Source organism: Dyadobacter luteus (genome assembly GCF_003383615.1).
Classification (GTDB): domain Bacteria; phylum Bacteroidota; class Bacteroidia; order Cytophagales; family Spirosomataceae; genus Dyadobacter; species Dyadobacter luteus.
This window is the reverse complement of the sequence record NZ_QNUL01000006.1, coordinates 230,686-287,358: the sequence shown is the minus strand read 5'-3', so window position 1 is coordinate 287,358 and position 56,673 is coordinate 230,686. Positions and strand designations below refer to the sequence as shown.

The following is a 56,673-nucleotide window of genomic DNA, read 5'->3' as shown; positions in this document are numbered from 1 at the left end:
AGTATAGCAGCAGTACAAAATGTACAACGCGATAAACAATACCGCCAGGAGCTGGAACAGGATAAAATCAACTCTGAACTTTCTTTTCTGAAAGCGCAGATCAATCCCCATTTCTTTTTCAATACACTCAATAACATTTATGCGCTCACGGTGATAGATGTGGAGGCCGCCCAGCAGGCGCTTCATAAGTTATCCCGATTGATGCGGTATGTGTTGTATGATACCCAAAATGAAACCGTACTGCTAAGTCAGGAAATTGCCTTTGCACAGGATTACATACAGCTGATGGAATTGCGGCTTACCGATAAAGTAACAGTGAAGCTTTCTCCACCGGTGCCGTTACATGATGTCAGTATCGCTCCCATGCTCTTTTTACCATTTATTGAAAATGCATTCAAACATGGTGTAAGCTCGGTTGAAAAAAGTAACATCGACATTCGTATCAGACAAAATGAGAATAAAATTTTCGTTGAAGTAAAAAACACGCTTTTTGCAGAAAAAGGGACGGCACTGGATGAAAGTAATGGCATAGGTATCTCCAACACGCAACGTCGTCTTGACCTGCTTTATCCCGGCAAGTATTCTCTCCAGATGAAGGAAAACAAAGAGGAAAAAGAATTTGAAGTACATCTTGAACTGGAAACCGCATGAGCACTCTGAAATGTATTGCCGTTGATGATGAACCTCTCGCACTCGGCCTTGTCGCTTCTTTTGTTGAAAAAACACCCTTTCTGGAGCTTACAGGTAAGTTTTCAAGTGCAGTGGAAGCATTGGATTTCATACACAAACAAGCTGTAGATCTGATTTTTCTGGATATTCAAATGCCGGATTTAACAGGTATTGAACTGGCCAGGGTGATTGAAAAAGCAGGAAGTAGTGCCCCGAGAATAATCTTTACAACAGCATTTAACCAATATGCATTGGATGGTTTTAAGGTGGACGCATTGGACTATCTTTTGAAACCCTTCAACTATGAAGAATTTCTGAAGGCGTCGACCAAGGCAAAAGCCTACGTTGAACTCGTGCGTAAAGCTTCTCAAAATCCGGCAACTGCTGAAACCAAGGATGAGTATCTTTTTCTTAAGGTAGAGTATCAGCTAGTCCGCATAGCTTATGATGATATCCTGTATATGGAAGGTTTGAAGGATTACGTGAAGGTACACTTAAAATCAGACCAGAAACCGATTCTCTCCTTAACCAGTCTGAAACACCTGGAAGAAAAGCTCCCCCCGGCAAGGTTCATGCGTATTCACCGGTCATTTATTGTGAATCTGGATCAGATCGGAGCGGTAACCCGCAATTCAATTCAGATCGGACAAACCACAATTCCGGTAAGTGATCAGTATAAAGAGAGTTTCAACCAGTTCTTAAGCAAGTGGATGTAACGGCTATTTGCAGTGGTGAAACAAAAAACATATCTGACCGTTTCGGTCATTCTTAACTGTATCTTCTTCTTCGGCTTTTTAACCTTATCTTATATATACAGAGATAAGCTATTTCAGGCATTCGTATCAGCAAAGGGAAATCCGAAAATCATCATGTTCGGCAACTCCATCACCGCCCAGGGAAAATGGGTGGAATTACTTGGCCGAACTGATGTACTCACCCAGGCTCTTCCAGGCCAGTGTACCTACCACTTTCTGAATGCAATGGAATCCATGGTGATCCGTCATAAACCAGAAGTGTGCTTTGTAATGGGTGGAATTAACGACATTACGATCGGTGTGAGTCAGGAAACGATACAAAAGCACTACAAAGCTATACTTGATAATCTGACCAGGAATGGAATCACCCCTATCGTCACACTCACTCTGTACGAACAAAATGATCCTGTAAGCAAAGATCAGGTTTCGGAACTGAACAGATTCCTGATGAGCTATTGCAGGCAAAATCAAATTGACTATCTGGACATCAATCCGCTCATTGCGGACAGCACCGGATTAAAACCAGAATATGCAGTTGATAAAACCCATCTCAATGAAGATGCATATAAACTCTGGGCAGCCGAAATAAAAAAGATACTGGCACAAAAAGCACTTTGAGCTAACAAAAACAAAACAGGGCCGACTCTTCCGAATCAGCCCTGTTTATTGATATTACCTTTTATAAAAATCAGGCACTTACCTGGTTCATCACTTCCGTTTGTTTCCGGATAGACTCCATGTGTACCAACTTAAATAATTCGTCAACAAGGTTTGGATACAGGTTAAGGCTCTTACCCCATCCTGCGCGTGTTTCCAATACTTCACGGAAACGATCAACCTGATACGCTGCAACGTTATTGTCACGCTTGTATTCAGCCAATTTCTCAACCAATGACATACGTGCCGCAAGTGTTTCCAGCAATTCACGGTCAAGATTATCAATTTTACCACGAACAACTTCCAGTTGAGACTGGTAGTCGCTGCCGTAAGATTCTTTACGTACGTGAAGATCATGCAACATCTGACCCAAAGCAGCAGGAGTAAGCTGCTGTGCAGCATCTGACCATGCTTTATCTGGCTCACGGTGTGATTCGATGATCAAACCATCATAGTTCAAATCAAGAGCACGTTGCGCTACTTCGTACAAATAAGCACGCTTTCCTGCCATGTGGCTAGGATCACCGATTACAGGCAGGTTAGGCAACAATGTTTTCAATTCGATAGCGATGTTCCACATTGGGGAGTTACGGAACTTCGTTTCCTGTGCGTTTGAGAAACCACGGTGAATAGCACCCAATTTCGTAACACCAGCCTGGTTAAGGCGCTCCAACGCACCAATCCAAAGCTGCAAATCAGGATTCACAGGGTTTTTCACCAATACAGGTACATCCACACCTTTCAGTGCATCAGCAAGTTCCTGTACATTAAAAGGATTCACGGTAGTTCTTGCACCGATCCAAAGAATATCCACACCGTATTTAAGAGCAAGCTCTATGTGCTGTGGATTAGCAACCTCAATCGCTACCGGCAAACCAGTTTCTTTTTTTGCAGCCATCAGCCATGGTAAAGCAGCCTCACCCATGCCTTCAAAACTACCTGGACGTGTTCTTGGCTTCCAAATTCCCGCACGTAGTACGTGCGCAAATCCTTCCTCTTTGATCTGGGTTGCGGTTTCTAACATTTGTTCCTCGGTCTCTGCGCTGCAAGGCCCGGCGATTACCAAAGGCTTACCTTCGGTATTGATCCAACTGCTAAGCGGCTGGATATCTAAAGAAGCATTCATATTCAAAAACTGTCCTTAATAAAAAATAGATAATGGTAATATTTCCGATTTGTGTTATGCGTATTTCAGGGATTGACGTACATTTGACACCAAAATTCAAATTTACTTCTTACACGTTTTACTTTTATTTCAACGATTTAGCTATAAATTATTGAAAGCCTTACTCAGGAAAAACCTTCGCAAAAATGGCATATCCTTTACCAAAAGACAAAATACCTGTATTTTTTGAAGACACCTCTATCGCTTTTGGCTCCAAATCTGATGCTCGTTTACGTAAAACGTATTGGTTATTCCACCTCATGAATCAAGCACGGGTGGTAAATTTAGGCACTTTTTTTATAAAGCTTGCACTAAAACTAAACTTACCTATAAAAAATCTTATTCGCGCCACAATTTTTGAACAATTCTGTGGAGGTGAGACGATTAGAGACTGCGATACCACCATTACTTCACTGGCAGAATCAGGCATCGGAACAATTTTGGATTATTCTGTTGAAGGCGAGGATAACGAGGAAAGTTTTGATGCGACAGCGCAGGAAATTTTAAGAACGATTGACAAAGCAGCCACTTCCGGCAGCATCCCCTTCTCTGTATTCAAGGTTACCGGCATTGCATCCTCCGAAATTCTGGAAAAGGTTCAGCGGGAAGATAGCCTGACTGATACAGAAAAAGCACAGTTCGCCCGGACAAAAGAGCGTATGGCTTTGCTATGTTCACATGCGTATGAAAAGAAAGTTCGGATTTTTGTAGATGCCGAGGAGAGCTGGGTGCAGGGAATTATTGATGACCTGGCTTACGAAATGATGGCTCAGTTCAATAAAGAAACCGCCATTGTCTACAACACCTACCAATTCTATCGCCACGACACGCTTGAAGCTTTGAAAGGAGCTTATTTAAAAGCACGGCAAAAGGGATATGTACTAGGTGGAAAGCTTGTGCGTGGCGCATATATGGAAAAGGAGCGATTGAGAGCGCGCGAAAATGAGTATACGAATCCGATACATGCGAGTAAAGAAGCCACGGATGCCGATTACAACTCTGCCATTGATTTCTCTATTGAAAACCTGAAGCATATATCCGTTTGCCTTGGAACGCATAACGAGTACAGCTGTCAGTACTGCGCCGCAAAAATGGAGAAGTTAGGTATTGAAAGAAAAGATGAGCGAATCTGGTTTGCTCAGTTATTGGGAATGAGTGACAATATCTCTTTCAACCTCGCCAAGGCTGGCTACAATGTAGCTAAATATGTACCATACGGTCCGATAAGCGCTGTATTGCCTTATCTCATACGGCGCGCAGAAGAAAATACGTCCATCGCCGGACAAAGCAGTCGTGAATTTCTGATGGTAAAAAGTGAATTGAAGCGACGGGGAATCAGTTCTTTATAACTATCTTCCTATTTTAGCGTTCTGAATTAAAGATTTTAATTGTTTTACATACCGAATGAATCAGTCGAGAAATCCTGTCCCCTATTTACTTTTCAGTTTACTACTGATCGCTATTGATCAGGCTTCCAAACTTTTGGTCCATGAATACATGGAACCGGGCTTCTCAGGCCAAATTGCTCTGATCGGAAACTGGTTCAAACTACATTATGTACTCAATCCCGGCATGGCCTTTGGTATGCAGCTCGGGCATGAATATGGCAAGCTCTTCCTGACACTTTTCCGCCTTGTCGCCATGTGTGCCATTGGCTGGTATCTGGTGCATCTGGCAAGATCCGGAGCAGCAAAGGGACTACTTCTGGCATTGTCCATGATCCTTGCCGGTGCAGTTGGTAATGTTATTGACAGCACATTTTACGGTGTATTTTTGGATAATGCTCCGTACGGCTCTCCAACACCCTGGTTTCACGGACAGGTGATCGACATGATCTTTGTGGACTTCTGGGAAGGTTTTATTCCTGAATGGGTACCACTATGGGGAGGACAATATTATTCGACCCCGATATTCAACATTGCCGATTCCTGCATTTTTGTAGGTGTTTGCAGCATTCTGATATTCCAGGGAAGCTTCCATCCCACTTATGAAGAACCAGAAAATGACGATCACGATAAGGAAGATCAGAATATCGAAACCAATGAAATTGATACAAACGCTGAAGTCGTAACCAACCCGGTTCCGGAAGAGCCAATATCTCAGACTGACGCAACGTCGAATGAAGAAATAATATTGACGGATGAATCTGTAAAACCTGACCAATCAGGTGAAACGAAAAGTGACGAAAACAAAAAAGAGAACATATAGTTCTCTTTTTTGTTCAACCTAAAATCATGATCCCATTTTAGTTTTCATCCTTAGAATAAGGCATGAAATCTTTAAAGCTCTTCTTAATTGCAGCATCTGTAGCCTCTCTTTTATTCTCCCAATTGGCATCCAGTTCCAGTGCAACCAATCCGCTCAGGTTCATAAGCGCTTTGAATTCATCCAGCTTTTTAATGAAGTCAGGTGCTCTTCTTGATGACTTTTGTGCATATTCTCTGGCAAATACATCTCCTTTGTTTTGTAGTTCATTTTTCTTTTGAACTACATAATTAAAGCGATCCAATAAGCCGTTGGTTGACTTCCCAATTACTTCTGTCGCCTCCAGCGTCCCCACTGTTGCGACTGTTGTTCCACCAATTGTAGTAATGTACGCGCGGCTATCGGATCCAGCCTTGGTAAAGGTTGGTGCCAATCCTGTAGTGGCTCCAAGAGATGCATTAAGCAAGGATCTGCTACGTTTTCCTTTCTTCGCACGGGTATATGCCTTTTTCAACTCACTTTCTCTTTCTCTCATTTGTTCTAATAATCCCCATGCGTTCACTAAGGCTCCTTTGTAAAGTCCATATACATAAGCATCCCTTTGAGACTCGTCAACAGTATTCTTAATAACAAACTTCACGGTCTTTTCCTTTTTGTTCTGAGACTTATCCATCACATAAAACGTGATGTTAAAGGCCAGTGTGTCAAACGGATCTTTTACAAAATCAAAACCAGGTTCCCAGATGAATTCATAACTGGTGGGCGTATTTTTAACCAATGCCTCCTTGGGAACATTTTTATTCTCCGAGATGAAATTGAAAGCTGCAATATCATCTTCTCCATTAGGATCCGAAAGTGAGAATCGGAGATTGATACGGTTATTCTCTGCGCTACGTACTACAGGGTTCTGAGGAACCATCGTAAAATCCGGAGCCAGATCCATCTGCGTAATTTCGAGTCTGAGTTTTCCTTTTGTCCGTGCCTTTGAGGGTTGATCCTCCACGTAAAATTCCATGTAGCGCGGACCTTCCTTCAACAGATTAAACTGTTTAGTTGAAAGCTCCCATATCACTTCCCCTCCAGCCGTCAGCTTCATTCCTTCGGGCATTCCACCATCAAGAATAGGGATAAATACCACCGGATCACCATCAGGGTCACGCACAGAATTCATATCAATCTGGTATAGATTCTGTGTTTTATACTGTACATAAAAGGGTTTCAGCTCGTCAACCTGCGGCGGGCGATTTACGTGGTTCACCTTAAATATGATTTCACGGGACGCAGTTTCTCCGCTCAATCCCTGGGCTTCAAAAACAACGGGAAAAAACTTCGTTGTATTGATCCTGTCCGCCACATCGTAACCTGGAGTCCACACGAAGTGACCCAACGAATCGAACTTCATATCCTTTGCCAGACCGCTCACGATGCTATATCTGACAGAATCTCCTTTGCCTCCTTTCGTTTGCAAATGGAAGTTAATTTCCTTCCCTTCATCCAACACATTCCAGTCGGCTTCTTTGGGAAAAATGATCTGTAGAGGGGCTACTGGCGTTCTGGAATTGTCCTGAGCTGTGGCTGGTAAAACGCCGGAAACGATCGCCAGAACAAACAATATTTTGTAAATATTTTTTACAACCATAACGTCGCAAATATGATTTATCCTATGGATTAATTGACACATTGATCTTAACGCAAAATTAGCAATTACTGTATACTTAACGCTGAGAATACTAACCTAATTCCAAATGATACCATATTTGCTGTGCAGCAAATTTACATTTTGGATTTTTTTCATACTCACAGCTTAACAGCTACCTCATAAGTTTTACCCAAAATTACTTTTTCAAACCCTGTTTATGCAGAAAACCGGAGAGTAGTCCTTATCAGACCACTCTCCGGCATCAGTTACCTTTTACAGGTAAGAATTATTTTTTCTTAGGCGTAGCTGCTGGTGTAGTAGCTGGCTTAGTTGCAGGTGCAGCAGCTGGCGTTGTTGCAGCAGGAGCAGCCTCAATTTTGTCAGGATCAACACCCAGTTTTTTCAGGATCAGGTTAGATACAGCATATTCTTCTGAACCCACGTAAAGGATCACCGGAGTAGAACCTTGTCCTGCATCCATGTTCAAGATGTAAAGGTATCCGTTCTCTTTTCCTACAGCCTGAATCGCATCGTTTACCTTAGTAAGGATTGGCTCGATCAGTTGTTGTTGTTTCTTCTGAAGAGAAGTTTGTGCACTTGTCTGGAACTCCTGAATACGAGTCTGAAGTCCTTGCAACTCCTTTTCTTTGTCTGCACGGATTACGTCGGTCATGTTAGCACCATTTTTCTGGTACGCCTCGTATTTATCCTGTGCATCTTTAATCATGTCACCCATCTGCTTATCCAACTGAGCTTTTGTAACTTCAAGCTCATTCTGCATTTTTTTAGCTTCAGGCAATTTGTCGATTATATAGTCAACATTGGTATATCCGATTTTTGTAAGTCCGCTTGCAGGGGTTGTTTGAGCTAACAGAGGGGCACTAACGAAGGTCATTACGACCAAAAACGCCATCAATTTTTGTTTCATTGCTTTTACTTATTTGAGTTTATTGGTTGTACTTTTTTGTTTCGGGGTATTTCCGGCAGGTGCAGTTCCTGTAGTTACTGCTGTTTTTTCCTTACTGCCTGTTTTAGGTTTCAGTTCAATCCCAAGTTCTTCAATCAGATAATCCGAATAATCATGCTTTGGATTAGTATACAAAAGACCGGAATCACCTGATTTATCGAGCAGAAAATCCAAACGACGCTGACTGCATACTTTTGAAACTGCTCTTTGCACACGTTCCATTACCGGTTTCATCAACTCCTTCTTCTTCTGAAACAGCAAACCTTCCATTCCGAAAATCCTGCTGTTGTATTCTCTCGCCTCCAGCTCTTTCTCCTTTATTTCATTCTGCCTCTTCCTTTTCAGTTCGTCCGTCAATAAAACCTCTTCGGCCATATAGGCTCTCTGCATCCTATCGATCTCAGCATACTTGTCCTGAATCTCCTTTGCCCACTTCTCTGAGAACTTTTTCATCTCAGCCTGAGCCTGCTGATATTCGGGCATTTTACTGGTAATGTATTCCATATCAGTATATCCAAACTTCTGTGACCAGACGGGCGCTACTGCAACGAGGGACAAAACTAGTAAAATTAAAAACTTCTTCATGTTGTGTGGGTAATAATTTGCACCACTTTAACGAAAACTGTCTTACAATATTATCTGATCTGCTGACCAATTGTGAAGTGGAACTGTGCTCCACTGGTTTTCCCCTGAATTTTGTCAAACCCGTATCCCCAGTCTATACCAAGCAAACCAAATGCCGGCATGAAGATACGCGCACCTACCCCTGCAGATCTTTTCAGGTCAAAAGGATTAAACTCTTTATAAGTTCCCCAGTTGTTACCACCTTCGGCGAAACCAAGCACAAAGATAGTGGCTTGTGGATTGAGTGATACAGGATAACGAAGCTCCATCACATACTTGTTATACACGATACCACCACCAGAAGCAGGATAACCGTTTTGTGCGAGAGGACCTACTTTCTGATCTTCATAACCTCTCAAACCGATAATATCCTGATCTGCCAGAGAGAAAGAACCTTGTCCCGCAAGACCTGATCCCCCCACGATAAACCGACCAAACGGACTATATCCGATTTTTTGATTATACGCTCCCAGATAACCCATGTGTGTACGGGCACTCAATACAAGCTTACCGGTGATGGTTGCATAATAACTCATATCGAACATCCATTTGTGGTATTCAACCCACTTGTAAGTATCCGTGATATTTGTAATTTCTTTCTTCCTTAAAGCTGAGTAAGGGGGCGTAAATGTTGCACTCAATGACATATTACTACCTCTTCTCGGGAACTGAAGGTTATCCAGCGTATTTCTTGAAATAGTTGTATTGAAAGAAATATTGTTAGAGATACCACTGCTGTAGCCGATGCGGAAGATATCAAGACTATCCAAACGGTAACGCTGGTAAGACAAAGCGTGCGTCATCACAAGGTTTCTGTCCGGTTCCTTCAAACGACGACCAAGAGAAACTGTGATACCGTTATTGAAGTAACCACCTCTGTAATTAAGTCCGCCACCAGAGATATTTCCATAAATTGACCGGAAGTCAGTCATACGGTAAACTGTACGTTGCAACGACACCCCGAAGTTGATTGGCTTTTTACCTCCTAACCAAGGCTCACTGAATGACAGTGAATAAGTCTGATACTGCTTACCATTCGCCTGGAATCTCACAGATAGTTTCTGTCCGTCACCGGAAGGAAGCGGTCTCCATGTTTCGCGGTTCGGGATGTTTTTCAACGAGAAGTTATTGAATACCAAACCAAGCGTACCTACAAAACCAATGTATCCACCCCAACCCCCTGAGAGTTCGATCTGATCGGAAGGTTTCTCTTCAACAGTATACTCAATATCCACCGTACCATCAGATTGGTTAGGAATCGGGTTGATCTGGATTTTTTCCGGATCGAAGTAACCCATTTGAGAAAGCTGACGCTGCGTGTTAATAATCTCAGTCTTGCTGAATTTTTGTCCGGGAAGTGTAGACAACTCGCGCAATACTACGCGGTCACTTGTTTTAGTATTTCCATTCAGCAAAATACGGTTAATTGTAGCCTGCTTTCCTTCGTACAAGCGAAGTTCAATATCGATAGAATCACCGTCAACAGATTTTTCAGTCGGGTCGATACGGAAATAGAGATATCCGTCATCCATATATACCGAACTTACGTCAGCACCGGGAATTCCGTTAATTTTCTTATCGAGCTCTTCAGGATTGTAGACATCTCCTTTTTTGATACCTAGAATAGTACCTAGCTCTGCCGAAGTATGCAGGTAGTTACCAGACCATGTAATATCACGATAGAAATACTTGATACCTTCATCAATCCTCATTTCCAAACTGATCGTTTCGCCATTGTTACGAATTGTATCGAATTCAATGACTGCATCACGGTAACCGTTTTTACGATAATACGCGATCAACTTTTCCTTATCCTCATCGTATTTTTTAGGAATGTATTTGGAAGGGTTGAAAAGACGACCCAGCATTTTCTGTTTCGTTCCTTTCATTTTCCTTTTCAAAGTACGGTCGCTAATGGCCGTATTTCCCTGAATATCAATTTTTTCGATCTTCACTTTTTTACCTTTTGTAATGGTAAAATTAAGTGTCGCCTGCCCTCTCGTAGAATCCGGAATCTGTAACACTTTCACTTTTGTGTTATAGAAACCTTTATCCATATAATACTTCTTGATGATCAGCTGTGTATTCTTGATAACTGTAGGTGTAATTACACGACCTTTGATCAGTTTCACCTTGTCGTTCAGCGTTTCACGTTCGCCTTTTCTGATACCTGAAAAAGAAACTCGGTTCAAACGTGGGCGTTCTTTGATGTGAATATTCAGCCAGATCTTTTCACCTTCTACCTTGGTAGCCATGATCTCTACATCATCCAATGTCCCGAAATCCATCATTTTCCTTACAGAGGAAGGAATCGCAGGACCAGGAATCCTTACTTTATCACCCGGCTTCAAACCAGAAATAGAAATCATGGAATTCGGATCCAGAAACTGAGTACCCGATACAGTAACTTCTGAAATAGTATATTCTTTGGGATCTGCAGCGTCAAACGATATAGCAGAAGAAGATGTCGATTTTGGAGTATTTGCTCCCAGCCCTACACGCTGAGCATTTGCCTGAAAAAGCCAGCAAAACATGATTACTGACAAAATACCACTACGATGTGCTAATGATTTACTCAAATTTTTCACAAGGTTCATATTATTCTACTTAGCACTATTCGCTTTGATTTGTTCTCCTGTCTTACCGAAACGTCTTTCTTTACCCTGGAAAGATAAAATAGCTTCGTATAGATTTTCACGTCTGAAATCCGGCCAAAAAAGATTCTCATAAAAATACAACTCGGCATAAGCCAGCTGCCACAACAGGAAGTTACTGATGCGATGATCACCACCGGTTCTCAGCATAAGGTCCACATCGGGTCTTGTTTCTGTGGAAAGACGCGCAGACAACGCTTTCTCGTCAATTTCCTCAGGTTTCAAAGTTCCGTTTTGTACTTCTATGGCCAGTTGTTTCGCAGCCTGAGTTAAATCCCACTTTCCGCTGTATCCCAGCGCAAGTATCAGATTCAGCCCCGTATTGTTTTTCGTTGCTTGCGAAGCCTCTGTCAGTTGTCGCTGGCAACTCCCTGGCAAGCTTTTTATATCTCCTATGGTGTCAAGCTTGACATTGTTTTTCATCATTGTCGGAAGCTCGTTTGCAATGGACTGCACCAGCAGTTCCATCAATGCACGTACTTCAAACTCGGGACGACCCCAGTTTTCCGTAGAAAAAGCATATAAAGTCAGATAGCCAATACCCAGTTCGGCGCATCCTTCTGTAACTTCCCTTACCGCTTTGATGGCATTACGATGCCCGAAAATACGTGCTGCTCCCTGATTTTGAGCCCATCTCCCATTACCGTCCATGATAACGGCGATATGCTTTGGCAGATTGCCTGCATCAATGAGTTCCTTCATTGTTTCTGAACTCTTTAACCTTTTTTAACAAAACACATTGAACTCTAAAGTCTGTCAAAAGAAATTTACAGTTTGTTTACAGTGTTTTTCAACAATCAGTTAGTCACTGATACGCTGATATTGTCGAATCTGTGTCGAACTAGGAAAAAAACCTGTCGGGCACAATTCACAAACACTATTCAATCAACTGAAATTCAATCAATTAACAACAAAAATTAATTAATTATTTTAACAGGGGCGCAATTTAGGAATAAGTACGCCCTCTTCAAAATCTATTGAGGCAGCAAGAAGAAATATCCGAATTCAATTAATTATCAGTAAGATGGCGTATAACATCCCCGTAAGTACTCCCACTCGACAACTGTGAAGCCTTCCGATCTCTCATCATGATGGTAAACTTACCGTTGAAGTGCTTCCTGATTTCTTTGATATGATGTGAATTGACAATGCCCGCGCGGCTTATGCGGAGAAAATGATCCGGAAGTTTTTCTTCCAGTGAGGTAAGTGTATAATTGAGCAGATATTTTTGTCCATCCAGTGTATTCAGAAAGACATACTTCTCTTCTGCTTCAAAGTGTGTTATCTCTGTAAGTTGTATCAGCAAAATCCTGTCACCCGATTTCACGGAAAGTGAGAATATCTCTTTCTTGGGTTTCATTTCTTCCAGTAGACGTAGCAGATTCTCTGTGTATGGATTAGATCCGTTGCTCTTCGCAGTGTCGGTCATATTACGAAGCTTCTCAATGGTCTTCTGCAGCCTTTCATCCTCTACGGGTTTGAGAAGATAATCAACAGACTTCTCTTCGAATGCTCTTACAGCATACTGATCAAATGCAGTAGAAAAGATAACCATTGGCATCCGGCTCAGCTTTGCAAGCATTTCAAAACCATTGAGCAACGGCATTTCTATATCAAGGAAAATCAGGTCGGGTTGCAACTGATTGATCTGCACAAGTCCTTCCACTCCATTCTGTGCTTCGCCGATAATGTGAAAAGTATCGGGATATTTCTGAAGCAACCTTCTCAATCTGCTGAGTGCAAGTGGTTCGTCGTCTATAAGAATCGTTTTGAGTGGGAAATGCATAACCGTTTATTGATGTTTAATCATTGCCGTTTTTTTAATCGATATCGTTACCGACTTATATGGTTCGTTGAGCAGCTCTATTTTACCATCCTGCCCATACAGTAGTTTCAGCTTCTCCTGAATACTACGGATTCCGTAGCCAGTACCCATTTCTTCTGAGAACATCGGGCCGTTGTCATGAACGCATAAAACCAGCCAGTCGGTTTTCTCATATATTTTCACATTGATAGTTCCCAAATCAGCCAGTTTTGATATACCATGTTTGATAGCATTCTCAACAATAGGTTGGAGAATAAATTTAGGTACATATAAGTCGTTCAGGAGCGGGTCAGACACCTCAACCGTAAATTTAAGTCTGTCTCCGAATCTGACTTTCTCTACCAGCAGATACGTCTGAACCATCTCTAACTCATTTCTGATGCTATCGTAATACTCATCGGTCTTTCTTCCCGTGGTATATCTGAAAAGCCTGGATAGCAGCAATGTCATTTCTTCTGCCTTATCGGGATCCTCATGCACAAGGCTTGCGATACTATTCAGTGCATTATACAAGAAATGAGGGTTGATCCTTGCCTGTAATGCATCCAGTTCCGCCCGTGTTTTCAGTTTTTCGAGGTTCAGTAGCTGATATTCCTGATCCGATATTTTTCTGGATATCTGCTTTCCCTGGCTACTGATGAAATAAAATACATTGGCAACTATAATGGGCCCTATCATATACCAATATCCCGGTGCATTTTTAGATGCTTCGTCAGGATACAGTTCGGCGAAACGTTTCACTACCATAACGCCAAATGAAAAATAAACTGCGCTACTTACGACACTGTTCACAAAGAACATCACTACAGAAAGCACCAGATAGCGAACAGAATGCCTTGGGATACGGTCGAGTCCGCTTGCCAGAAACTTGGCTACCAATACCGCTGTTGAGCCTGATATCACATTCTGTAATACCAGATATTGATAGAGTTTGGCTCTGATCGGTTCGGAGGTGAAGTAAATTTCAGCTGTAAAGAACATGATAGCATTGATCCCGTACAATATAATAGCACCAAGAATAACTGCCACCAAAGTCCCTATCCAACCCTGACTTTGGATCAGTCCGATCAGACTGAAACTTTTCCAGTTATAAGAAGTTTCCTGAGACGTGAAGCTGAAATTGGCACCTTCCACTTTTGCTCCTGTCAAATCCACATCCGAGAGTGTACTGAAACTCAGATCTGCATTGCGCAGGTCAGCATTTCGGAATGTGGTTTTATGTAATGTAGAAAACCGGATTCTGGCACCTTTCAGATTTGCCCCGTCAAAATTGGTTTCTCTCATACTCGAAAAGCTGAAATCAGCATTTTCAAGATCCATGTTGCTAAAATCCCGGCCGTCAAAAGATGCGGATACGATCTTTGTTTTTCCTTCCTTTGTCGCTGATGTATTCCTATACCTCATGTTTAGTCTGAAAGTTTCCGCTTTAATCAAAAAAGCCTTATGCCTAATCGCATTTGTAATCCTGTTACAAACCTATTAAGCATAAAGCTTCTTTGAACGCGATTCGCGACGAACCCGTATTTTTTATTGCATCAACGAGGATATATCACGACTGAATACTTATCCGTGGTTTACAATTCCTGAACTACGATGTCCTTCCAACGCACTTTTATGCCGCCACCATCGTGAATCTGTAGAGCAATAGATCCATTAGCCGCTCCGATTTTAGCATCAGAAAAATCAACCATAGCGTTCCCGTTAAGCCAGGTCTGAACTTTATCACCAACTACCTTTATTCTCAAAATATTCCATTCGCCCATTTTAAGAAACCCTTCTTTTTCATCCGGAATCTGCACGAGCCAGCCTCTTCCATAAGATTCATAAACTCCACCCGTATCATGGTTAGGAGGTGCAACCTCTACCTGCCAGCCCGACACCTTCGTTCCGTCTACAGTTGAGCGGAAAAATACTCCGCTATTCCCATTCGCTTCCTGCTTGAATTTCAATGAGAGATCGAAATTTTTATAGAACTTATCGGTGGTCAGATATCCGTACTGTTTGTCGGGGCCACTTTCACAGATCAGCTCTCCGTTTTCTACATACCATTTTTCAGTTCCATTGATTTTCCATCCGGTAAGGTCCTTACCATTAAACAATTTTACGGGCTTTACTTTCGAAGAAGGATCAGGAGCATGTAGCACCAAAAAGGCCGAATTCACAAATAGTATTGCAATACAGAATACCAGCAGACGTTTTACGTTTGACATTTTAAATAAAGGATTAGGATTAAAAAAGTAAGAATTAAATCCGTCGAACTACATTTTACGTTAGTTTTACGAAAACTTTAACCAAGCGTAAGCTATGAAAAAATACAATTTCACAGGCCGGGGTAAGGCACTTTTTTTGTTTTCTGTTTTATTCGCAGCAGGACTTGCTTCCTGTGAAGAGAACAGCAAGGATCTTGTGAAACCGAAAACTGTTACTGATATTCTGGCAGAGAATGAGCAGTTCAGTATACTCAACGATATCGTAAAAGGTACGGATGCTTCTGATGCTTTTCGCACGGAGAACTTCACATTTTTTGCTCCTAACAATGCAGCATTCCAGGCAGCTAATCTGACCGCCTCACAAGTACTGGCATGGAAGAAAGATTCAGTAATGTCTTTTCTCAGATATCATGTATTGGCACAAAGACATACCACCAGTGAACTGAAGACTCAGGATTATAAAATGCTAAACAACCAGATCATCAATTTAGCAAAAGGTTCTGATTCCACTATTGTCATCAATAAGAACGCTACAGTTATTGTAAAAAATGTAAACACAGACAACGGTATCATTCAGGTGATTAATAGAATTCTGACTAAGAAATAATATATAGTGACCATAAAAAATGGCTGCAGAGATGTCTCTGCAGCCATTTTTTATGGTCAGCTACCTGATTCAGAATTGCTCAACATTTCCGAAAAAGAAACTACCCTCGATTTGCGCATTCTCATCAGAATCTGATCCATGAATAGCATTAGCCTGCATCGACTTTGCAAACAATTTTCTGATAGTACCTTCATCTGCATTATCAGGATTGGTTGCACCTATCAATGTACGGAAATCAGCAACTGCATTTTCTTTTTCCAGAATTATGGGAATAATCGGTCCGGACGACATATATGTACATAGACTTTCGTAGAACGGCCGCTCGGCGTGAACCGCGTAAAATTGACCGGCACGCTCGGCAGTAAGTTGCGTTTTCTTCAAAGCTACGATACGGAAGCCCGCCTCTTCAATCATTTTAATTATCGCTCCTGAGTGTCCGTCGGCAACGGCATCAGGCTTAATCATTGTGAATGTTTTATTCGTTGGCATACTCTTATCAGAATTGATTTATCACAAACATAGCATTTTTCGGCTATTTCCATGCCTGTTCAGCAGCTTAACATCGAAGCATCCTTAAACTGAGCAAAGAGATTAAGCCTTTAGTAATCAAGATTGAACAAATCCCAACAGTTTTGTTAATTTTGTGCCTTAATCTAAAAGACAGAAGCTTCTTTCCCAACCAAAATATTGTGAGTCAAGTCATTGAAGAGTTAGTTTCCTTTTTTTCATCCCCTCAGAATATCGTAATAACGATGCACAGGGATCCGGATGCAGATGCGCTGGGATCTTCTCTGGGGTGGGCAAGCTATTTAAAAAAGAGAGGACACGAGGTAACTGTGATCAGTCCGACAGAATATGCCGCGAATTTAAGCTGGCTGCCTGGCATTGCTGATGTATTGATTTACGAAAAAGCGGGAGATCAGCGTATCTGTAAAACGAAGATGGATCAGGCATCTCTGATTTGCTGTCTTGACTTTTCCGTTCTTTCCAGATTAAAGGATCTGGGAAAGGTAGTACAGGAAGCAAAAGCCGATAAGCTGATGATTGATCATCACCTGGAACCGGAATACTTTGCCAGGTGGATGATCTGGGATACAAATGCTGCGGCAACTGCTCAGCTTGTTTACAGGGTGATCCGCCAATTGGAACCACAACACTCCGTAACCGACCTGATCGACGCACCGATGGCAGAATGCCTCTACGCCGGCATCATGACCGACACTGGTTCCTTTCGCCATGCCAATGTAACACCGGAAGTACATCTTACGGTTGCGGATCTGATGCTGACAGGATTTGATACGGCACGTGTTCACAGATTAATTTATGATAATGCTCCGCTATCCCGGCTACAGTTTCTGGGCTATGTGCTTTCTCAAAAACTAATCGTTATACCCGAATTCAGAACTGCCTACATGGTGTTGACAGATGCTGAACTGATCCGCTTCAATTCAAGTGCGGGTGAAACGGAAGGTATTGTCAACTATGGTCTTCAGGTGGAAAACGTAGTGATGTCCGCCCTGTTCATCGAAAGAAAAGGGGAAATTAAGATATCGTTCCGTTCTGTCGGAGACTTCTCCGTACGCGATCTGGCGAGCAGTCATTTCAGTGGCGGAGGACATAAAAATGCATCCGGTGGCAGATCCGACTCTTCTGTTAAGGAAACCGTTGACAAATTTTTATCCGTATTGCCTGCTTACAGGGAGTCATTGCTGAGCGTGGACTGACAAGAACATTAATACTATTCAACTACATATTTTTTTAATTTAGAACTATCCAATGAATCTTAGAACTATCGGTTATGCAGTAGGCATAGCTATCCTGGGAGTGGCTTGCAACCAACATCGCACACAGGTTACAGAAACCGGACTTAAATACCAGATGTTTGAGCATGACGATAAAGCAAGAAAAGCGAAGCTTGGCGATATCATGTCATTTCACCTTGTTTTGAAAAATGGTGCTGACTCTACGCTTCGTAATACTTACGAGCAGGGAACTCCTATCAAAATGGTACTTCAGGCTCCTCCTTTCAAAGGAAGTTTCGAAGAAGGTTTGGCTATGCTTGCTACCGGCGACAGTGCTAAATTCATGATCAGCGCGGATACTTTGTTTGCAAAAATGATGCAGCCATTGCCTCCAATGATTAAAAAAGGTTCTGAATTGAGCTTTACTGTTAAGGTAATAAGCGTACTTACAACAGAAGAATTCCAGAAAGAACAAGCCGAATCCGGTTCGAAACAGAAGGATGTTGATGCAAAGGTTATCGAAGAATACCTTGTTAAAAATAACCTGAAAGCGAAAGCTCAGAAAACAGCTTCGGGACTGGTTTATATTCCTGAAGTAGAAGGAACAGGTGCTAATCCTGTTGCTGGTGACAATGTAAAAGCGCACTACACCGGAAAATTGCTGACAGAAAAAGAATTTGATTCATCAAAAGGAAGAGAGCCTCTACAATTGACACTCGGAGCAGGAATGGTTATTCCAGGATGGGAAGAAGGATTGATGTTGATGAAAAAAGGATCGAAAGGTATTTTGATCATTCCATCAGGATTGGCTTACGGACAGGAAGCAACAGGTCCGATACCTGCAAACTCCGTATTGAAATTTGATATGGAACTATTGGATGTAACAAAAGGACAAGCTCCGGCTGCTGCAACTCCTCCTGCAAGATAACAGACATATCTCTGTCATAAATTCGACGGCTACTTCACAAGAGTAGCCGTTTTTTTGTAAAATGCATCATCAAAAATTTTAACTGCTCATGAAACTTTGTTTCGCTACAAATAATATTAATAAATTGAGAGAGGTTCAGGCCATGCTTGGAGATCAATTCTCGATCGTCACACTAGAGGAAATAGGTTGCACAGAAGATATTCCTGAAACCAAGGAAACAATAGCTGATAACTCCGCTCAGAAAGCCGAATATATCTGGGACAATTATGGAATCAACTGTTTCTCTGATGATACTGGCCTGGAAGTGCATGCACTCTCAGGTGAGCCCGGCGTGTATTCTGCCCGCTATGCCGGTCCGCAACGCAACGCCGATGACAACATGAACCTTCTGCTGGATAAGCTGACTACGGCAAGTGATCGCAGCGCACAATTCAAAACTGTGATTACCCTGGTCATTGATGGTATATATCATCAGTTCGAGGGTATTGTATCCGGGCAAATCATACATGAGAAAAGAGGTCATGAGGGATTCGGTTATGATCCCATTTTTGTTCCGGAAGATTATAGCAGAACCTTTGCTGAAATGACCATGAACGAAAAAGCGCAACTAAGCCATCGCGCCCGTGCATTTAAAAAGCTAACTGAATTTTTACAGAATAACTGATCTCACTGTTTCATCTTAACATACCTGAAGCCTATGTCCAGTTTCAATTCCGACCATTACCGTGTTGACGGAACTCAAAAATTTGAAATTAAAAAAGCTAAAACACGCTCCAAGGATATTTACGACAACAAACAGGAGTATGAGACGATGCTGGCTGAATCAGCGAAGGATCTCGACGAGCTTCAAACGATGATGTACGCACACAACCGGTATGGACTTCTCGTTATTTTCCAGGCTATGGATGCCGCTGGAAAGGATGGCACGATCAAACATGTTCTTTCAGGTGTTAATCCGGTTGGCGTTAAAATACATTCTTTTAAACGGCCAACGGATACTGAACTCGGCCACGATTTTCTTTGGAGAACGAATAATGTTTTACCGCAGCGCGGAACAATTACGATATTCAACCGAAGCTATTATGAAGAGGTGCTGGTAGTGAAAGTCGATCATTCCATACTCACCAATTCCCAGAGAATCCCCCTCGAACTTACAGAGGATCTGGATAAGGTTTTCAAACACCGTTATGCTGATATCAAGAATCTCGAAAAATATTTGTTCCGAAATGGTATCCGTGTCATCAAGTTTTTTCTGAATGTATCGAAGGAAGAACAAGCCGAAAGACTGATTGAAAGAATTGAAGATCCTTCAAAAAACTGGAAATTTGAAGAGCAGGATGTGAAGGTGAGAGAGCAATGGGATAAATACATGGATGCTTATGAAACCTGCATCAATGAAACTGCCTCAAAGAAAGCTCCATGGTATGTAGTACCCGCTGACGACAAAAAGAATATGAGATTGATTGTCGGTAAAATTATTGAAGAAGAGCTACACAAGATGAATATGTCGTATCCCGAGTCCGGCCCCGAAAGAGCTGCGGAATTGCGCGGGTTTATTGATATCATCAAAGGACAGAATCCTAAATAAAAGAAGAGCGGCCGCCATTATAGCGACCGCTCTGTAAGAGTATGTATGGTGTGGTTATCTTCAGGTTACTTGATCGTGAAATTCGTATTCCCGATTTTGTATCCCTCAGCATATAACTCAACATTATATTTACCAGGACGGAACTGAGATGCGTTGTCATATAGCATTTCAACCTTTTGATTGTTGTTCTGGTAAGCGATTGACTCACGCGCTGTGAACTTAGATGGAGAACCGTTGATCTCAAATTCACCAGATCCAGTTGCATCATCAGCAACTACTGCTCCTTCAGGATCCAGAACTCTGATATAAATATCTTTTGGTTCAAGCGCTGTAAGTTGGTTTTCAGGTAGGTTGAAAGTAAGTTTCAGCTTGTCTACACGTTTTGCTTTGTACTCGCTTTTGTCTTTTACTTTACCTCTTGAATTTACAGTAAGTACTTTAAGATTTGCAGCTTTAAGTGCTGCAGCCTGGCTCACTTTCTCAGAAAGTTCTCTGTTGGCAGCTGTGAAAGTAGTTACCGAATCGGAAAGTTCAGCCTGACGTTGTACTAATCTCTCTCTTTCGCTTGTAAGCGTTCCCACGTGTGTGCTGAGAGAATCGTTTGAGGCAACCAGGTGCTCGTTTTCAAGTCTTAACTGTGCGATAACCTCATCTTTTTCAGCAAGGAATTTTTCGTATTCCTTAATTTTAGCAAGATACTTACCGGTTTCCACTTTTTTGCTTCTACTGAAAGCCAGCTTATCTTTTTCAAGCTGCTCTTTCACTTTGGTAAGTTCACTTACGTCACCACCCAGTCTTTCAATTTCCGCAATTTTGGCGTCAAGTACAGTCGAAATAGAATCTAATCTTGTTTTTGTGAGTGCCAATTCTCTGGCCTTTTCTACTACTAAACTCTCCTGTTGAGTAAGTTCGCTCTTTTGAGAGGTAAACAGGTAGCCAAACATGGCCGTTGCAAGCCCCAGGACAACTACCATCGCCCAGGCTATGCTTTGCTTGTTTTTCTGTTCTTGTTGTTGCATTGATTTACGTTTTTTATAGTTTGATTTAGCTTTTACATAACTGACAACCCTTCCCGTTGTCAAGACATTTTGATTGTACTTCAAGGATAAAATCAACAATTCTGTGCCGGATCAGAAGTACTGGATGGCCACACAGTATCAAACTGATATGTAAATAATACCAAAAAAGCCTCCGGCATAATGCCAGAGGCTTTTTTGGTATTTCAAGCTTAAATCAAAACCTCTTAACAGCCAGAGAATCTTGTCCTTAAATTTTGGGTAATCTTTACCCAACTTATGGTATAAGCGAACAGCGTCGAATAATACAAAAAGAATCAGTTTGAAATAGTAGCGTTTATGGAAAATGGCTTTTTATCCATCATAATTAGTTGCTGAAAACCAACGATTCGGTATTGCTGTATTCTATTGTTTTTAACACTGAGTGTTATATGCTTTTCCGAAACATAAAGTTTATTCTCAGACTTAACATATGCTTCTGCCGAACTGAGATTCCCTACAGTATCGATCACGATCTTCAATTCACGCACCGGTAACCTGTCCCCCTCCTTTGAAGTGTATACAAAGGTGGAAGAATCCGGCCGAGCTATGCTGTAACTTTGCTTAAAAGCCGGCTTATTGATATCAGCCTGAACAAAGAGCCCCAGCTCTTTTTCCCAATTCACGTCCTCGCTCCGCACAACGTTTTGCTCAGTGCCCATGGATACCGTCTTATAAACCTGTGGTTTCAGACTATCCAGTAAAGTTATCTGAGCTTCAGTAAAGCCTTTGAGATCGTAAAATACCTTTTCTCCTGCCTCTTCTACGCGGTCACCATCACAAGATGCCAGGAAGACTGAAAACAGTATCACCAGACACTTTATTACAAACAGTTTATTATAGTTCATAGGTATCCTAAATCACAGCCTCAAAAGGCATATAAAAAATCAGAGAGCCTTTTAAAAGCTCTCTGACAAAATTAATATAATCGGGCAGGTTTGCCTATAAAATGCTGTTACCAGTCATTTCTTCCGGCTTGGCAATACCCATCAATGCTAAAATAGTAGGTGCGATATCTGCCAGCTTTCCGTCGTGAATTGGTGTCTGATAATTGTTATCTACCAAAACGCAAGGAACCAGGTTCAGTGAATGCGCGGTATTGGGCGATCCATCATCGTTTGACATATAATCTGAGTTACCATGGTCAGCAATGATAATAGAAGAATATCCGTGCTTCAATCCCGTAGTTACTACTGTCTCCACACATTGATCCACTGTTTCACAAGCTTTCACCGCTGCTTCAAACACACCCGTATGACCAACCATATCCGGATTTGCAAAGTTGAGGCAAACGAAATCCACCTCTTCTTTTTCCAATTCAGGAACGATTGAATCCCGAATACCAAATGCAGACATTTCAGGCTGAAGATCATAAGTAGCCACTTTTGGAGACGGGCAAAGTAATCTGCTTTCACCTATGAACGGCTGCTCCCTTCCTCCGGAGAAGAAGAATGTAACGTGAGGATATTTTTCAGTTTCTGCAATACGGATCTGTTTCTTACCAGCTGCTTCCAGCACTTCACCTAAGGTATTGTTCAGATTATCCTTATCAAATATCACATCAACTCCCTTGTAGGTATCATCATAGTTTGTCATTGTGATGTAACGCAGGTTCAGCTTATGCATATTCTGCTCATGGAAATCCTGCTGAGTAAGCACTTCCGTGATTTCGCGTCCGCGGTCTGTACGGAAGTTGAAACACAGCACCACATCCCCATCCTGAATCACTGCTATAGGCTCACCATTTTCATCTACTGAAACAATCGGCGTGATAAACTCATCTGTAATACCTTCCTGGTACGAAGCTTCTACCGCATTTAATACCTGGCTTGGCAAAACATGTTTCCCTTCACCATGTACCATTGCGTCATAGGCCAGCTTCACGCGCTCCCAACGCTTGTCTCTATCCATTGCATAATAACGGCCCGTTACACTTGCCAGCTTTCCGGTTGTCAAAGCCATGGTTTCAGTAAGCTCTGTCAGGAAGCCCAGGCCGCTCTTAGGGTCACAGTCACGACCATCCGTAAAGGCATGCACATAAACCTGATCAAGACCTTTGTCAGCAGCGATTTTACATAACCCTTTCAGGTGATCTATATGTGAGTGTACACCTCCATCAGAAACCAGACCGATAAAGTGTACTTTTTTATTATTCACCTTTGCGTAATCCAGTGCATCTACCAATGCTTTTTCCTGTCCCAGTGTTCCTTCTGCAACAGCCAGATTGATCTTAACCAGATCCTGATAAACTACGCGACCTGCACCCAGATTGGTATGCCCTACTTCGGAGTTACCCATTTGTCCATCGGGTAAACCAACAGCCAAACCGCTCGCAGCAAGTTTGCTATGCGGGTATTTTTGTAAAATACTATCGTAAAAAGGTGTTTTTGCAGCGATAATAGCAGAACGGTTCTCTTCGCCGAATTTGGCGATTCCCCAACCGTCCATGATGATAAGAATTACTTTCTTGCTCAAAATATATAAAGTTTAAGTATTCAGATTCTTATATAGTAACAAACACTACTGCGGGTTAGTCCCCCGATTGTAAAGTCAAATCGTGCTTTTCAATCAGATATTCCAGAAATTTCTCTCCGCTTCTCTTTACAATGTTGTACACATCAGTAAATGCAGAATCTCCATCATAATAGGGATCGGGAACAATTACCGAATCCTTTCGTTCAGGATCAAAAAGCCGGTAGAGATATACTTTGTCATCCGGCAAATAATATCCGTTAGCCCGGAAACTCTGTTCGCGAATATTTGAAAAATTAGATTCATCCATGGCCATGATATAATCAAAGCCGGCAAAATCATCATCTGAGAGCTGACGTGCAGTATGTGTCAGTGTAATTCCTCTTTCAAGTGCAGTCTTTCTCATTCGTTTGTCGGGCAGACTCCCGACATGATAAGCTGCAGTGCCTGCCGAATCACAAGAAATGACATTTTCCAGTCCATTCTTTGTAACCAGATTTTGAAAAACTCCTTCGGCAACAGGAGAACGGCATATATTGCCTAAACAAACAAAAAGTACTCTAATCAAGGTAAATGATAGTAATAGCCATCCATATTGATGTGAACTACCTGACTCCCGAAAGAATCAATCTTCACGCTTACGGCTTATTGTTTTCGTCTACGATTACGTAGACCTGCTCTTTGGGGCGCCTCATCAGGTAGGTTTCCCTTGCCCATTTTTCAAGCATTCGGGGATTACCCAATACTTCTTCGCGTTCTTTATTTACCAGCTTTATCTTTTCATTCAATGCGCTCTTTTCCTTTTCAAGAGCGTTCATTTTCATTCGATTAGAAAAAACAACCCTGATATTATTGTTATCAAGACCTACAACCCATACCAGCCACGCAAACAATGTGGCAGTATAGAAATTACGAAATGGCTTCAGTAACCAGTGGTTTTTCAGATCTGACATATTCAAAGGAAAAAAACCGGAACTCAGGTTCCGGTTTTTTGTTTTATTAGAATTTCAATCCCGGGAAGTATGCGCTTTCGCCCAATTCTTCTTCGATACGAAGTAATTGATTGTATTTAGCCATACGGTCAGAACGAGAAGCAGAACCAGTTTTGATCTGGCCTGTGTTCAATGCAACCGCCAAATCAGCGATCGTTGAGTCTTCAGTTTCTCCTGAACGGTGAGACATAATCGTTTTGTAGCTGTTTCTCTTAGCAAGGTTAACAGTATCGATTGTTTCTGTCAAAGATCCGATCTGGTTTACCTTAACCAATACCGCGTTAGCGATCTGCGACTCAATTCCTTGCTGCAGACGTGTAACATTTGTTACGAACAAGTCATCACCCACAAGCTGGCATTTCTTACCGATAGACTCCGTAAGTGTTTTCCAACCTGACCAGTCATCTTCGTCCATACCATCTTCAATAGAAATGATTGGATATTTAGCAACCCACTGAGTCCAGTAGTCAGCCATTTCATCAGATGACAATTTACGTCCGTCTGATTTTTTGAAGTGATATAGTCCGTTTTCGTAGAACTCAGAAACAGCAGCATCCATAGCGATGAAGATATCTTCACCCGGCTTGTAACCTGCTTTCTCGATCGCTGTCAATACAACCTCGATAGCTTCTTCGTTAGATTTAATGTTTGGAGCAAAACCACCTTCGTCACCTACATTGGTTGAATAACCTTTGCTCTTCAATACAGTTTTAAGTGTATGGAAAACCTCCACACCCATTCTCAAAGACTCAGAGAAAGTGTCTGCTTTTGCAGGCAAGATCATAAACTCCTGGAAGTCGATCGAGTTATCTGCATGGCTACCACCATTCAGAATGTTCATCATCGGAACAGGCAATGTATTTGCATTCACTCCACCGATATAACGATACAATGGCAAATTAGCTTCCTGCGCAGCAGCTTTAGCAGCAGCCAGAGAAACACCAAGAATCGCATTCGCTCCCAATTTGCTCTTGTTAGGAGTACCATCCAATTCAAGCATGATCTTGTCGATCAGATTCTGCTCAAATACTGAACATCCTATCAATTCAGGGAAAATAATATCATTTACGTTTTCAACGGCTTTCAAAACCCCTTTTCCAACATACACACCTTTATCTTCATCGCGAAGTTCAACGGCCTCATGTTTACCGGTAGATGCTCCTGAAGGAACAGCAGCGCGGCCTAAATAACCATTCTCTGTACGAATATCTACTTCAACTGTTGGGTTTCCTCTTGAATCAAGAATTTGTCTTGCATGTACTGACTGAATCGTACTCATTTGCAGCTTGGGTTTTGATTAATAATGTATTATGTTAACGGTACAAAATAACACAAAAAAATTGGCATCCATAAGCGACAATTCATTTTAACACAAATTTAAAGTGCCTTGTAATCCATTGTAAACTTATCGGGCACGTAAGTGAGACAAGCCTCTTCCTATTTGCATAGAACGCACAAAAGTGCATTTAATATGCCTACATACCTCTATAAAAAAACCTCCTTACCGGAGGTTTTTTAAATCTTAATTATCAGAAAGCATAGAAGCGAACTGATCGAATAAATATCTCGAATCGTGAGGACCAGGGGATGCTTCCGGGTGATATTGCACCGAGAATGCAGGATAGTCCTTACGTCTGATCCCTTCTATCGTTTTATCGTTCAGGTTAACATGCGTCACCTCTACATCAGGATGTTTTTCAATTTCCTCCTGTTTCACGGCAAAGCCATGATTTTGCGATGTAATTTCACACAATCCTGAAATTAGGTTTTTCACAGGGTGATTCAAACCGCGATGTCCGTGGTGCATTTTATACGTATTAATGCCACTGGAAAGTGCCAAAAGCTGATGTCCAAGGCAAATTCCGAAAAGAGGCTTACCTGTCAAAACCATCTTATTTACGTTGTCAACTGCATATGTCATAGAAGCAGGATCACCAGGACCGTTTGAAATAAAGAAGCCATCAGGCTGCCAATTCATCACTTCTTCGAAAGTTGTTTTCGCGGGAAATACCTTGCAATAGCAACCTCTGGATGTAAGGTTTGTAAGGATACTCTTCTTGATACCGTAGTCCATCACGGCCACTTTCCACTGGCTGGTTGCTTCATCACCTACGAAGTAAGGCTCTTGCGTCGTCACTTCTGATGACAATTCAAGACCGTCCATAGAAGGAATCTTTTTCAGCTCTTTCATTAACTCCACTTCATCAAGAATCTGAGAAGAGATAATCGCATTCATTACACCTTTCTCTCTCACATGGCGTACAAGGTGGCGTGTATCCACATTGCTGATACCAACGATATTCGCTCTCTCAAAATACTCCTGCAGAGAAAAATCCGCTGTACTTCTTGAATAGATATTAGAGAAAGTGTTACACACCATCCCTCTGATCTTTACAGAAGCCGACTCTTCCTCATCTTCCAACTGCACACCGTAGTTACCGATATGTGAAGTTGTATTGACGATAATCTGCCCATAGTATGAAGGATCTGTATAAATCTCCTGATAACCAGTCATACCAGTATTGAAACAAATCTCTCCTCCGGTAGTTCCGTCTATCCCCAAAGCTAATCCTCTGTAAGCTGTTCCATCTTCCAGCAATAACAGAGCTTCCTTTTTCTGATTCATATATGATTAAATCGTTTTTTACTATTATATATCGTTCAATTCGATCCAAAGAATGCCGGTTAAACTGAACTTTCCGGCAGCTTCCCGCTAAGGCGCTGCAAAAATAATGAATATTGCTCAAAAAAAGGGGTCAAACGAAAAACGTTTAACCCCTTTTAATATAATCAATGCATTGGGAACATCTTACTCAGCACTTTCGCGTCCGCCAAGAAGTTCATCCTGCAATGTCTTTAACTCATCCCATTTGCCATCAGCAGCCAATTGAGCTTGTTGTGGCCATGTAGTCGGGTTATGAACGTTATACTGGCTTCCGGCTGCATCAAGGATTTCCTTGATAGCTTCAGGTGTAGCAGCAGCTAGTTCAGCAAATGAAGTGATTCCGCCAGCGATCAAAAGATCTGCAATTTTAGGGCCGATACCTTCAATTTTTTTAAGATCATCACCTTCTGCAACGACAGCTTCCGCCTTAGCAGGAGCAGCAGCAGCTTGTGAATCATCTGCTTTCTTACCTCCACGACGGCTACGACGTGTTTTAGCTGGTTTATCAGCATTAGCAAGAAGAAGTGCATCATTAAAGTCAACAAGCTCAACCAATGCTACTTCAGCGGCATCTCCAAGTCTGTTTCCAAGTTTGATGATGCGGGTATATCCGCCCGGACGATCTGCGATCTTATCGGCAACTGTTCCGAAAAGTTCTTTCGTAGATTCTTTATCATTAAGATAAGAAAAAACGATACGTCTGTTATGCGTAGAATCTTCCTTCGCACGAGTCAGCAAAGGCTCAACATACTTTCTAAGTTCTTTCGCCTTAGGCAAAGTAGTTTCGATTCTCTTGTGAATAATCAAAGAAGAAGCCATATTTGACAACATAGCCTTACGGTGAGATGCCGTTCTTCCTAAGTGATTATCTTTTTTACCGTGTCTCATTTTTGTTTTGTTTAGTTGCTTCGAGCTGCGTCAAACGCGCTACAGAATACATACTTATGATGGAATACTTAAATTATTCTTCGTCCAAACGATATTTGGCCACATCCATTCCAAATGTGAGTTGTTTATCAGCAACAAGCTGCTCCAACTCAGTAAGTGACTTTTTACCAAAATTACGGAATTTCATCATATCCGAAATTTCAAGTCTTACTAAATCTCCAAGTGATTTAACATCTGCTGATTTAAGACAGTTATAAGCACGAACTGACAAATCAAGTTCAGACAATGAAGTTTTAAGAAGTTTTCTCATTCTCAACATTTCTTCGTCAACCTGGTTGTCTTCTTCCGCTTTCTGCTTTTCAAACGTCATTGTCTGATCAGAGAACAACATGAAGTGTTGAATCAAAATATTAGCTGCTCCTTTCAAAGCATCTTCAGGGTGAATAGACCCGTCAGTCTGAATATCGATCAACAAACGCTCATAATCCGTACGCTGCTCTACCCTTGTGTTCTCAACGCTGTATTTAACGTTTTTGATCGGGGTATAGATAGAATCCACTGCTATATAACCGAAAGGCAATTCATTAGCTCTTGGTTCGTCAGCAGGAACATATCCTCTTCCTTTATCCAACAAAAGTTCCATTTCGAACTCTTTGTTGTCATCAATATGACAAATTACCTGATCTGGGTTAAGCACTTCGAACGCACTTGTGAACTTACCAATATCACCGGCAGTAACTACCGATACATTTTTAAGATTCACAACGATTCTGCTTTCATTCAAATCCGTAACCTTTTTAAAACGAACCGTTTTCAGGTTCAGGATGATTTCTGTTACATCCTCAACTATACCTTCGATAGAAGAAAATTCGTGAAGTACACCTGGCACTTTCACACTCGTGATGGCATAACCTTCCAAAGATGAAAGGAGTATTCTACGTAACGCATTACCAATTGTTACGCCGTATCCTTTCTCTAGAGGCTTAAACTCAAACAACCCATGGAAGTCGTCTGCTTTTTCCATGACGACCTTATCAGGCATTTGGAAAGCTAATATTGACATAGTCGTTGCTCCTTTTATAGTAGTAAATGATAGTTGATCACGCTACCGTTACCTTTGCGATCGCAAAACGCCGTTTCCGGCAATAAGCACGCCCCGGTATGAACCGCGACGTGCCTGTAATAAAGTATTGTTATTATGTATTATTTAGAATACAATTCAACGATAAGCTGCTCGTTGATGTTTTCTGGAATCAAATCGCGGTCTGGGAAAGTTACAAACTTACCTGCCAGTTGCTGACCATCCCATTCAAGCCAGTTGAATCCTTTTGCGCTGTGACCAGCCAAGCTATCTGTAACCGCTTCAAGAGACTTAGATTTCTCTCTAACCGATACAACCTGACCAGGACGTAGAGACAATGAAGGAATGTTGACTACTTCACCATCAACAAGGATATGCTTGTGAGATACCAACTGACGTGCAGCACGTCTTGTAGGAGCAATACCTAAGCGGTATACTGTATTATCTAAACGAGCCTCGCAATATTTAAGAAGGTTTTCACCAGTGATACCTTCTTTGATAGATGCTTTCTCGAATAAGTTACGGAATTGTCTTTCAAGAATACCGTAGATAAATTTCACCTTCTGCTTTTCCATCAATTGTAAAGCATACTCCGATTTCTTAGAGCGGCGACCCTTTCCGTGAACTCCCGGAGGGTAATTTTTCTTAGCAAGCGCTTTGCTTGGACCCATGATGGGCTCTCCGTAACGTCTTGCAATCTTGGTTTTGGGACCTGTGTAACGTGCCATTAAAAACTATTTAATAATTAAAATTAGATAAACCATTCAGTAACCCCAGTGTCCAAATTACGAATGGGCATTCAAACTATACTCTACGACGCTTTGGAGGGCGGCATCCGTTGTGCGGAAGCGGAGTAATATCACGAATCGTTGTTACCTCGATTCCTGCATTCTGGATCGTACGGATAGCAGACTCACGTCCTGATCCCGGTCCTTTAACAAATACTTCTGCTTTACGCATTCCCAGATCGAAAGCGACCTGTGCTGCACTTTGTGCTGCGGTCTGCGCTGCATACGGAGTGTTTTTCTTAGATCCACGGAAGCCCATTTTACCGGCCGATCCCCAAGAAATAACTTGTCCGTTGCTATTTGTGATAGAGATAATGATGTTGTTGAAAGAAGCCTTGATATGTACCTGACCTACCGCTTCTACAACTACAACTCTCTTCTTTGCTTTATCTTTTCTTTTATTTTGTGCCATTGCTCATGAAATAGTTACGGGATTAAACCCATTCCCATTAGTTATTTAGTAGCCTTTTTCTTGTTCGCGATTGTTTTGCGTTTACCCTTACGAGTACGAGAGTTATTCTTAGTTCTCTGTCCACGCAATGGCAATCCTTTACGATGACGAAGACCACGATAACAAGCAATGTCCATAAGGCGTTTGATGCTCAATTGAACTTCTGACTTCAATGCGCCTTCTACTTTATATTCACCTGCGATAACCGCACGAACTGCTCCTGATTCTTCATCATTCCAGTCGATCACCTTCTTATTGATGTCAACTCCTGCTTTGTCCAGAATCTTTTTTGCTGAACTGCGTCCAATTCCGAAGATGTAAGTTAGTGAGATCTCGCCTCTTTTACGGTCTGGAATATCAACTCCTGAAATACGTGCCATATGATTAACCTTGTCTTTGTTTATACCGTGGGTTCTTCTTGTTAATTACATAGATCTTCCCCTTGCGGCGTATAACTTTGCAGTCCTCACTGCGTTTCTTTACTGATGCTTTGACTTTCATCTCGAATGTTACTTATTTGTTAATATTTAGGTGGTCTTCTCCTACTATTTATACCGGTACGTAATTCTTGCTTTTGATAAGTCGTAAGGAGACATTTCCAACTTAACACGGTCACCCGGTAATATCTTAATGTAGTGCATTCTCATTTTCCCGGAAATGTGCGCAATTACTTCGTGTTTATTTTCCAATACTACACGAAACATTGCGTTTGAGAGTGCTTCCAGGATTACACCGTCTTGTTCGATTGATGCTTGTTTTGCCATTATTAGCTTTTATTACTACGCCTCAACCATTAAGCTGGTATTGGCAGTCACTTTTTCTATATAATCGAAAGTTGTCAGGATTTCAGCTGTTCCTTTACGAACCACAATTGTATGTTCAAAGTGTGCCGAATACTTCCTGTCGGTAGTGCGGATAGTCCAACCATCACGCTCCTGTACTACTGACTTCGTTCCGAGGTTTATCATCGGTTCAATTGCTAAAACCATCCCTTCTTTCAAACGAATGCCTTTACCTTTCTTACCATAATTTGGTACCTCAGGACTCTCATGCAGATTTCTGCCTACTCCATGTCCCACAAGTTCCCTCACAACAGTATAACCTCTGTCTTCAACGTAGTTCTGAATCGCAAAACTCAGATCCCCCATTCTCAGACCGTCCACTGCGTGTTCAATCCCTTTGTATAAAGAACGTTTTGTAGCAACCAGTAAATCCATTACTTCCTTCGATACCTCTCCGATTGGGTAAGTATAAGCGCTGTCACTATGGAAACCCTCTAACTTAACTCCGCAATCAATGGATACGATATCTCCGTCTTTCAGGATGTAGTTACTTGGAAAACCATGTACTACAACTTCATTTACTGATATACACAGAGAGGCGGGAAAATTGTTAAAGCCTTTGAAGGAAGGAATTCCTCCATTGTCTCTTATAAATTCTTCCGCCACTGCATCCAGTTTTTTGGTTGCAACACCCGGTTTCACCCATTGAGCTACTTCCGCGTGCGCCTTACCCAAAACCTGGGCACTATTTTTTATAAGGATTATCTCCTCTTCCGTCTTCAGATATATCATTCTCTACTATCAGATGGCAACACTTTCTGTTCTGCCCTTAACACGTCCGGACTTCATCAGTCCTTCGTATCTGCGCATCAACAAGTAGCTTTCCACCTGCTGTAATGTATCCAAAACAACACCAACCATAATCAATAACGATGTTCCTCCGAAGAAGTGAGCAAAGTCTGTTGATATACCCAGCAAACTTGCGAATGCCGGTAAGGTTGCAACTACTGCCAGCATCAATGCACCCGGGAAAGTAATACGATCCAGAATAGAACTGATGTATTCGGAAGTCTGCTGTCCTGGTTTCACACCCGGTATGAATCCTCCACCTCTTTTCATATCATCTGCGATTTGCTGCGGATTTACTGAAATAGCTGTGTAGAAGAATGTGAAAACAATAATTAAAAACGCAAATAACAAATTGTACTGCCAGGTAGTGTAGTTTGCAAATATCGTTGCTACATCACTTGCGAAATCACTCTTCTCTGCAAAATAAGATGCTCCCAAAGAAGGAATAAACATAAGCGCTTGTGCAAAGATAATCGGCATTACACCAGCTGCATTCAGTTTCAATGGAAGGTACTGACGTTGTCCGCCCATAACCTTGTTACCAACAACCTGTTTTGCATACTGAATCGGTATTCTTCTTACCGCCTGCGTCAACATCACAGCTCCCATGATAACAAAATAGAGCGCTACAATCTCAACAACAAATAATAAGATACCACCACTACCTCTGTTTACAAACTCCTTGTAGATAGCGCCCGGAAAACGAGATACAATACCAATCATGATCAGCATTGAAATACCATTTCCGATACCTTTGTCAGTGATACGCTCACCCAACCACATACAGAACATTGTACCTGCAGTCAGAACGAACACTGATGATATTGAAAACATACTTCTCGAAACCAGCAGCGCCTCATCAGGCACAGTAGTATTAAGGTAAGCTGTTCCTTGTACCAGCGTAACAATAATTGTCAGAACCCTGGTAATCTGATTTAACTTCTTACGTCCTGACTCACCTTCCTTCTGCATCTTCTGAAAATATGGCAGAGCCATAGTCAGCAGCTGTATAGCAATAGATGCCGAGATATAAGGCATGATACCTAACGCAAAAATGGAGGCCTTACTAAAAGCTCCTCCTAAAAATGTATCCAGCAACCCAAGAAGACCTTGTGTTGATACATTCATCTGATCAGGTTCAACGCCAGGCAAAGCTACATAAGACCCTAAACGGAATATTGTTATAAACAAAAGAGTGTTGAGAATACGTGTTCTCAACTCCTCAATTGAAAATATATGCTTTATCGTCTCAAAAAATCGTTTCATTTTATGGGCTTACAATAGCTATCCGATAATAAATTTTCAGCTATACCTAACAACAAAGTTATAATTTTACTGCTTTACCACCAGCCTTTTCGATAGACTCGATAGCGGATGCAGAGAATCCATTAGCCTGTACTTCCACAGCGCTTGTAATTTCGCCACGGTTAAGGATTTTTACAAGATCCTTTTTCGCACAAAGACCATTTTCGCGGATCAGATCCAGAGTAATAACAGTCGCGCTTGTTTTCTCAGCAAGAGCCTGGATCGCATCCAGATTCAAAGCTTTGTACTCAACACGGTTGATGTTATTGAAACCGAATTTAGGCAAACGTCTTTGAAGTGGCATCTGTCCACCTTCAAAACCTAACTTACGGCTATACCCTGAGCGAGACTGAGCTCCTTTGTGTCCACGTGCTGCAGTTCCACCTTTACCGGATCCCTGACCACGTCCAACTCGCTTTCCAACTTTAATGGAACCAGCAGCCGGTTTTAATGAACTAAGATTCATACTAGTAGTATATATTAAATTTCTTCAACTTTAACCAAATGGCTCACTTTGCGGATCATACCTGCAATAGCGTCGCTGTTCTCCTTCTCAACCGTTCTGTTCAGTTTACCCAAACCTAACGCTTTAATCGTTAGCTTTTGTTTCTCAGGGCGGTCGATTGCACTCTTAACTTGTGTAATACGTACTTTTGACATGATTACTTTCAGATAGGGATAATCCCGAAGGATTATCCGTTAAATACTTTATCCAGTTTAACTCCACGCTGGAAAGCAACCTGGTGAGGAGCTCTCATTTTAAGAAGCGCATCGATAGTAGCTTTGATTACGTTGTGAGGGTTTGAAGACCCTTTAGACTTCGCCAAAACGTCCTTGATACCTGCACTTTCCAAAACAGCACGCATTGGACCACCAGCAAGTACTCCTGTACCAGGAGCTGCAGGCTTGATCAATACGAATCCACCGCTGAATTTACCTTCCATTTCGTGAGGAACAGTATGTTTCAGCATAGGAACCTGAATAAGGTTCTTTTTCGCGTCGTCGATACCTTTTGCAATAGCATCTGTTACTTCATTGGCTTTCCCAAGTCCATGACCTACTACTCCATTACCATCTCCTACCACAACGATAGCCGAAAAACTAAAGCGACGACCACCTTTTACTACTTTTGCTACCCTGTTGATCGCTACAACGCGCTCTTTCAGGTCCGATTCGTTAACCTTTGAAGGTCTTGTATTTGTAGACATAGTCTTTGTTATTCTTAGAATTTCAGGCCACCCTCACGAGCTCCTTCGGCCAATGCTTTAACTTTACCGTGGTACAAATACCCGTTACGGTCAAACACAACCGCCTGAATACCTGCTTCCTGTGCTTTTTCAGCGATTTTTTTACCAACTTGTGTAGCAATCTCTATATTAGAGTTCTCTTTTCTTCCACCCAAGTCTACGGACGATGCACTTACAAGCGTTACACCTTTCAAGTCATCTATAATCTGAGCATAAATGCTGGTATTCGAACGAAACACTGATAATCTAGGACGTTCTGCACTACCCTTCACTTTCTTACGAATGTGATATTTAAGTCGTTGTCTTCTATCTACTTTTGCGTTAGCCATTTTCAATCTTATTCTAACAGTTTAACATTATTCTGTGGCTACGCACTACTTTTTAGAAGCAGACTTACCAGCTTTACGACGAACGATCTCACCAACAAAGCGGATACCCTTGCCTTTGTAAGGCTCGACCTTACGCAACGACTTAATCTTTGCAGCTACAGAACCGATCAATTCTTTATCAATTCCTTCCAGAATCACTTTAGGATTCTGTCCTTTTTCTGAAGTCGTAGTCACTTTAATCTCACCTGGGATCGCCATGAAGATATTATGTGAGTAACCCAATTGCAACTCCAACACATTGTTAGCAGCAGTTGCCTTGTAACCTACCCCAATAATCTCTAACTCCTTCTTATATCCGGCATCCACACCGATCACCATATTGTTGATCAGAGAACGGTACAAACCATGTAATGCTTTGTGACGCTTCTGCTCAGTCGGGCGTGTAACTTTCAATTCGTTTCCTTCCACTTCAACCGTGATGTCGCTATCGACAGCCTGAGAAAGTGTTCCTTTCGGGCCTTTTACCGAAACCAGGTTATCATCTGCAACAGATACAGAGACACCAGCTGGTAAAACAATAATTTTATTTCCTATACGTGACATTTCCTGAATAACTTTAAAATATTAATACACGAAACATAACACTTCTCCACCTACATTCAGTGCTTTGGCTTCCTTATCTGTCATAACTCCCTTAGAAGTTGAGATAATTACAGTACCCAATCCACCCAATACGCGAGGTAGTGTTGATGAACCTGAATATTTACGCAGTCCAGGCTTACTTACTCTCTCCAATTTCACAATTGCAGATTGCTTTGTCACAGGATTGTATTTCAAGGCTATCTTGATTGTTCCCTGAGGCCCGATTTCGTCAAATTTATAACTCTGAATGTACCCTTTATCGAAAAGTACTTTAGTTATTTCTTTTTTTATGTTGGATGCAGGTATCTCTACGACTCTGTGTTTCGCTTTAATCGCGTTTCTGAGTCTGGTTAGATAATCTGCTATTGGATCCGTTAACATTTTTATGCCTGGTTTTGTACACCCCCTTCAAACGGGAGTGCAAAGTTAAGTAATTGAAATCAGAATTGAAAGTATTCTTACCAACTTGATTTAGTAACGCCTGGAATTTTACCATCTGAGGCCATATCCCGGAACAATACTCTCGAAATTCCAAATTTACGCATATATCCTCTTGGTCTTCCTGTGATTTTGCAACGGTTGTGCAAACGTACAGGTGATGAGTTACGTGGTAATTTATCAAGACCAACCCAATCCTCAGCTGCTTTTAATGCTTTACGCTTCTCAGCGTAACGAGCTACCAATGCTTGTTTCTTTCTTTCCCGTGCTTTTACTGATTCTTTTGCCATTGTCGGTAAATATCTTATCTCTTAAGAATTATCCTTGTTTGTTCGCGTTTGTGAAAGGCATTCCGAGTGCTTTCAATAGCTCATAACTTTCTTCGTCAGAGTTAGTTGAAGTAACAAACGTAATATCCATACCTGTGATTTTGCTCACCTTTTCAATGCTGATCTCAGGGAAGATGATTTGTTCTTTCACACCGAAAGTGTAATTTCCACGTCCATCAAAACCTTTGTCACTGATTCCGCGGAAGTCACGAACACGTGGCATTGCTATTGCGGTAAGACGATCCAAAAATTCGTACATACGATCACCGCGAAGCGTAACCTTTGCGCCGATCGGCATGTTCTCACGTAATTTGAAGTTAGAAACCGCTTTCTTAGAAATGGTTGCAACTGCTTTCTGTCCTGTAATCAGACCCAGCTCCTCAACACCTACATCAACCAGTTTCTTGTCAGCAACTGCCGCTCCGATACCTTTGTTGATTACGATTTTAAGCAGACGTGGAACCTGCATCACTGATTTGTACTCGTATTTCGCGTTCAATTGCGAAACGATCTCTTTTGCGTACTTTTCTTTTAATCTAGGCTGTGCCATTGTTTGTAAATAGTTACTGTGGATTGCCGACCCACCTTATTTATTATTAGAATGCTCTCTTAAAGAGCGGAGACCTTACAAAAGGTTACCGCTCTTCTTTGAGAAACGTTGTAATTTACCTTTGTCATTTGCTTTACGCCCGGTACGGGTTGGCTCTCCCGTTTTCGGATCTACTACCATCAGGTTACTGATGTGAATAGCTCCTTCCCGTTTCTCAATACTCCCCTGAGGGTTTTGAGCGTTTGGCTTCACATGTTTTGTAATCATGTTTACACCTTCAACAGTAGCACGTTGTTTTTCAACGAGTACATTTTTTATCACGCCTGTCTCACCTTTTGCGTTACCAGCGATAACCTTTACAGTATCCCCTTTGCGAATGTGCAATTTTGCAGGTGCTTGTTTAGTTTTACTTTCCATTTGAGGTATTCTCTTATCGTTTTAAAGAAATACTTATAATCTGATTTCTTACAACACTTCAGGTGCCAGTGATACGATCTTCATGAATTGCTTCTCGCGCAATTCCCGTGCTACCGGTCCGAAGATACGGGTACCGCGTGGCTCATCGTTGTTGTTTAATAACACAGCTGCATTATCTTCAAAACGAATATATGTACCATCTTTGCGTCGTACTTCCTTTTTGGTGCGTACCACAACGGCTTTAGAAACCGTTCCTTTTTTCATATTGCTCGAAGAAAGAGCAGATTTTACTGTTACGACGATCTTATCGCCTACTGAAGCATAGCGTTTGCCAGTTCCACCAAGTACACGAATTACGAGTACTTCCTTCGCTCCACTGTTGTCTGCTACCGACAGTCTTGATTCTTGCTGTACCATTTGTTACTTAGCTTTTTCAAGGATTTCTACTACTCTCCAACGCTTGTTTTTGCTCAGCGGGCGAGTTTCCATTACACGGATAGTATCACCGATACCAGCCTGATTTGTTTCGTCATGCACCATCAATTTGGTAGTTTTAGTCATAAACTTACCATATTTCTCGTGCTTAACTTTACGCTCTACTGTGATCACGCAAGACTTCTCCATCTTGTTGCTTACCACCTTACCTACTCTCTCTTTACGTAAGTTTCTTTCTGTTGCCTCCATAATTTCTTAACTGATTTACTGTTGGTTTTTCTTAACCGACAGCTCGGTTAATAGTCTGGCTACTTCTTTACGTGAGGCGCGAATACGCAAAGGATTCTCGATAGGAGAAATTGCATGAGCAAATTTCAATCGTAGTAAGCGCTCTCTCTCCTGAGCTATCTGCTCGTTAAGCTGATCTTTCGACAGATCTTTTACTTCTTTACTAGTCATTGCTTTTGTTAATTAACGTTCTTAGATACGTTCGGGGTTGGTCCTATTCCTGATAATCCCGACGTACCACGAACTTAGTTTTGATTGGCAACTTTTGTGCAGCCAAACGCAATGCTTCGTTTGCTGTATCCAGTGCAACACCAGTTGCTTCGAATATAATTGTTCCTGGCTTAACAGGTGCTACCCAATATTCAGGAGCTCCTTTTCCTTTACCCATACGAACCTCAGCAGGCTTTTTGGTAATAGGCTTGTCTGGAAACACACGGATCCAAACCTGGCCTTCACGTTTCATTGCACGTGTAACCGAGATACGAGCTGCTTCAATCTGACGAGCTGTTAGCCAGCCTGGTTCAAGCGACTTGATAGCGAAAGATCCGAAGGCGATTTCAGCACCACGAGTGGCAAGTCCTTTTTCCGAACCTTTGTTTTTTTGTTGCTTGCGAAATTTTGTTCTTTTCGGCTGTAACATGATTCTAATCTATTTGAACCGATTTAAAAAAACCGGAAAATGTCGGATTACTTCTTCTTTTTATTATTGTTATTGTTGTTTCTCTTGCGACGATCTGCATCGCCACCGCCGCCTTCTCCACGAGGAGCGCCGTCACGAGAACCTCTTCTGTCACGTCCGCCACGGTCATTGCCACCACGGTCGTTACCACCAGCGCTTCTGTCTGCTCTGTCAGATGCTGCAGTTGCCGCACTTGGAGTCAAATCACGCTTGCCATAAAGCTCACCTTTGAAGATCCATACTTTAATACCGATCTTTCCGTAGATTGTCTGCGCTTCTGAGATTGCGTAGTCGATGTCAGCACGAAGTGTATGCAAAGGAATACGTCCCTCTTTGTACTCTTCAGTACGAGCCATCTCAGCACCACCCAAACGGCCAGCCAGACGAATCTTGATACCTTGTGTTCCTACACGCATAGCTGAAGCGATAGATTGCTTCATTGCACGACGGTAAGAGATACGAGCCTGAAGTTGTTGAGCGATTGCTTCGCCTACCAATTTCGCATCGATTTCAGGTCTTTTGATTTCGTAGATGTTAATCTGAACATCTTTACCTGTAATCTTCTTAAGCTCTTCTTTGATTTTATCAACTTCACTACCACCTTTTCCAATTACAATACCCGGACGGGCAGTGTGGATTGTAAGAGTGATACGCTTCAATGTGCGCTCAATAACTACTTTCGAGATAGATCCTTTTGGGATACGTGCTTTGATGTAGTTACGAATTTTTTCGTCTTCAACAAGTTTGTCAGAAAAGTCCTTTCCACCATACCAACTTGACTCCCATCCTCTAACAATTCCTAGTCTCAGACCTATAGGATTAACCTTTTGTCCCATTCGATATAGATCGTTTTACTTATGATTCGGTGATTACTGTTTGTTTTTCCGCGCTTGCGTTAGAAACCGCTGCGTCGTCGATCACGATTGTGATGTGGTTCGAACGCTTACGGATTCTGTGTGCTCTTCCTTGCGGTGCAGGGCGCAAACGCTTCAACATACGTCCACCGTCAATAAATACGGTTTTAACAATAAGATCAGCGTCTTCCAGCTTTGCATCTTCGTTCTGCTGTTGCCAGTTAGCTACTGCAGAAAGTAATACTTTGTGCAAAACAGAAGAAGCAGCTTGTGGTTGAAACTTTAAAAGCGCCAACGCTTTGCTGACCTTCTGTCCGCGAATCATGTCGGCCACCAATCTCATCTTACGAGGAGAAGTTGGCACATTTCTTAATATAGCTCTTGCTTCCATGTTCTTTCAGAAATAGGCTCGTTTTACTTGTGGCAAAACCAGCTATCGTCGACTATTTTATTTTCTACCTTTATCTTTTTTTGCAGTGTGACCACGGAAGTTACGCGTTGGCGAAAACTCTCCCAGTTTGTGTCCTACCATGTTCTCTGTCACGTAAACCGGAATGAATTTGTTTCCGTTGTGAACCGCAAATGTATGCCCGATAAAATCAGGCGAAATCATTGAGCGACGAGACCAGGTTTTGATTACAGACTTACGAGCTGCGCTATTCATCACCGTAACCTTGTTCTCAAGACGGAAGTCTATGTATGGTCCTTTTTTTAATGAGCGTGCCATGTTATTCTATTATTTTTTACGACGGCTGATAATCAATTTCTCAGAATGCTTGTTGCGATCACGAGTCTTAAGTCCTTTAGAGAACTGTCCGTTTCTTGACCGAGGCTGTCCACCGGACGAGCGGCCTTCACCACCACCCATTGGGTGATCGACTGGGTTCATCGCAACCCCACGAACGCGTGGACGACGACCTAACCAACGTCTGCGACCTGCCTTTCCAAGACTCACATTCATGTGACTTGAATTAGAAACTGTTCCAACCGTTGCGATACATGTTGAAAGAATCATACGCATTTCGCCGGATGGCATTTTCAATACTGCGTACTTACCTTCACGCGCTACTAGCTGAGCATAAGCTCCTGCACTACGTGCGAACTGTCCACCTTTACCAGGAGTAAGTTCAATGTTATGAACAATTGTACCGATTGGCATAGAACCCAAAGGAAGTGCGTTACCTACTTCAGGAGCTACTGAATTACCTGAAACAATTGTTTGTCCCACTTTCAGTCCGTTCGGTGCGATTACGTATCTTTTTTCGTCATCTGCATATTGTACCAGAGCGATACGTGCAGAGCGGTTTGGATCGTATTCAATTGTAAGAACTGTGGCTGGTGCATCAAAACGATTTCTTTTGAAATCGATCACGCGATACTTGCGTTTGTGACCACCACCTATATGACGCATGGTACGACGTCCAGAGCTATTACGACCGCCGGTTCTTTTGACGGGCTCTAAGAGACTCTTTTCCGGTTTCGCTGTAGTGATCTCCTCAAATGTAGGAGCTGAGCGAAAACGTTGACCAGCACTTGTTGGTTTTAATTTTTTAACTGCCATTGCTATTAACTCGTCAAAGATTTAAGTCGTTCAACTATTCTTATGCTTCACCGTAGATATCGATGACCTCACCTTCAGCTACCGTTACGATAGCCTTCTTGATAGTTGAAGTTTTTCCACTTACAAATTTACCTCCCGATGTGCGGGACTTGCTTTTACCAATGCTGCGCATTGTGTGAACGCTTTCTACGGTAACCCCAAACAGTTTTTCAATAGCCTTTTTGATCTCTACTTTATTTGAAGTAAGGGATACTTCAAAGGCATATTTTCCTTGACCACCCTGAGCCGTTACCTTTTCGGTTATAATCGGACGTTTCAGTACACTCATGATTATTTGTTCAATTGGGTTTCCAAAATAGACAGAGCAGATTCACTTATTAAAAGACGGTCTGCAAACATCAGGTCATAAGTATTGACCGCATCCACTGTCGTAACTTTCGCTTTTGGAATGTTACGGCTCGACAAGTATACATTGTTGTCGATCGCTGGAAGAATTAATAATGTTTTTGTGTTCACTAATGCAAGTGAGTTCAAAACATTCAGATAAGACTTAGTTTTTGGCGCATCGAAAGTGAATGCTTCAAGAACTGAAATAGAATCTGCTTTCGCTTTGACAGATAAAGCTGACTTACGAGCCAATACTTTAACTTTCTTGTTGATTTTGAAACCGTAGTCACGTGGTCTTGGACCGAATATACGACCTCCACCTACGAACACCGGTGATTTAATGCTACCTGCACGTGCACCACCAGTTCCTTTTTGTTTCTTAATCTTACGTGTAGAGTGATTAATCTCTGCACGTTCTTTTGACTTATGCGTTCCTTGGCGTTGGTTAGCCAGGTAAAGCTTTACGTCGAGATAGATCGCGTGCGTATTAGGTTCAATGCCAAAAATATCTTCTGACACATTTACCTTTTTGCCGGTATCTTCTCCTTTTATATTTAATACGGACAATTCCATTGGTACTATTTCTCTATGATTAGAAATGAATTCTTCGACCCCGGTACTGAGCCACTCACAACCAAAAGGTTCTGCTCAGGTATCACTTTCAGAATACGAAGGTTCTGAATTTTTACACGATTGTTACCCATACGTCCACCCATGCGAATTCCTTTGAAAACACGTGACGGGAATGAACAAGCACCAATCGAACCCGGGTGACGTGCACGGTTATGCTGACCGTGAGTCTGACCGCCTACACCACCAAAACCATGGCGTTTTACAACACCCTGGAAACCGCGACCCTTCGCATTTCCAACAACGTCTACGAATTCACCTTCCTCAAATACGTCCTGTACTGATAGTGAAGTTCCAAGTTCATGCTCAACAACAAATTCCTTAAACTCAACCACTTTTTGCTTGGGAGTTGTTCCGGCCTTTTTGAAGTGACCAATCAACGGTCTTGACGAGTTCTTCTCTTTTTTCTCGCCGTAACCTAACTGAATAGCTTTGTAGCCATCTTTTTCTTCGGACCTAACTTGTGTAACAACACAAGGACCAGCTTGGATAACCGTACACGCCAGAGCCTGCCCGTCAGCGTTGTACAAACTAGTCATTCCGATTTTTTTACCAATTAAACCAGACATGTAAATTAATTTAAATTAGCAGGTAAAAACCCCTATTCCCTAAAACGGACTGCAAAGATAGAAATTTAATTTTTTCGATCCAAACAGTTATTATTTATTTCTAGCTGATTATCAGCAAAAAAGGTCAGATGTGTAATACATCTGACCTCTGTCTTTTACAGCACTTTTTTCATGTTTTAAGACACATGAAATTGTCTGTTTTTCTGAGCTCAGATGTGGTTTCCGGTAAGCCGGACCTTCATCCAATAATTCATATACCTGATTAACAGGTAATGATAACTATACTTTGATCTCTACGTCAACGCCGCTTGGCAATTCAAGCTTCATCAGCGCATCTACAGTTTTAGCGCTTGTAGAGAATATATCTACCAAACGTTTGTAAGTACAAAGCTGGAATTGTTCACGAGACTTCTTGTTAACGTGTGGAGAACGCAAAACAGTGAACTTCTCAGTTTTTGTTGGCAAAGGAATAGGACCGCTAACAACAGCACCTGTAGCCTTCACAGCCTTAACAATCTTTTCAGCTGACTTGTCAACCAAATTGTGGTCAAATGACCGTAGTTTGATACGAATTTTTTGATTCATGATTTTTCTTAAATCCGGTTCTGAGAAAACTTGTACAGAAGTTTATCCTGACAATCCACCAACGAAAGAACCATTTACTTCGCCGGCTTGATATTATAAAAAAGGTGAGTGTGATTCAGCACCACACTCACCCGATTTGTCTTAAGCTTTAACCAGGCCTTTTGCCTTTTCAATCACACCTTCAGCGATGTTATTTGGTACGATTTCGTAGTAAGCGAATGTCAGAGATGCAGTAGCACGTCCTGAAGACATTGTACGAAGATCAGTAACATAACCAAACAATTCAGAAAGAGGTACATCAGCCTTGATTACCTGTGCTCCGTTACGAGTGTCCATACCGCGCATGATACCACGACGACGGTTCAAATCACCTGTAATAGGTCCGGTATACTCATCAGGAGTCAATACTTCAACATGCATGATAGGCTCCATCAACTTAGAACCAGCATGACGAGCCGCTTCTTTGAAACCTAACTTAGCAGCCAATTCGAAAGATAGTGCATCTGAATCGACATCGTGGAATGATCCGTGGAACAAACGCACTTTCATCGAATCCAACTGGTATCCTGCAAGCGCACCATTTACCATGGCAGCTTCGAAACCTTTCTGTACCGGAGCAATGAATTCACGAGGGATAGCACCACCCACAACTTCGTTTACAAACTGAAGACCCACTTTTGGCTCTTGTCCTTCTTCGTTATCGTCACGTGGCCCGATTTCAAATACGATGTCGGCAAACTTACCACGACCACCAGTTTGTTTCTTGTAAACTTCACGGTGTTCGAAGCTCTTAGTAAGAACCTCTTTGTAAGCAACCTGAGGAGCTCCCTGGTTTACTTCCACTTTGAACTCACGACGCATACGGTCGATAATGATTTCAAGGTGAAGCTCACCCATTCCTTTGATGATCGTCTGACCAGTTTCTTCGTTAGATTCAACTTGCAGAGTAGGATCTTCTTCGATCAGCTTAGTAATTGCTTTTGAGAAGTTATCGCTGTCAGCAGCTTTCTTAGGCTCAATTGCATAACCAATTACCGGCTCAGGGAATACCATTGATTCAAGAACGATTGGGTTCTTTTCATCAGAAAGTGTATCTCCTGTTTTGATATCTTTGAAACCAACCACAGCTCCGATATCACCTGCTTCAAGCTTATCAATCTGATTTTGCTTATTAGCATGCATTTGGAAGATACGAGAGATACGCTCTTTGTTTCCTGAACGGTTGTTCAATACATAAGAACCCGAATCAAGAGAACCAGAATAAGATCTGATAAAGCAAAGACGACCTACGTAAGGGTCAGTAGCAATTTTGAATGCAAGTGCACAGAAAGGATCGTCACCAGATGGCTTACGAGTTATTTCATTTCCTGTACGTGGATCTGTTCCAACAATGCTCTCACGATCAAGAGGTGAAGGCAAAATAGCCATCACGTAATCAAGCATAGTCTGAACTCCTTTATTCTTGAATGAAGAACCACAAACCATAGGAACGATTTTCATGCTGATCGTTGCTGCGCGCAAAGCTGCAAGAATTTCGTCTTCTGAGATTGAATTAGGATCTTCAAAATACTTTTCCATTAAAGTATCATCGAATTCAGCAACAGCTTCAAGCAATTTCTCTCTCCACTCAGTTGCTTCTTCAAGCATATCGTCAGGAATAGGTACCTCAGTAAAAGTCATACCTTTATCTGATTCGTTCCATTCGATACCACGGAAGTTAACAAGGTCAACTACACCACGGAATGTATCTTCTGCACCGATTGGCAACTGAAGAGGTACCGCGTAGCTTCCAAGCATTTCTTTAACCTGAGCACAAACTTTCAAAAAGTCTGCACCTGAACGGTCCATTTTATTTACGAAACCAATACGTGCTACATTGTAGTTGTTAGCCAGACGCCAGTTTGTTTCTGACTGAGGCTCAACACCATCAACCGCACTGAAAAGGAATACGAGACCATCCAAAACGCGAAGAGAACGGTTTACTTCAACAGTAAAGTCAACGTGTCCCGGAGTATCGATGATGTTGATGTGATAGTTTTCATCACGATACTTCCAACCAACTGTTGTTGCAGCTGAGGTAATCGTGATACCACGCTCCTGCTCCTGCTCCATCCAGTCCATTGTAGCAGCACCATCATGTACTTCCCCAATTTTGTGGCTTACCCCAGCGTAGTAAAGAATACGCTCAGTTGTAGTCGTTTTTCCTGCGTCGATGTGAGCAGCAATACCAATGTTTCTTGTTAATCTTAGATCACGTGCCATGATAAATGGTGATGTGTTTTTATTATTCGATGTGCAATGCTAATGAGAGGCGTTTCTAAACTTTAGAACAGGGCTACATTTGCACCATTTTAAAAATTCAGAGCGCAAAAGTATAAATTGTTGATTATAAAAACAATAAAGAAAAGATTTATTTTCAACTGATAATAAAAAAGAAAAGCCAGACGGTACGCCTGGCTTTTCCATATATGCTTTCTTCCAAAGAAAACTAGAACCTGAAGTGTGAGAATGCCTTGTTTGCATCCGCCATACGGTGGGTATCGTCTTTCTTTTTAACAGCAGCACCTTCACCTTTTGCAGCAGCGATAATTTCACCAGCAAGACGGTCTACCATTGTTTTCTCTCCACGCTTACGTGAATAGTTGATCAACCATTTCATGCCAAGTGACTGCTTGCGCTCAGGACGAACTTCTGTCGGAACCTGGAAAGTAGCACCACCAACACGGCGGCTTTTTACTTCTACAGCAGGAGTAACATTGTTCAATGCTTTTTTCCAAGTTTCAAGACCATTTTCGCTGGTTTTCTTCTCTACCAACTCAAGAGCGTCATAAAAAATAGTAAATGCAATGCTTTTTTTGCCTTGAAGCATCAGGTTGTTAACAAATTTTGTAACCTGAACATCTCTGAACTTCGGGTCAGGCAAGATGTATCTTTTCTTTGGTTTGGACTTTCTCATTGTAGTACTTAATGTTTTAACGAGGTTTCGTTTTGCAACTTATTCACCCGGATAACAGCGTTCCGGATTACTTCCCTTTTATCAGAATATTCTTTAATAAAAGCAGAGAGAGTTACTTTTTATTTTTTCTTACCTTTTGTTGGTGCTGCTGGTGCTTGTCCTGGCTTAGGGCGTTTTGCACCGTATTTCGAACGACGTTGTTTACGTCCGTTAACTCCTGCAGTATCCAATGCACCACGGATGATGTGGTAACGAACACCCGGTAAATCTTTAACACGACCACCACGGATCAATACGATCGAGTGCTCCTGCAAGTTGTGTCCTTCTCCAGGGATGTAAGCATTCACCTCCTTGTTGTTTGAAAGACGAACACGAGCTACTTTACGAAGTGCTGAGTTCGGTTTTTTTGGCGTTGTGGTGTACACACGAGTACACACCCCCCTACGCTGAGGGCAGGAATCCAAAGCCGGTGACTTTGATTTCCATGTAATGGTCTCTCTACCTTTACGGACTAATTGTGAAATAGTTGGCATTTAACAAATTGATTTTGATCTGGTTAATGCACCAGTCTATTGTTTTGAAAACAGTTTTCCCGAAAAAATCGGACTGCAAAAGTATAATATTTGTATTGATTTACAAAAGGTTGTCAAGTTTTTTTACTCCGGCAACTCCTTTTCGTTACTCAGCCTATATACTTATCCTGAAATCCTCCAATCCCTTATATCTCTCCGGCTGTGTTATCCAAATCAAATACAGCGCTTCACACTTCCGTCGTTACCACAGCAACAGTAGCGCCGAACGGCCGAAAACTGATGGCAAAAAATGCCACTATTAAGTCACTGAAATGCCGCGACAGAAAAATATATGTTGGTTACACCCATAATTTTATTTCCAAACGTTGTTTATTAGTATTGTTTTTCAAAAACCCAAAAGTGCGAGTCGGATCGTTTGATTTTACACCTTCAAATTATGAGAATTTTGCGGTACAATTTTACCCTCATTGTTAGCATCATTGTAATCAGCACCTTGCTGTATAGCTGCAACTCTGCTATGCAGGCTTACAAGGATGGTTATAAAAAATTCAGCAACGGAGAGTATGATCTCGCCATTAAAGGATTCGAGAAAGCAGCAGCAGAAAATTATGAGCCGGTTCAGACCAGCTTTCTGATTGCTGAGTCTTACCGGTTATCCAATCGGTTTAAAGAAGCCATTCCCTATTACAAAAAAGCTTTGGACGAAGGTATTGAGAATCCTGAGGCCCGGTTTCAGTATGCCTATGCACTAAAAACTGCAGGAAAATATGAGGAGGCTTCTAATGAATTTGCTGCATTTGCCAAAGCGCCTAACAGCCCTAAAAATCTTCAGGAACGCGCATTACGTGAGATCGAAATTCTTAAGATTACGGACAGACTACGAACAACCAAAATGGATGTTCAGCTCAAAGAGATACCACTTAATACGGCCAACGCTGAATTCTCTCCTGCCATCCTGGGCAACGAACTTGTATTCTCATCTTCCCGTAAAGATGTCGTTTATAAGAATAATGGCCAGCCAATGCTCGGGCTTTATAAAGTAGCCATATCGCAGGATGCGGGAAATACGCAAGGTAATCCTGTGCTGTTCAGTTCTGAGATTTTCGCTCCGGATGCGAACGAAGGATCACCTGCATTTTCTCCGGATGGCAAAACACTTGTATTTGCACGTGGTAACACCGGAAAGAAAAAAGGAACAGCTGATGTCGATTTATACATGAGCCGTAATGTGAACGGTCAATGGACAGCCCCTGCTATTCTGCCAATCAATGATTCCCTGGCCTGGGATGGTTCTCCGGCATTTTCCAGAGATGGCAAAACGCTCTACTTCGCATCTAATCGTGCAGGTGGCGTAGGAGGAATTGATATATACCGGACTAACATGGATGCTTCTGGTCGTTTCAGCAGGCCGGTCAACATGGGTAAAGAAATCAATACGGCCGGAGACGACATGTTCCCTTATGTAGCCGAAGGTGGAAAGCTGTATTTCGCATCTGATGGTCATCCGGGATTGGGGAAACTTGACCTTTTTTCTGCTACGCGTACTCAGGGAGTAATTACGATAGAAAACATGGGGTTGCCTTTTAATAGCCCTCAGGATGATTTTGGGCTGGTCTTTTACAAGGATCTGAACAAAGGATTTTTCTCTTCTAACAGAGAAGGCGGCAAAGGCGATGATGATATTTACTATTTCTATGGACCTGAGGAAGAGGACACTACTACTGTTGTCAAAAAACTGGATCCAAACGATCCGCTTAATCCGCAGAATCCAAATTATATTGACGGAAAGAAAAAGGTGGTTCGTTACTTCCTGGCAGGAAATGTGACAGAAAACAATCCGGAAGCCAGTATACCGCTGGATTCTGCCCTGGTTCATATTCTTCCTGATACCTCCGACGTACAAATTAGTGAGTTTACATCTGGTAAAGACGGGTATTTTGGCAAACAGACCGTTGAGGAAGGAAAATCTTATGTGCTATTTATTACAAGAAAGGGATACATCAGCAAGAGAGAGCCTTTCACGATGGATGGCAAAAGCATCCCTCCTATTTTCCTGAATAAAGTACTTACAGATACAACGTATCAGGTAAATATCAAACTGGACAAACTTGAACTCAACAAAACGTTTGTTCTTGAAAACATCTACTACGACTTAAACAAGTATAATATCCGGCCTGACGCTGCTGTTGAACTTGACAAGCTCGTACAAATACTGAAGGACAATCCGACTGTAACGATTGAGCTTAGTTCCCATACAGATGCCCGTGCAACGGATGCATACAACATGACGCTATCTCAAAACAGGGCAGAATCTGCAGTAGAATATCTGGTTTCAAAAGGTATAGATCCTGACCGCCTGACCGCAAGAGGCTATGGCGAAAGAGAACTGATTGTACCAAATGCCAAAACAGAAGAAGAGCACCAGCGTAACCGTAGAACAGAGTTCACTATTTTGAGCTACTAACTTCTTTATTCATACATTTGACAGGGCGTGACTCATCGGGTCATGCCCTGTTCTGATTATCTCCCATTTCATTTACTGAACTCAACACGCTTAGTTCGAGTTTATTCAAACAGTCCGGCAATGTCATTCCGCTCAAAACCGGCGCATTAAATAATTTTATCAAGTATTACTTTTTAACTGATGGCTCAACGAATCGTTTACTGGTTCCGGAACGACCTAAGACTAACAGACAACGAAGCATTTCTGGCTGCTACTAATGCTGCAAAAGAAATTATCCCTGTATTTGTATTTGACCCGCGTCAATTTGAGCACACCAAACTTGGTTTTCGCCGTACCAGTGTACTGCGCGCGCAATTTCTGATAGAAACTGTTGCAAACCTGAGAGCAAAATTGCGTGAAAGAGGTGGAGACCTGCTTATCCGAATCGGAGAACCCGAAAGCATTATTGCCCAGTTGGCTGATGACTATCGTGCCGAATACGTTTATACCAGTAAGGAAATCGGGCCGGAAGAAACCCGTATAGAATCGTCGCTGAGTAAAAGACTCAAAGTGAGCAATGTAGATATAAAGCTATTTTGGATGCAAACTCTAAGCCATGCTAAAGATCTGCCATTTCCGATCTCAAAGCTTCCATTAGGGTTCGATCACTATTATCAGCAGATCAAAAATCAGCTTAAAACAGGAACACCTGCCAGCGAACCTTCTGCTATCACGCTACCTCTGGAATATGAGGCGGGGGTTATTCCTTCTTTGCCTGCTTTGGGAATGGATCCGCAGGAAACGAGCAGTCTGAACATTTCAATCGATGTTTCAGCAACTTCTCATGAAACTACAATACGGGAACACCTCGGAACTTGTATCACTGACCAGACATTGTCAGAAGAATCTACAGACGCGCTTACAGATTGCAAGTTATCTCACTATCTGGCACTGGGCGGTATATCGGCCCGAAGCATCTACCATGTCCTGCAAGACATACAAGGACCCGCATCTCTGAAAGAGACGCTGCTCAAAAGTCTGTTTGAACGCGACTACTTCCATTGGACTTTGCTCCGCTATGGACCAAGGATGTTTAAGCCGAGCGGGGTAATACATCATTTTGAACAGCGCTGGTTGAATGACAAAACCGTTTTTCAGCAATGGATAGATGGGAAAACGGCAGATGAGGAAATAAACCACATTATGTCCAAAGTGAAAACAACCGGATGTGTATCTTCAGCAGAATGGCAAAAAGCTGCCAGCTATCTCGTTCAAAAAGAAAATATCAACTGGACCTGGGGAGCAATGTATTTCGAAAGCTTCCTGACCGACTACAGCGTTTCTGTTAATTGGGGTAAATGGAATAATCTAGCGGGAGTAGGCGCCAATTGAGACTCCTGTTATCCTTTCTAATTACACGATGTAATGGGAGAAAACCGGCTATGTAGTTTTTCCTCAGGATTTCATTAGCTTTGAACAACTTTGAACCAAGTTCATTAACTCTAAACGATTAATAAAAATGTCAAAAGGACTTATCGCAGTTATTGCTGTTTTTCTGATTCTGGGATTTGTAGGATGTGGGAAATATAACGGAATGGTACAAAAAGATGAGGTTGTAAAACAAGCCTGGTCAAAAGTAGAGAGCCAGTACCAACGCCGCGCAGACCTTATACCAAACCTGGTAAGCACTGTAAAAGGTGCAGCTGATTTCGAAAAAAGTACTTTAACTGCCGTTATCGAAGCACGTTCAAAAGCAACTCAGACAACGATCAATGCCGATCAGTTGACTCCTGAGAATATCGCCAAGTTCCAGGGAGCTCAGGATCAATTGAGTAGTTCACTATCTCGTTTGTTAGTATCAGTAGAGCAGTACCCTCAACTTAAAGCAAACCAGAATTTTCTTGAACTTCAGGCTCAGCTGGAAGGAACAGAAAACCGTATTACAGTAGCCCGTAACGACTTCAACGACGTTGTGAAAGACTACAACCAGGAAGTACGTACTTTCCCGACTAACCTATTCGCAGGTGTATTCGGATTTGCTCAGAAAGGCTACTTCACTGCAGCAGCAGGCTCAGAAAAAGCGCCGTCTGTACAGTTTTAAAACTTCACCGGTTAGTCGTGATGATACAGATCGGCTAACCGGTTTTTTATAAAACTTCAATCACCTGTTTCACTGCGGTAGTACCGCCGATTCAAGTCGTAATCATGGCAGCCAATTCACTTTTTTTCTCAGAAAAAGAACAGGAGCAAATTATTGCAGCAATTCGTGAAGCTGAAAAGCAGACATCGGGTGAGATAAAGGTACATATAGAAAAAAAATGTGCTGGTGATGTAATGGACCGTACCAAAGAAGTTTTTGGTTCTCTGAATATGCATCAGACACAGGATCACAATGCTGTACTTTTCTACCTTGCGTATGAAGACCGGAAGTTTGCCGTCTTCGGAGACATTGGTATACATGAGAAAGTACACGACAGCTTCTGGAACAGTACAAAAGATCTGCTTCGCAGCAATTTTTCAAATCAACGTTTTACGGAAGGCCTTTGTCTGGGTATCCTTGAAGCCGGTCTTAAGCTGAAAGAACATTTCCCATACAGCTCCGACGACGTCAACGAACTGCCTGACGATATTTCGTTTGGCTAACAAACTATTATGAAAAAATACCTCGTTTTTTCCTTCCTGTTTTCTTTGCTGTTTCTGGGGGCTATGGCGCAGGATATTCCTCCACGACCCAATCCCCCCCGATTAGTAAACGACTTTGCCAAACAGCTTAATCCAACCGAAGTAGCAGAACTCGAACGCAAACTTGTTGCTTATAACGACTCCACTTCTACTGATATCGTGATTGTAGTTGTACCTACAACCGGCGATTATCCTCTTGCCGATTATGCTCTAAAAATAGGCCGGGAGTGGAAATTAGGACAAAAGGGTAAGAACAACGGTATCGTGTTATTGTGGGCATCTACCGACCGGAAGATTTTCATCAGTGTCGGAGATGGGATGGAAGGAGTGATACCAGATGCTGTCGCAAAACGTATCATTTCCCAGACGATCACCCCTGATTTCAAAAACGGTATGTTCTACCGTGGTTTGGATCGCGGGATTGATGACATCTTTAAATACGCTACCGGCGAATACAAAGCTGATCCAAAAAGTAATAGTAACGATGAGGGCGGTCCTGCACCCATCATTATATTCTTCATCATATTTGCCATTATTCTGATCATTATTTTCGCAAATAAAAATAGCGGAGGTCGCGGTGGCAGAGGTGGAGGAATGAGGGATATGGGCGGACCAATTTTCTGGCCATACACTACATATTCAGGAAGAGGAGGCTCATCAGGCAACTGGGGAGGTGGCGGTTCGTGGAGCGGTGGTGGAGGCGGAGGCTTTGGTGGGTTCGGCGGTGGAGGCGGATTCAGTGGCGGAGGAGCCGGCGGAGATTACTGATCGTCTGCAAAAAACATGAGTAAGTGCAAACCCCATACGGCTTAAAATACCGGATGGGGTTTTTAGTTGTTACATCCACAGGTTGTAACGTATAGTGTTGGCATGGTTTTTGGTAAAGTGTAGGTATCAAACTTAATCTAAACTAAATTTTTATGGAAAACAGGAATAACACCGGCATGCTGATAGGACTTATATTGATGACCGTCCTTGCAGCCGTTTTTGGATATCTCTATTATCAGGAACGTGCTATCACCAATAAACAGGAAACAGACCTTGAAGCACGTGTCTCTGAACTGGCCGCCTCTGAAATCAAACTCGACTCTATATCAAAACAGCTGGATGCGAGAATTCTGGAAGTGCAGGGACTTGGAGGAGATATTGCTGAACTTCAGAAAATGAAAGAGTCTCTTGAAAAAGACCGCGTAGCATTGCGCAAAGGCAACGCTTCTCTTGGTAATAAAATCAAAGAATACGAAAGCTTCCTGACTAAAAAAGATGAGGAAATTGCTCAGTTGAGAGAAGAAAACCAGCAACTGCTTAGCCAAAACGAAACATTGGTACAATCCAATACTGAACTGCAAACCAGCAAACAGGCTGTAAGCGACTCATTGGCAGGTGTGGTAACCAAAAATGCAGAACTGGAATCCAAAGTTACAACTGCTGCTGCCCTTCGTGCGAGGAATGTGAAAGTGTACGCGATTTCATCTAAAGGCAAAGTTCGTGAAGGTGATGAAGTGAAAGCTAAAAGGGTAGATAAGGTAAGAGTGGATTTCATACTTGAGAAAAATCCGCTTACCCTCACAGACAACAAGACTGTATACATGCGCATCATAGATCCGTCCGGAGCTACCATTTCTGATGCTGCTACTGGCTCAGGCGAGTTTGACTATAATGGCCAGAAACAAGGTTACACGATCAGCCAGGATTTGGTATATGGTAATAACAATCAGGACGTAAGTATCCTTTATGACCGTGCAACTCCGTTTGCTAAAGGTAAATATGTAGTGCAATTGTACTCAGAAGGCTTTGCCATTGGAGAAGGATCTTTCTCAGTGAAATAAGGTCTTATTAAGGTTATATTTAGAAAAAGCAGGGCGCTATAGCGTCCTGCTTTTTTTATGCCTTCATGAAATGATTGTTTAGACAAACAAGTATTTATTATTAGGTCATTATGCCTATCTTGCGCCCTCAAAAAAAACGGATAAATTAACAATCAACAAAATAAATAAAATACCACTCTAACCTATGACCGAACAAATATCTCAAAAACACCCGCGAGGGTTATATGTACTCTTCTTTGCAGAAATGTGGGAACGCTTCAGTTACTACGGTATGCGTGCCATTCTGCTTCTTTTCCTTCTGGACAAAATACGCGGCGGGATGGGACTCCAGGCATCGGAAGGAGCTGCGATCTACGGCTTATATACCGCATCCGTATACTTGCTCACATTACCGGGCGGCTGGCTGGCCGATAATGTTTTCGGACAAAAGAAGGCGATCTGGTATGGTGGAATTGTCATCATGCTGGGGCATATTATCCTGGCAATCCCAGGTGGTACAGCCATCTTCTTCCTCGGACTTGCCGTGGTAGCAATGGGAACAGGTTTGCTAAAACCTAACATCAGTTCTATCGTTGGTGAGCTTTATCCTGAAGGTGGTGCACGCAGGGATGCGGCTTTCTCTATTTTCTATATGGGGATCAACCTCGGCTCAGTTCTAGGGATTACCATCGTAGGGTATCTGGGACAGAAAATTAACTGGCACATGGGTTTTGGAGCAGCCGCTGTAGGAATGCTTCTGGGTCTTATTGTGTTCCGTTATGGAAGTAACAAGTATCTGCGGGGATATGGAGAAGTTCCTCCGGCAAAAGTTGTAACTCCTGAAGAAGCCGTTAAAGCAGGATCTGAAAGAAAACTTGGCTACGGACTTGTCGCACTGCTGGTAGTTTTCCTTGCTGTGTTGCAACTGACCAATACGATCAACATGACCACTGCACAAGGTTTGGCGCAGGGAGCAGGCGTAATCATCGTAACGGTATCTCTTTTCTACTTCCTGTTTATCCTTATTGCCGGCGGACTTACTACCGTTGAAAAGAAACGTGTGGGCGTTCTTATTGTATTCTTCCTGGCAGCGGCCATTTTCTGGTCAGGTTTTGAACAAGCCGGTACATCTCTGCAGATTTTTGCTGAACGATATACCGAGCGCACATTCGGTGGTTGGGAAATGCCTTCGAGCTGGTTCCAGAACTTCAACGGAACATTCATCCTGATTTTTGCGCCGATTATGGCGAGTCTCTGGATTTTCCTGTCTTCAAAAGGCATCAATCCTTCTACTCCGGTGAAATTTGCCTTGGCTCTTATTCTTGTTGGAGCCGGTTTCTTCATTATGGAAATGGGAGCCAAAGTAGCCGTAACCGGTCAGCTTGCTTCACCACTTTTCCTGACTTTCACGTACATGATTCATACGATCGGTGAACTTTGCCTGAGTCCGGTGGGTCTGAGCTCCTATACCAAACTGGCTCCTAAAAGATATGTAAGCCAATTGATGGGAATCTGGTTCGTAGCTGCATCCCTGGGTAACCTTATTGCGGGTCTGTTTGCAGGTGGGTTTGATGAAGAAAACCTGGAGCAAATGCCTGGATTATTCAATCAGGTTACTTTATTCTCTATCGGCTTCGGTTTGCTATTGCTTATATTCTGGAAACCAGTTAAAAAATGGATGGGAGGAATCAGCTAATATTCTGAGATCTGTTATTAAAAGTAAAAGCGAGTTCCCGGCAACAGGAACTCGCTTTTGCTTTACATCATCGGGATTATTTCCCCATTGACTTATCGCGGATAGCTTTAAACTCTGATCCTTCTTTCCAGCCCGGGAAGGTAGATTCATTACTGAGCTTTACACCCACATTGAACAGAATCTGCATGTCCTCTACTATACCTGACAGATCCCAGTCTGCTGAATATTCATCGGTAGGCGCGTGATATCTTTTGTCATTGTATTCCTTTTTCTGCGCTTCGCCCCACTCCTCTCCATGTTCTACAGACACAGAACCATTCTCAATGTACATGGAAGGAATACCTACTTTTGCAAAATTGAAATGGTCTGAACGGAAGTACCAGCCACCAGATGGATCCGGTTCCCCTCTTGTCACCCTACCTTGTTTGGCCGCTGCCTCATCTGCATACTCATCCAATTCCGACTGACCTTTTCCTACCAGAATAAGATCTTTCATACGGCCGAACGGTTGCAGCACATCCATATTGATATCTGCCACTGTTTTATTGATCGGATATACCGGATGCGAAGCATAATAGTCGGACCCCAGCAATCCCTGTTCTTCTGCCGTAACAGCCAGAAACAAGATTGACCGGGCAGGTTTGGTTTTGAGTTTGGTGAAAGCATGAGCAAGTTCAAGCAATGCCGCAGTACCTGATGCATTGTCAGCAGCTCCGTTATAAATGGAATCGCCGTCAATAGGTTCTCCTTTTCCGAAATGATCCCAGTGTCCGGAATAGATAATATATTCATCCTTTCTGGTTGTACCCGGCAACACAGCCAGCACATTGTTTGACTCAGATCTCTTGATCGCATTTTTCAAACTGATAGAAGCTTTCACTTTCAGCGGAACAGGTTTGAAGCCTTTTTTTCCGGCTGCCTGCAAAAGCGTATCCGATACACCAGCTAACTGGAACAACTTCTTCGCCGACTCCATAGTAATCCATCCTTCCACTGCCGCTCTCGACATATTATCGTCTTCTGCCTGTAGATATAACTTAGACTTGGACCAA

Annotated in this window: 68 protein-coding genes (2 of these 68 cut by a window edge); 17 read left to right on the top strand and 51 right to left on the bottom strand. The window is 42.2% G+C overall.

Annotated features, from left to right (window positions below):
* The 3 genes in view from DSL64_RS11085 to DSL64_RS11075 are tightly spaced (at most 15 nt apart) and all read left to right on the top strand, a layout consistent with a single transcriptional unit that may run on beyond the window.
* Positions 1–651: the 3' portion of a sensor histidine kinase gene (locus tag DSL64_RS11085; RefSeq protein WP_199539373.1), read on the top strand. It extends 423 nt beyond the left edge of the window; only the last 651 of its 1,074 coding nucleotides appear in the window; the start codon falls outside the window, past its left edge; the stop codon is at positions 649–651.
* Complete coding sequence (locus tag DSL64_RS11080; RefSeq protein ID WP_115830891.1) at positions 648–1,385, top strand: LytR/AlgR family response regulator transcription factor; 738 nt, start codon at positions 648–650, stop codon at positions 1,383–1,385. Before DSL64_RS11085 ends, DSL64_RS11080 begins: the two co-directional genes overlap by 4 nt.
* Before the next feature lie 15 nt (positions 1,386–1,400).
* Complete coding sequence (locus DSL64_RS11075) at positions 1,401–2,042, top strand: SGNH/GDSL hydrolase family protein (RefSeq protein WP_115830940.1); 642 nt, start codon at positions 1,401–1,403, stop codon at positions 2,040–2,042.
* A 70-nt stretch (positions 2,043–2,112) separates the two neighbouring features.
* Here DSL64_RS11075 and DSL64_RS11070 read toward each other — a convergent pair whose 3' ends face one another.
* Positions 2,113–3,207, bottom strand: a complete 1,095-nt coding sequence (locus DSL64_RS11070; protein WP_115830889.1) for a chorismate mutase — start codon at positions 3,205–3,207, stop codon at positions 2,113–2,115.
* A gap of 185 nt (positions 3,208–3,392) precedes the next feature.
* On the opposite strand from DSL64_RS11070, the gene DSL64_RS11065 reads away from it, so the two are divergent.
* Positions 3,393–4,595 (top strand): proline dehydrogenase family protein, encoded by a 1,203-nt coding sequence (locus tag DSL64_RS11065; RefSeq protein WP_115830887.1) that lies wholly within the window; start codon positions 3,393–3,395, stop codon positions 4,593–4,595.
* 55 nt (positions 4,596–4,650) lie between these two features.
* Positions 4,651–5,454, top strand: a complete 804-nt coding sequence (locus DSL64_RS11060) for a lipoprotein signal peptidase (protein WP_229217037.1) — start codon at positions 4,651–4,653, stop codon at positions 5,452–5,454.
* Between the two features lie 37 nt (positions 5,455–5,491).
* Here the strand turns inward: DSL64_RS11060 and DSL64_RS11055 are convergent, their stop codons facing one another.
* The 8 genes from DSL64_RS11055 to DSL64_RS11020 form a co-directional block, all read right to left on the bottom strand.
* Positions 5,492–7,090: a hypothetical protein gene (locus DSL64_RS11055; RefSeq protein WP_115830886.1), complete on the bottom strand. Its 1,599-nt coding sequence runs from the start codon at positions 7,088–7,090 to the stop codon at positions 5,492–5,494.
* Positions 7,091–7,376: 286 nt separating this feature from the next.
* Entirely contained in the window at positions 7,377–8,018 is a 642-nt protein-coding gene (locus tag DSL64_RS11050; protein WP_115830884.1) for an OmpH/Skp family outer membrane protein, read from the bottom strand.
* Between the two features lie 9 nt (positions 8,019–8,027).
* Positions 8,028–8,642: an OmpH/Skp family outer membrane protein gene (locus tag DSL64_RS11045; RefSeq protein ID WP_115830882.1), complete on the bottom strand. Its 615-nt coding sequence runs from the start codon at positions 8,640–8,642 to the stop codon at positions 8,028–8,030.
* 50 nt (positions 8,643–8,692) lie between these two features.
* Complete coding sequence (gene bamA / locus DSL64_RS11040) at positions 8,693–11,215, bottom strand: outer membrane protein assembly factor BamA (RefSeq protein ID WP_229217038.1); 2,523 nt, start codon at positions 11,213–11,215, stop codon at positions 8,693–8,695.
* A 69-nt stretch (positions 11,216–11,284) separates the two neighbouring features.
* Positions 11,285–12,037 carry an undecaprenyl pyrophosphate synthase gene (gene uppS / locus DSL64_RS11035; RefSeq protein WP_115830878.1) on the bottom strand — a complete coding sequence of 251 codons (753 nt, stop codon included), beginning with the start codon at positions 12,035–12,037 and terminating at the stop codon, positions 11,285–11,287.
* 307 nt (positions 12,038–12,344) lie between these two features.
* Positions 12,345–13,121, bottom strand: coding sequence for a LytR/AlgR family response regulator transcription factor (locus DSL64_RS11030; protein WP_115830877.1), 777 nt, complete (start codon positions 13,119–13,121; stop codon positions 12,345–12,347).
* Positions 13,122–13,127: 6 nt separating this feature from the next.
* The gene (locus tag DSL64_RS11025) at positions 13,128–14,564 is read right to left on the bottom strand and encodes a histidine kinase (protein ID WP_115830875.1); all 1,437 of its coding nucleotides are present in this window, start codon (positions 14,562–14,564) and stop codon (positions 13,128–13,130) included.
* Positions 14,565–14,734: 170 nt separating this feature from the next.
* The gene (locus DSL64_RS11020; RefSeq protein WP_115830873.1) at positions 14,735–15,370 is read right to left on the bottom strand and encodes a 3-keto-disaccharide hydrolase; all 636 of its coding nucleotides are present in this window, start codon (positions 15,368–15,370) and stop codon (positions 14,735–14,737) included.
* A gap of 94 nt (positions 15,371–15,464) precedes the next feature.
* On the opposite strand from DSL64_RS11020, the gene DSL64_RS11015 reads away from it, so the two are divergent.
* Positions 15,465–15,977 carry a fasciclin domain-containing protein gene (locus tag DSL64_RS11015; RefSeq protein ID WP_115830871.1) on the top strand — a complete coding sequence of 171 codons (513 nt, stop codon included), beginning with the start codon at positions 15,465–15,467 and terminating at the stop codon, positions 15,975–15,977.
* Positions 15,978–16,046: 69 nt separating this feature from the next.
* On the opposite strand, the gene DSL64_RS11010 is transcribed toward DSL64_RS11015, so the two are convergent.
* Positions 16,047–16,466, bottom strand: a complete 420-nt coding sequence (locus tag DSL64_RS11010) for a nucleoside-diphosphate kinase (protein ID WP_115830869.1) — start codon at positions 16,464–16,466, stop codon at positions 16,047–16,049.
* 200 nt (positions 16,467–16,666) lie between these two features.
* On the opposite strand from DSL64_RS11010, the gene DSL64_RS11005 reads away from it, so the two are divergent.
* The 4 genes from DSL64_RS11005 to DSL64_RS10990 all read left to right on the top strand — a co-directional run bounded on the left by DSL64_RS11005 (position 16,667) and on the right by DSL64_RS10990 (position 20,235).
* Entirely contained in the window at positions 16,667–17,701 is a 1,035-nt protein-coding gene (locus tag DSL64_RS11005) for a DHH family phosphoesterase (RefSeq protein WP_115830939.1), read from the top strand.
* 52 nt (positions 17,702–17,753) lie between these two features.
* The gene (locus DSL64_RS11000; protein WP_115830867.1) at positions 17,754–18,647 is read left to right on the top strand and encodes an FKBP-type peptidyl-prolyl cis-trans isomerase; all 894 of its coding nucleotides are present in this window, start codon (positions 17,754–17,756) and stop codon (positions 18,645–18,647) included.
* 88 nt (positions 18,648–18,735) lie between these two features.
* Complete coding sequence (locus tag DSL64_RS10995) at positions 18,736–19,311, top strand: non-canonical purine NTP diphosphatase (protein WP_115830865.1); 576 nt, start codon at positions 18,736–18,738, stop codon at positions 19,309–19,311.
* A gap of 33 nt (positions 19,312–19,344) precedes the next feature.
* Positions 19,345–20,235 carry a polyphosphate kinase 2 family protein gene (locus DSL64_RS10990; RefSeq protein ID WP_115830863.1) on the top strand — a complete coding sequence of 297 codons (891 nt, stop codon included), beginning with the start codon at positions 19,345–19,347 and terminating at the stop codon, positions 20,233–20,235.
* Between the two features lie 65 nt (positions 20,236–20,300).
* Here the strand turns inward: DSL64_RS10990 and DSL64_RS10985 are convergent, their stop codons facing one another.
* From DSL64_RS10985 to rpsL, 40 genes are all read right to left on the bottom strand, one after another.
* On the bottom strand, positions 20,301–21,254 hold the full coding sequence (locus DSL64_RS10985; protein WP_229217036.1) for a DUF8428 domain-containing protein: 954 nt from the start codon (positions 21,252–21,254) through the stop codon (positions 20,301–20,303).
* A 314-nt stretch (positions 21,255–21,568) separates the two neighbouring features.
* Positions 21,569–22,138: a hypothetical protein gene (locus tag DSL64_RS10980; RefSeq protein ID WP_115830861.1), complete on the bottom strand. Its 570-nt coding sequence runs from the start codon at positions 22,136–22,138 to the stop codon at positions 21,569–21,571.
* Positions 22,139–22,232: 94 nt separating this feature from the next.
* Positions 22,233–23,765, bottom strand: coding sequence for a 2,3-bisphosphoglycerate-independent phosphoglycerate mutase (gene gpmI, locus DSL64_RS10975; protein WP_115830859.1), 1,533 nt, complete (start codon positions 23,763–23,765; stop codon positions 22,233–22,235).
* 55 nt (positions 23,766–23,820) lie between these two features.
* A complete protein-coding gene (locus DSL64_RS10970) occupies positions 23,821–24,330 on the bottom strand; it encodes a low molecular weight protein-tyrosine-phosphatase (RefSeq protein WP_115830857.1) in 510 nt (169 codons plus the stop codon).
* Between the two features lie 70 nt (positions 24,331–24,400).
* Positions 24,401–24,715 carry an FtsB family cell division protein gene (locus tag DSL64_RS10965; protein WP_115830855.1) on the bottom strand — a complete coding sequence of 105 codons (315 nt, stop codon included), beginning with the start codon at positions 24,713–24,715 and terminating at the stop codon, positions 24,401–24,403.
* Positions 24,716–24,761: 46 nt separating this feature from the next.
* Positions 24,762–26,033 carry a phosphopyruvate hydratase gene (eno, locus tag DSL64_RS10960; RefSeq protein ID WP_115830853.1) on the bottom strand — a complete coding sequence of 424 codons (1,272 nt, stop codon included), beginning with the start codon at positions 26,031–26,033 and terminating at the stop codon, positions 24,762–24,764.
* 243 nt (positions 26,034–26,276) lie between these two features.
* Complete coding sequence (gene carA, locus DSL64_RS10955) at positions 26,277–27,380, bottom strand: glutamine-hydrolyzing carbamoyl-phosphate synthase small subunit (protein WP_115830851.1); 1,104 nt, start codon at positions 27,378–27,380, stop codon at positions 26,277–26,279.
* A gap of 183 nt (positions 27,381–27,563) precedes the next feature.
* Positions 27,564–28,307, bottom strand: a complete 744-nt coding sequence (gene rplQ / locus DSL64_RS10950) for a 50S ribosomal protein L17 (protein WP_115830850.1) — start codon at positions 28,305–28,307, stop codon at positions 27,564–27,566.
* Positions 28,308–28,380: 73 nt separating this feature from the next.
* Positions 28,381–29,370 (bottom strand): DNA-directed RNA polymerase subunit alpha, encoded by a 990-nt coding sequence (locus tag DSL64_RS10945; RefSeq protein WP_115830849.1) that lies wholly within the window; start codon positions 29,368–29,370, stop codon positions 28,381–28,383.
* A gap of 140 nt (positions 29,371–29,510) precedes the next feature.
* Positions 29,511–30,116, bottom strand: a complete 606-nt coding sequence (rpsD, locus tag DSL64_RS10940; protein WP_115830848.1) for a 30S ribosomal protein S4 — start codon at positions 30,114–30,116, stop codon at positions 29,511–29,513.
* Between the two features lie 76 nt (positions 30,117–30,192).
* Positions 30,193–30,588, bottom strand: coding sequence for a 30S ribosomal protein S11 (gene rpsK / locus DSL64_RS10935; protein WP_115830846.1), 396 nt, complete (start codon positions 30,586–30,588; stop codon positions 30,193–30,195).
* Positions 30,589–30,629: 41 nt separating this feature from the next.
* A complete protein-coding gene (gene rpsM, locus DSL64_RS10930) occupies positions 30,630–31,007 on the bottom strand; it encodes a 30S ribosomal protein S13 (protein ID WP_115830844.1) in 378 nt (125 codons plus the stop codon).
* Positions 31,008–31,011: 4 nt separating this feature from the next.
* Complete coding sequence (gene ykgO, locus DSL64_RS10925; protein ID WP_115830842.1) at positions 31,012–31,128, bottom strand: type B 50S ribosomal protein L36; 117 nt, start codon at positions 31,126–31,128, stop codon at positions 31,012–31,014.
* A gap of 44 nt (positions 31,129–31,172) precedes the next feature.
* Positions 31,173–31,391: a translation initiation factor IF-1 gene (gene infA, locus DSL64_RS10920; RefSeq protein ID WP_015813810.1), complete on the bottom strand. Its 219-nt coding sequence runs from the start codon at positions 31,389–31,391 to the stop codon at positions 31,173–31,175.
* Positions 31,392–31,406: 15 nt separating this feature from the next.
* Positions 31,407–32,201 carry a type I methionyl aminopeptidase gene (map, locus tag DSL64_RS10915; RefSeq protein ID WP_115830841.1) on the bottom strand — a complete coding sequence of 265 codons (795 nt, stop codon included), beginning with the start codon at positions 32,199–32,201 and terminating at the stop codon, positions 31,407–31,409.
* A gap of 9 nt (positions 32,202–32,210) precedes the next feature.
* Positions 32,211–33,524 carry a preprotein translocase subunit SecY gene (secY, locus tag DSL64_RS10910; protein ID WP_115830839.1) on the bottom strand — a complete coding sequence of 438 codons (1,314 nt, stop codon included), beginning with the start codon at positions 33,522–33,524 and terminating at the stop codon, positions 32,211–32,213.
* 58 nt (positions 33,525–33,582) lie between these two features.
* Positions 33,583–34,029, bottom strand: a complete 447-nt coding sequence (rplO, locus tag DSL64_RS10905) for a 50S ribosomal protein L15 (RefSeq protein WP_115830837.1) — start codon at positions 34,027–34,029, stop codon at positions 33,583–33,585.
* A gap of 14 nt (positions 34,030–34,043) precedes the next feature.
* Positions 34,044–34,223 (bottom strand): 50S ribosomal protein L30, encoded by a 180-nt coding sequence (gene rpmD / locus DSL64_RS10900; RefSeq protein ID WP_115830835.1) that lies wholly within the window; start codon positions 34,221–34,223, stop codon positions 34,044–34,046.
* Between the two features lie 32 nt (positions 34,224–34,255).
* The gene (gene rpsE / locus DSL64_RS10895; protein WP_115830834.1) at positions 34,256–34,771 is read right to left on the bottom strand and encodes a 30S ribosomal protein S5; all 516 of its coding nucleotides are present in this window, start codon (positions 34,769–34,771) and stop codon (positions 34,256–34,258) included.
* A 14-nt stretch (positions 34,772–34,785) separates the two neighbouring features.
* A complete protein-coding gene (gene rplR, locus DSL64_RS10890) occupies positions 34,786–35,139 on the bottom strand; it encodes a 50S ribosomal protein L18 (RefSeq protein ID WP_115830832.1) in 354 nt (117 codons plus the stop codon).
* Positions 35,140–35,184: 45 nt separating this feature from the next.
* Positions 35,185–35,742, bottom strand: coding sequence for a 50S ribosomal protein L6 (gene rplF, locus DSL64_RS10885; protein ID WP_115830830.1), 558 nt, complete (start codon positions 35,740–35,742; stop codon positions 35,185–35,187).
* A gap of 21 nt (positions 35,743–35,763) precedes the next feature.
* Entirely contained in the window at positions 35,764–36,162 is a 399-nt protein-coding gene (gene rpsH, locus DSL64_RS10880) for a 30S ribosomal protein S8 (protein WP_115830828.1), read from the bottom strand.
* A 77-nt stretch (positions 36,163–36,239) separates the two neighbouring features.
* Entirely contained in the window at positions 36,240–36,509 is a 270-nt protein-coding gene (gene rpsN / locus DSL64_RS10875) for a 30S ribosomal protein S14 (RefSeq protein WP_115830826.1), read from the bottom strand.
* Positions 36,510–36,537: 28 nt separating this feature from the next.
* On the bottom strand, positions 36,538–37,098 hold the full coding sequence (rplE, locus tag DSL64_RS10870) for a 50S ribosomal protein L5 (RefSeq protein ID WP_115830825.1): 561 nt from the start codon (positions 37,096–37,098) through the stop codon (positions 36,538–36,540).
* A 75-nt stretch (positions 37,099–37,173) separates the two neighbouring features.
* The gene (gene rplX, locus DSL64_RS10865; RefSeq protein ID WP_115830823.1) at positions 37,174–37,515 is read right to left on the bottom strand and encodes a 50S ribosomal protein L24; all 342 of its coding nucleotides are present in this window, start codon (positions 37,513–37,515) and stop codon (positions 37,174–37,176) included.
* Positions 37,516–37,563: 48 nt separating this feature from the next.
* Positions 37,564–37,932 carry a 50S ribosomal protein L14 gene (gene rplN, locus DSL64_RS10860; RefSeq protein WP_026631237.1) on the bottom strand — a complete coding sequence of 123 codons (369 nt, stop codon included), beginning with the start codon at positions 37,930–37,932 and terminating at the stop codon, positions 37,564–37,566.
* A 3-nt stretch (positions 37,933–37,935) separates the two neighbouring features.
* Positions 37,936–38,199 carry a 30S ribosomal protein S17 gene (gene rpsQ / locus DSL64_RS10855; RefSeq protein ID WP_115830821.1) on the bottom strand — a complete coding sequence of 88 codons (264 nt, stop codon included), beginning with the start codon at positions 38,197–38,199 and terminating at the stop codon, positions 37,936–37,938.
* Positions 38,200–38,214: 15 nt separating this feature from the next.
* Positions 38,215–38,409, bottom strand: a complete 195-nt coding sequence (rpmC, locus tag DSL64_RS10850; protein WP_115830819.1) for a 50S ribosomal protein L29 — start codon at positions 38,407–38,409, stop codon at positions 38,215–38,217.
* A 43-nt stretch (positions 38,410–38,452) separates the two neighbouring features.
* Positions 38,453–38,878: a 50S ribosomal protein L16 gene (gene rplP, locus DSL64_RS10845; RefSeq protein WP_115830817.1), complete on the bottom strand. Its 426-nt coding sequence runs from the start codon at positions 38,876–38,878 to the stop codon at positions 38,453–38,455.
* A gap of 47 nt (positions 38,879–38,925) precedes the next feature.
* Entirely contained in the window at positions 38,926–39,753 is an 828-nt protein-coding gene (rpsC, locus tag DSL64_RS10840; protein ID WP_115830815.1) for a 30S ribosomal protein S3, read from the bottom strand.
* Between the two features lie 19 nt (positions 39,754–39,772).
* Positions 39,773–40,162, bottom strand: coding sequence for a 50S ribosomal protein L22 (rplV, locus tag DSL64_RS10835; RefSeq protein ID WP_115830813.1), 390 nt, complete (start codon positions 40,160–40,162; stop codon positions 39,773–39,775).
* 57 nt (positions 40,163–40,219) lie between these two features.
* Complete coding sequence (gene rpsS / locus DSL64_RS10830; RefSeq protein ID WP_115830811.1) at positions 40,220–40,498, bottom strand: 30S ribosomal protein S19; 279 nt, start codon at positions 40,496–40,498, stop codon at positions 40,220–40,222.
* Between the two features lie 9 nt (positions 40,499–40,507).
* Complete coding sequence (gene rplB, locus DSL64_RS10825; protein WP_115830809.1) at positions 40,508–41,332, bottom strand: 50S ribosomal protein L2; 825 nt, start codon at positions 41,330–41,332, stop codon at positions 40,508–40,510.
* Positions 41,333–41,372: 40 nt separating this feature from the next.
* Positions 41,373–41,660 (bottom strand): 50S ribosomal protein L23, encoded by a 288-nt coding sequence (rplW, locus tag DSL64_RS10820; protein ID WP_115830807.1) that lies wholly within the window; start codon positions 41,658–41,660, stop codon positions 41,373–41,375.
* A 2-nt stretch (positions 41,661–41,662) separates the two neighbouring features.
* Positions 41,663–42,292, bottom strand: coding sequence for a 50S ribosomal protein L4 (gene rplD, locus DSL64_RS10815; protein ID WP_115830805.1), 630 nt, complete (start codon positions 42,290–42,292; stop codon positions 41,663–41,665).
* A 5-nt stretch (positions 42,293–42,297) separates the two neighbouring features.
* On the bottom strand, positions 42,298–42,918 hold the full coding sequence (gene rplC, locus DSL64_RS10810; RefSeq protein ID WP_115830803.1) for a 50S ribosomal protein L3: 621 nt from the start codon (positions 42,916–42,918) through the stop codon (positions 42,298–42,300).
* Positions 42,919–43,197: 279 nt separating this feature from the next.
* Positions 43,198–43,503 (bottom strand): 30S ribosomal protein S10, encoded by a 306-nt coding sequence (gene rpsJ / locus DSL64_RS10805; protein ID WP_015813787.1) that lies wholly within the window; start codon positions 43,501–43,503, stop codon positions 43,198–43,200.
* Positions 43,504–43,644: 141 nt separating this feature from the next.
* Positions 43,645–45,765, bottom strand: a complete 2,121-nt coding sequence (gene fusA / locus DSL64_RS10800; RefSeq protein ID WP_115830801.1) for an elongation factor G — start codon at positions 45,763–45,765, stop codon at positions 43,645–43,647.
* A 226-nt stretch (positions 45,766–45,991) separates the two neighbouring features.
* A complete protein-coding gene (gene rpsG, locus DSL64_RS10795) occupies positions 45,992–46,459 on the bottom strand; it encodes a 30S ribosomal protein S7 (protein ID WP_115830799.1) in 468 nt (155 codons plus the stop codon).
* A gap of 119 nt (positions 46,460–46,578) precedes the next feature.
* Complete coding sequence (gene rpsL / locus DSL64_RS10790; protein ID WP_015813784.1) at positions 46,579–46,992, bottom strand: 30S ribosomal protein S12; 414 nt, start codon at positions 46,990–46,992, stop codon at positions 46,579–46,581.
* Positions 46,993–47,428: 436 nt separating this feature from the next.
* Here rpsL and DSL64_RS10780 point away from each other — a divergent pair, with 436 nt between their 5' ends.
* From DSL64_RS10780 to DSL64_RS10750, 7 genes are all read left to right on the top strand, one after another.
* On the top strand, positions 47,429–49,456 hold the full coding sequence (locus tag DSL64_RS10780; protein WP_445438702.1) for a CHU_0125 family OmpA-like outer membrane integrity protein: 2,028 nt from the start codon (positions 47,429–47,431) through the stop codon (positions 49,454–49,456).
* Between the two features lie 180 nt (positions 49,457–49,636).
* Positions 49,637–50,827, top strand: coding sequence for a deoxyribodipyrimidine photo-lyase (locus tag DSL64_RS10775; RefSeq protein WP_115830794.1), 1,191 nt, complete (start codon positions 49,637–49,639; stop codon positions 50,825–50,827).
* A gap of 127 nt (positions 50,828–50,954) precedes the next feature.
* Entirely contained in the window at positions 50,955–51,536 is a 582-nt protein-coding gene (locus tag DSL64_RS10770) for a LemA family protein (protein WP_115830792.1), read from the top strand.
* A 104-nt stretch (positions 51,537–51,640) separates the two neighbouring features.
* Positions 51,641–52,078: a TPM domain-containing protein gene (locus DSL64_RS10765; protein ID WP_115830790.1), complete on the top strand. Its 438-nt coding sequence runs from the start codon at positions 51,641–51,643 to the stop codon at positions 52,076–52,078.
* Positions 52,079–52,087: 9 nt separating this feature from the next.
* A complete protein-coding gene (locus DSL64_RS10760) occupies positions 52,088–52,885 on the top strand; it encodes a TPM domain-containing protein (protein ID WP_115830788.1) in 798 nt (265 codons plus the stop codon).
* Between the two features lie 152 nt (positions 52,886–53,037).
* Positions 53,038–53,946: a DUF8428 domain-containing protein gene (locus DSL64_RS10755; RefSeq protein ID WP_115830786.1), complete on the top strand. Its 909-nt coding sequence runs from the start codon at positions 53,038–53,040 to the stop codon at positions 53,944–53,946.
* 184 nt (positions 53,947–54,130) lie between these two features.
* A complete protein-coding gene (locus DSL64_RS10750; RefSeq protein WP_115830784.1) occupies positions 54,131–55,621 on the top strand; it encodes a peptide MFS transporter in 1,491 nt (496 codons plus the stop codon).
* Positions 55,622–55,697: 76 nt separating this feature from the next.
* On the opposite strand, the gene DSL64_RS10745 is transcribed toward DSL64_RS10750, so the two are convergent.
* Positions 55,698–56,673: the 3' portion of a M28 family metallopeptidase gene (locus DSL64_RS10745; protein ID WP_115830782.1), read on the bottom strand. It continues 665 nt past the right edge of the window; only the last 976 of its 1,641 coding nucleotides appear in the window; its start codon lies beyond the right edge, outside the window — the gene reads right to left on this strand; the stop codon is at positions 55,698–55,700.

Coding starts and splice junctions, on each gene's coding strand:
- DSL64_RS11080 (WP_115830891.1), top strand. CDS start 648: ATGAGCACTCTGAAATGTATTGCCGTTGATGATGAACCTCTCGCACTC.
- DSL64_RS11070 (WP_115830889.1), bottom strand. CDS start 3,207: ATGAATGCTTCTTTAGATATCCAGCCGCTTAGCAGTTGGATCAATACC.
- DSL64_RS11065 (WP_115830887.1), top strand. CDS start 3,393: ATGGCATATCCTTTACCAAAAGACAAAATACCTGTATTTTTTGAAGAC.
- DSL64_RS11060 (WP_229217037.1), top strand. CDS start 4,651: ATGAATCAGTCGAGAAATCCTGTCCCCTATTTACTTTTCAGTTTACTA.
- DSL64_RS11055 (WP_115830886.1), bottom strand. CDS start 7,090: ATGGTTGTAAAAAATATTTACAAAATATTGTTTGTTCTGGCGATCGTT.
- DSL64_RS11050 (WP_115830884.1), bottom strand. CDS start 8,018: ATGAAACAAAAATTGATGGCGTTTTTGGTCGTAATGACCTTCGTTAGT.
- DSL64_RS11045 (WP_115830882.1), bottom strand. CDS start 8,642: ATGAAGAAGTTTTTAATTTTACTAGTTTTGTCCCTCGTTGCAGTAGCG.
- bamA (WP_229217038.1), bottom strand. CDS start 11,215: ATGTTTTGCTGGCTTTTTCAGGCAAATGCTCAGCGTGTAGGGCTGGGA.
- uppS (WP_115830878.1), bottom strand. CDS start 12,037: ATGAAGGAACTCATTGATGCAGGCAATCTGCCAAAGCATATCGCCGTT.
- DSL64_RS11030 (WP_115830877.1), bottom strand. CDS start 13,121: ATGCATTTCCCACTCAAAACGATTCTTATAGACGACGAACCACTTGCA.
- DSL64_RS11025 (WP_115830875.1), bottom strand. CDS start 14,564: ATGAGGTATAGGAATACATCAGCGACAAAGGAAGGAAAAACAAAGATC.
- DSL64_RS11020 (WP_115830873.1), bottom strand. CDS start 15,370: ATGTCAAACGTAAAACGTCTGCTGGTATTCTGTATTGCAATACTATTT.
- DSL64_RS11015 (WP_115830871.1), top strand. CDS start 15,465: ATGAAAAAATACAATTTCACAGGCCGGGGTAAGGCACTTTTTTTGTTT.
- DSL64_RS11010 (WP_115830869.1), bottom strand. CDS start 16,466: ATGCCAACGAATAAAACATTCACAATGATTAAGCCTGATGCCGTTGCC.
- DSL64_RS11000 (WP_115830867.1), top strand. CDS start 17,754: ATGAATCTTAGAACTATCGGTTATGCAGTAGGCATAGCTATCCTGGGA.
- DSL64_RS10995 (WP_115830865.1), top strand. CDS start 18,736: ATGAAACTTTGTTTCGCTACAAATAATATTAATAAATTGAGAGAGGTT.
- DSL64_RS10990 (WP_115830863.1), top strand. CDS start 19,345: ATGTCCAGTTTCAATTCCGACCATTACCGTGTTGACGGAACTCAAAAA.
- DSL64_RS10985 (WP_229217036.1), bottom strand. CDS start 21,254: ATGCAACAACAAGAACAGAAAAACAAGCAAAGCATAGCCTGGGCGATG.
- DSL64_RS10980 (WP_115830861.1), bottom strand. CDS start 22,138: ATGAACTATAATAAACTGTTTGTAATAAAGTGTCTGGTGATACTGTTT.
- DSL64_RS10965 (WP_115830855.1), bottom strand. CDS start 24,715: ATGTCAGATCTGAAAAACCACTGGTTACTGAAGCCATTTCGTAATTTC.
- eno (WP_115830853.1), bottom strand. CDS start 26,033: ATGAGTACGATTCAGTCAGTACATGCAAGACAAATTCTTGATTCAAGA.
- carA (WP_115830851.1), bottom strand. CDS start 27,380: ATGAATCAGAAAAAGGAAGCTCTGTTATTGCTGGAAGATGGAACAGCT.
- rplQ (WP_115830850.1), bottom strand. CDS start 28,307: ATGAGACACGGTAAAAAAGATAATCACTTAGGAAGAACGGCATCTCAC.
- DSL64_RS10945 (WP_115830849.1), bottom strand. CDS start 29,370: ATGTCAATATTAGCTTTCCAAATGCCTGATAAGGTCGTCATGGAAAAA.
- rpsD (WP_115830848.1), bottom strand. CDS start 30,116: ATGGCACGTTACACAGGTCCCAAAACCAAGATTGCAAGACGTTACGGA.
- rpsK (WP_115830846.1), bottom strand. CDS start 30,588: ATGGCACAAAATAAAAGAAAAGATAAAGCAAAGAAGAGAGTTGTAGTT.
- rpsM (WP_115830844.1), bottom strand. CDS start 31,007: ATGGCACGTATTTCAGGAGTTGATATTCCAGACCGTAAAAGAGGCGAG.
- ykgO (WP_115830842.1), bottom strand. CDS start 31,128: ATGAAAGTCAAAGCATCAGTAAAGAAACGCAGTGAGGACTGCAAAGTT.
- infA (WP_015813810.1), bottom strand. CDS start 31,391: ATGGCAAAACAAGCATCAATCGAACAAGACGGTGTAATCCTGGAAGCA.
- map (WP_115830841.1), bottom strand. CDS start 32,201: ATGATATATCTGAAGACGGAAGAGGAGATAATCCTTATAAAAAATAGT.
- secY (WP_115830839.1), bottom strand. CDS start 33,524: ATGAAACGATTTTTTGAGACGATAAAGCATATATTTTCAATTGAGGAG.
- rplO (WP_115830837.1), bottom strand. CDS start 34,029: ATGAATCTTAGTTCATTAAAACCGGCTGCTGGTTCCATTAAAGTTGGA.
- rpmD (WP_115830835.1), bottom strand. CDS start 34,223: ATGTCAAAAGTACGTATTACACAAGTTAAGAGTGCAATCGACCGCCCT.
- rpsE (WP_115830834.1), bottom strand. CDS start 34,771: ATGTCTACAAATACAAGACCTTCAAAGGTTAACGAATCGGACCTGAAA.
- rplR (WP_115830832.1), bottom strand. CDS start 35,139: ATGGCTAACGCAAAAGTAGATAGAAGACAACGACTTAAATATCACATT.
- rplF (WP_115830830.1), bottom strand. CDS start 35,742: ATGTCACGTATAGGAAATAAAATTATTGTTTTACCAGCTGGTGTCTCT.
- rpsH (WP_115830828.1), bottom strand. CDS start 36,162: ATGTTAACGGATCCAATAGCAGATTATCTAACCAGACTCAGAAACGCG.
- rpsN (WP_115830826.1), bottom strand. CDS start 36,509: ATGGCAAAAGAATCAGTAAAAGCACGGGAAAGAAAGAAACAAGCATTG.
- rplE (WP_115830825.1), bottom strand. CDS start 37,098: ATGGCACAGCCTAGATTAAAAGAAAAGTACGCAAAAGAGATCGTTTCG.
- rplX (WP_115830823.1), bottom strand. CDS start 37,515: ATGGAAAGTAAAACTAAACAAGCACCTGCAAAATTGCACATTCGCAAA.
- rplN (WP_026631237.1), bottom strand. CDS start 37,932: ATGGTACAGCAAGAATCAAGACTGTCGGTAGCAGACAACAGTGGAGCG.
- rpsQ (WP_115830821.1), bottom strand. CDS start 38,199: ATGGAGGCAACAGAAAGAAACTTACGTAAAGAGAGAGTAGGTAAGGTG.
- rpmC (WP_115830819.1), bottom strand. CDS start 38,409: ATGACTAGTAAAGAAGTAAAAGATCTGTCGAAAGATCAGCTTAACGAG.
- rplP (WP_115830817.1), bottom strand. CDS start 38,878: ATGTTACAGCCGAAAAGAACAAAATTTCGCAAGCAACAAAAAAACAAA.
- rpsC (WP_115830815.1), bottom strand. CDS start 39,753: ATGGGACAAAAGGTTAATCCTATAGGTCTGAGACTAGGAATTGTTAGA.
- rplV (WP_115830813.1), bottom strand. CDS start 40,162: ATGGAAGCAAGAGCTATATTAAGAAATGTGCCAACTTCTCCTCGTAAG.
- rpsS (WP_115830811.1), bottom strand. CDS start 40,498: ATGGCACGCTCATTAAAAAAAGGACCATACATAGACTTCCGTCTTGAG.
- rplB (WP_115830809.1), bottom strand. CDS start 41,332: ATGGCAGTTAAAAAATTAAAACCAACAAGTGCTGGTCAACGTTTTCGC.
- rplW (WP_115830807.1), bottom strand. CDS start 41,660: ATGAGTGTACTGAAACGTCCGATTATAACCGAAAAGGTAACGGCTCAG.
- rplD (WP_115830805.1), bottom strand. CDS start 42,292: ATGGAATTGTCCGTATTAAATATAAAAGGAGAAGATACCGGCAAAAAG.
- rplC (WP_115830803.1), bottom strand. CDS start 42,918: ATGTCTGGTTTAATTGGTAAAAAAATCGGAATGACTAGTTTGTACAAC.
- rpsJ (WP_015813787.1), bottom strand. CDS start 43,503: ATGAATCAAAAAATTCGTATCAAACTACGGTCATTTGACCACAATTTG.
- fusA (WP_115830801.1), bottom strand. CDS start 45,765: ATGGCACGTGATCTAAGATTAACAAGAAACATTGGTATTGCTGCTCAC.
- rpsG (WP_115830799.1), bottom strand. CDS start 46,459: ATGAGAAAGTCCAAACCAAAGAAAAGATACATCTTGCCTGACCCGAAG.
- rpsL (WP_015813784.1), bottom strand. CDS start 46,992: ATGCCAACTATTTCACAATTAGTCCGTAAAGGTAGAGAGACCATTACA.
- DSL64_RS10780 (WP_445438702.1), top strand. CDS start 47,429: ATGAGAATTTTGCGGTACAATTTTACCCTCATTGTTAGCATCATTGTA.
- DSL64_RS10775 (WP_115830794.1), top strand. CDS start 49,637: ATGGCTCAACGAATCGTTTACTGGTTCCGGAACGACCTAAGACTAACA.
- DSL64_RS10770 (WP_115830792.1), top strand. CDS start 50,955: ATGTCAAAAGGACTTATCGCAGTTATTGCTGTTTTTCTGATTCTGGGA.
- DSL64_RS10765 (WP_115830790.1), top strand. CDS start 51,641: ATGGCAGCCAATTCACTTTTTTTCTCAGAAAAAGAACAGGAGCAAATT.
- DSL64_RS10760 (WP_115830788.1), top strand. CDS start 52,088: ATGAAAAAATACCTCGTTTTTTCCTTCCTGTTTTCTTTGCTGTTTCTG.
- DSL64_RS10755 (WP_115830786.1), top strand. CDS start 53,038: ATGGAAAACAGGAATAACACCGGCATGCTGATAGGACTTATATTGATG.
- DSL64_RS10750 (WP_115830784.1), top strand. CDS start 54,131: ATGACCGAACAAATATCTCAAAAACACCCGCGAGGGTTATATGTACTC.